General features: G+C 46.5%; 65 protein-coding genes and 2 pseudogenes (1 of these 67 running past the window's edge). 13 read left to right on the top strand and 54 right to left on the bottom strand.

The window, feature by feature from the left end:
- From folE2 to LZ11_RS05860, 10 genes and pseudogenes are all read right to left on the bottom strand, one after another.
- On the bottom strand, positions 1-142 hold the beginning of the coding sequence (gene folE2, locus LZ11_RS05905) for a GTP cyclohydrolase FolE2 (protein ID WP_148866978.1). It extends 638 nt beyond the left edge of the window; 142 of the gene's 780 nt are visible here — the first part of the coding sequence; the start codon lies at positions 140-142; the stop codon falls past the left edge of the window.
- Positions 123-500, bottom strand: a complete 378-nt coding sequence (queD, locus tag LZ11_RS05900) for a 6-carboxytetrahydropterin synthase QueD (RefSeq protein ID WP_148866977.1) — start codon at positions 498-500, stop codon at positions 123-125. Before queD ends, folE2 begins: the two co-directional genes overlap by 20 nt.
- A 75-nt stretch (positions 501-575) precedes the next feature.
- A complete protein-coding gene (locus tag LZ11_RS05895; protein WP_148866976.1) occupies positions 576-986 on the bottom strand; it encodes a putative ABC transporter permease in 411 nt (136 codons plus the stop codon).
- A 37-nt stretch (positions 987-1,023) separates the two neighbouring features.
- Positions 1,024-1,920, bottom strand: a complete 897-nt coding sequence (locus LZ11_RS05890) for an MBL fold metallo-hydrolase (protein WP_170240308.1) — start codon at positions 1,918-1,920, stop codon at positions 1,024-1,026.
- Positions 1,910-2,523: pseudogene (locus LZ11_RS05885) on the bottom strand (Fic family protein). The gene LZ11_RS05890 and the pseudogene LZ11_RS05885 overlap by 11 nt, the downstream one beginning before the upstream one ends.
- 16 nt (positions 2,524-2,539) lie before the next feature.
- Positions 2,540-3,511, bottom strand: a complete 972-nt coding sequence (gene galE, locus LZ11_RS05880; RefSeq protein ID WP_148866974.1) for a UDP-glucose 4-epimerase GalE — start codon at positions 3,509-3,511, stop codon at positions 2,540-2,542.
- Between the two features lie 38 nt (positions 3,512-3,549).
- Positions 3,550-4,020, bottom strand: coding sequence for a ribonuclease toxin HepT-like protein (locus tag LZ11_RS05875; RefSeq protein ID WP_148866973.1), 471 nt, complete (start codon positions 4,018-4,020; stop codon positions 3,550-3,552).
- Positions 4,017-4,400 carry a nucleotidyltransferase family protein gene (locus LZ11_RS05870; protein WP_148866972.1) on the bottom strand — a complete coding sequence of 128 codons (384 nt, stop codon included), beginning with the start codon at positions 4,398-4,400 and terminating at the stop codon, positions 4,017-4,019. Before LZ11_RS05870 ends, LZ11_RS05875 begins: the two co-directional genes overlap by 4 nt.
- A 63-nt stretch (positions 4,401-4,463) precedes the next feature.
- Complete coding sequence (locus tag LZ11_RS05865) at positions 4,464-5,360, bottom strand: DUF1848 domain-containing protein (protein ID WP_148866971.1); 897 nt, start codon at positions 5,358-5,360, stop codon at positions 4,464-4,466.
- A 174-nt stretch (positions 5,361-5,534) separates the two neighbouring features.
- Positions 5,535-5,945 carry a PTS sugar transporter subunit IIA gene (locus LZ11_RS05860; protein ID WP_148866970.1) on the bottom strand — a complete coding sequence of 137 codons (411 nt, stop codon included), beginning with the start codon at positions 5,943-5,945 and terminating at the stop codon, positions 5,535-5,537.
- Between the two features lie 256 nt (positions 5,946-6,201).
- Between LZ11_RS05860 and LZ11_RS05855 the strand changes: the two genes are divergently transcribed.
- Positions 6,202-6,570 (top strand): helix-turn-helix domain-containing protein, encoded by a 369-nt coding sequence (locus LZ11_RS05855; protein WP_148866969.1) that lies wholly within the window; start codon positions 6,202-6,204, stop codon positions 6,568-6,570.
- Positions 6,571-6,631: 61 nt separating this feature from the next.
- On the opposite strand, the gene LZ11_RS05850 is transcribed toward LZ11_RS05855, so the two are convergent.
- The 3 genes from LZ11_RS05850 to LZ11_RS05840 form a co-directional block, all read right to left on the bottom strand.
- Positions 6,632-7,150, bottom strand: coding sequence for an AbrB family transcriptional regulator (locus tag LZ11_RS05850; protein WP_148866968.1), 519 nt, complete (start codon positions 7,148-7,150; stop codon positions 6,632-6,634).
- 27 nt (positions 7,151-7,177) lie between these two features.
- Entirely contained in the window at positions 7,178-7,528 is a 351-nt protein-coding gene (locus LZ11_RS05845; RefSeq protein WP_148866967.1) for an HAD family hydrolase, read from the bottom strand.
- 85 nt (positions 7,529-7,613) lie between these two features.
- Positions 7,614-8,390: a fumarylacetoacetate hydrolase family protein gene (locus LZ11_RS05840; RefSeq protein WP_148866966.1), complete on the bottom strand. Its 777-nt coding sequence runs from the start codon at positions 8,388-8,390 to the stop codon at positions 7,614-7,616.
- A gap of 12 nt (positions 8,391-8,402) precedes the next feature.
- On the opposite strand from LZ11_RS05840, the gene LZ11_RS05835 reads away from it, so the two are divergent.
- Complete coding sequence (locus tag LZ11_RS05835; RefSeq protein WP_281282713.1) at positions 8,403-8,684, top strand: DUF2178 domain-containing protein; 282 nt, start codon at positions 8,403-8,405, stop codon at positions 8,682-8,684.
- Positions 8,671-8,868: a helix-turn-helix transcriptional regulator gene (locus LZ11_RS05830; protein ID WP_148866964.1), complete on the top strand. Its 198-nt coding sequence runs from the start codon at positions 8,671-8,673 to the stop codon at positions 8,866-8,868. Before LZ11_RS05835 ends, LZ11_RS05830 begins: the two co-directional genes overlap by 14 nt.
- Positions 8,869-8,957: 89 nt before the next feature.
- On the opposite strand, the gene LZ11_RS05825 is transcribed toward LZ11_RS05830, so the two are convergent.
- Genes LZ11_RS05825 through eutM form a run of 16 tightly spaced genes read right to left on the bottom strand, consistent with a single transcriptional unit; the run spans position 8,958 to position 22,597 of the window.
- Positions 8,958-9,503, bottom strand: a complete 546-nt coding sequence (locus LZ11_RS05825) for a BMC domain-containing protein (RefSeq protein ID WP_148866963.1) — start codon at positions 9,501-9,503, stop codon at positions 8,958-8,960.
- Between the two features lie 11 nt (positions 9,504-9,514).
- A complete protein-coding gene (locus LZ11_RS05820; protein WP_170240307.1) occupies positions 9,515-10,840 on the bottom strand; it encodes a 4Fe-4S dicluster domain-containing protein in 1,326 nt (441 codons plus the stop codon).
- Positions 10,841-10,859: 19 nt separating this feature from the next.
- Positions 10,860-12,263 (bottom strand): aldehyde dehydrogenase family protein, encoded by a 1,404-nt coding sequence (locus LZ11_RS05815; protein ID WP_148866961.1) that lies wholly within the window; start codon positions 12,261-12,263, stop codon positions 10,860-10,862.
- Between the two features lie 6 nt (positions 12,264-12,269).
- A complete protein-coding gene (locus LZ11_RS05810; protein ID WP_148866960.1) occupies positions 12,270-13,265 on the bottom strand; it encodes a cob(I)yrinic acid a,c-diamide adenosyltransferase in 996 nt (331 codons plus the stop codon).
- 19 nt (positions 13,266-13,284) lie between these two features.
- Positions 13,285-13,569 carry a EutN/CcmL family microcompartment protein gene (locus LZ11_RS05805; protein WP_148866959.1) on the bottom strand — a complete coding sequence of 95 codons (285 nt, stop codon included), beginning with the start codon at positions 13,567-13,569 and terminating at the stop codon, positions 13,285-13,287.
- 9 nt (positions 13,570-13,578) lie between these two features.
- Positions 13,579-14,361, bottom strand: a complete 783-nt coding sequence (locus LZ11_RS05800; RefSeq protein ID WP_148866958.1) for a flavoprotein — start codon at positions 14,359-14,361, stop codon at positions 13,579-13,581.
- Between the two features lie 12 nt (positions 14,362-14,373).
- Positions 14,374-15,186: an ethanolamine utilization protein EutJ gene (gene eutJ / locus LZ11_RS05795; RefSeq protein ID WP_148866957.1), complete on the bottom strand. Its 813-nt coding sequence runs from the start codon at positions 15,184-15,186 to the stop codon at positions 14,374-14,376.
- 42 nt (positions 15,187-15,228) lie between these two features.
- Positions 15,229-15,867: a phosphate propanoyltransferase gene (locus tag LZ11_RS05790; RefSeq protein WP_148866956.1), complete on the bottom strand. Its 639-nt coding sequence runs from the start codon at positions 15,865-15,867 to the stop codon at positions 15,229-15,231.
- Between the two features lie 36 nt (positions 15,868-15,903).
- The gene (locus LZ11_RS13010; protein ID WP_148866955.1) at positions 15,904-16,374 is read right to left on the bottom strand and encodes a BMC domain-containing protein; all 471 of its coding nucleotides are present in this window, start codon (positions 16,372-16,374) and stop codon (positions 15,904-15,906) included.
- A gap of 20 nt (positions 16,375-16,394) precedes the next feature.
- Entirely contained in the window at positions 16,395-16,751 is a 357-nt protein-coding gene (locus LZ11_RS05780; RefSeq protein ID WP_148866954.1) for a glycerol dehydratase reactivase beta/small subunit family protein, read from the bottom strand.
- Positions 16,748-18,565, bottom strand: a complete 1,818-nt coding sequence (locus tag LZ11_RS05775) for a diol dehydratase reactivase subunit alpha (protein WP_148866953.1) — start codon at positions 18,563-18,565, stop codon at positions 16,748-16,750. The genes LZ11_RS05780 and LZ11_RS05775 overlap by 4 nt, the downstream gene beginning before the upstream one ends.
- A gap of 33 nt (positions 18,566-18,598) precedes the next feature.
- Positions 18,599-19,114, bottom strand: coding sequence for a diol dehydratase small subunit (locus LZ11_RS05770; RefSeq protein ID WP_148866952.1), 516 nt, complete (start codon positions 19,112-19,114; stop codon positions 18,599-18,601).
- Positions 19,114-19,788, bottom strand: a complete 675-nt coding sequence (locus tag LZ11_RS05765) for a propanediol/glycerol family dehydratase medium subunit (protein WP_148866951.1) — start codon at positions 19,786-19,788, stop codon at positions 19,114-19,116. Before LZ11_RS05765 ends, LZ11_RS05770 begins: the two co-directional genes overlap by 1 nt.
- Before the next feature lie 29 nt (positions 19,789-19,817).
- Complete coding sequence (locus LZ11_RS05760) at positions 19,818-21,482, bottom strand: propanediol/glycerol family dehydratase large subunit (RefSeq protein WP_148866950.1); 1,665 nt, start codon at positions 21,480-21,482, stop codon at positions 19,818-19,820.
- Between the two features lie 24 nt (positions 21,483-21,506).
- Positions 21,507-22,286 carry a propanediol utilization microcompartment protein PduB gene (gene pduB, locus LZ11_RS05755; protein WP_281282711.1) on the bottom strand — a complete coding sequence of 260 codons (780 nt, stop codon included), beginning with the start codon at positions 22,284-22,286 and terminating at the stop codon, positions 21,507-21,509.
- A 32-nt stretch (positions 22,287-22,318) separates the two neighbouring features.
- Positions 22,319-22,597, bottom strand: coding sequence for an ethanolamine utilization microcompartment protein EutM (gene eutM / locus LZ11_RS05750; RefSeq protein ID WP_148866949.1), 279 nt, complete (start codon positions 22,595-22,597; stop codon positions 22,319-22,321).
- Between the two features lie 369 nt (positions 22,598-22,966).
- Here eutM and LZ11_RS05745 point away from each other — a divergent pair, with 369 nt between their 5' ends.
- Together LZ11_RS05745 and LZ11_RS12515 are read left to right on the top strand one after the other, a co-directional pair.
- The gene (locus tag LZ11_RS05745) at positions 22,967-23,218 is read left to right on the top strand and encodes a Lin0368 family putative glycerol transporter subunit (protein WP_222927199.1); all 252 of its coding nucleotides are present in this window, start codon (positions 22,967-22,969) and stop codon (positions 23,216-23,218) included.
- A gap of 75 nt (positions 23,219-23,293) precedes the next feature.
- On the top strand, positions 23,294-23,470 hold the full coding sequence (locus LZ11_RS12515; protein WP_222927198.1) for a Lin0368 family putative glycerol transporter subunit: 177 nt from the start codon (positions 23,294-23,296) through the stop codon (positions 23,468-23,470).
- 167 nt (positions 23,471-23,637) lie between these two features.
- Here the strand turns inward: LZ11_RS12515 and LZ11_RS05735 are convergent, their stop codons facing one another.
- The 17 genes from LZ11_RS05735 to LZ11_RS05655 form a co-directional block, all read right to left on the bottom strand.
- Positions 23,638-23,964 (bottom strand): helix-turn-helix domain-containing protein, encoded by a 327-nt coding sequence (locus LZ11_RS05735; RefSeq protein WP_148866948.1) that lies wholly within the window; start codon positions 23,962-23,964, stop codon positions 23,638-23,640.
- Positions 23,925-25,235 (bottom strand): response regulator, encoded by a 1,311-nt coding sequence (locus tag LZ11_RS05730; RefSeq protein WP_148866947.1) that lies wholly within the window; start codon positions 25,233-25,235, stop codon positions 23,925-23,927. Before LZ11_RS05730 ends, LZ11_RS05735 begins: the two co-directional genes overlap by 40 nt.
- A complete protein-coding gene (locus tag LZ11_RS05725; protein ID WP_148866946.1) occupies positions 25,232-26,461 on the bottom strand; it encodes a sensor histidine kinase in 1,230 nt (409 codons plus the stop codon). The genes LZ11_RS05730 and LZ11_RS05725 overlap by 4 nt, the downstream gene beginning before the upstream one ends.
- A 292-nt stretch (positions 26,462-26,753) precedes the next feature.
- Entirely contained in the window at positions 26,754-28,193 is a 1,440-nt protein-coding gene (locus LZ11_RS05720; RefSeq protein WP_246110722.1) for a sigma 54-interacting transcriptional regulator, read from the bottom strand.
- Between the two features lie 14 nt (positions 28,194-28,207).
- Positions 28,208-28,789: a hypothetical protein gene (locus LZ11_RS05715; protein WP_148866944.1), complete on the bottom strand. Its 582-nt coding sequence runs from the start codon at positions 28,787-28,789 to the stop codon at positions 28,208-28,210.
- A complete protein-coding gene (locus LZ11_RS05710) occupies positions 28,786-29,313 on the bottom strand; it encodes a molybdopterin-binding protein (RefSeq protein ID WP_148866943.1) in 528 nt (175 codons plus the stop codon). Before LZ11_RS05710 ends, LZ11_RS05715 begins: the two co-directional genes overlap by 4 nt.
- Positions 29,276-29,668 carry a hypothetical protein gene (locus LZ11_RS05705; protein ID WP_148866942.1) on the bottom strand — a complete coding sequence of 131 codons (393 nt, stop codon included), beginning with the start codon at positions 29,666-29,668 and terminating at the stop codon, positions 29,276-29,278. The genes LZ11_RS05710 and LZ11_RS05705 overlap by 38 nt, the downstream gene beginning before the upstream one ends.
- A 22-nt stretch (positions 29,669-29,690) precedes the next feature.
- A complete protein-coding gene (locus LZ11_RS05700; RefSeq protein WP_148866941.1) occupies positions 29,691-30,713 on the bottom strand; it encodes a hypothetical protein in 1,023 nt (340 codons plus the stop codon).
- 16 nt (positions 30,714-30,729) lie between these two features.
- Positions 30,730-31,101 carry a hypothetical protein gene (locus LZ11_RS05695; protein ID WP_246110727.1) on the bottom strand — a complete coding sequence of 124 codons (372 nt, stop codon included), beginning with the start codon at positions 31,099-31,101 and terminating at the stop codon, positions 30,730-30,732.
- Positions 31,102-31,125: 24 nt separating this feature from the next.
- A complete protein-coding gene (locus tag LZ11_RS05690) occupies positions 31,126-32,373 on the bottom strand; it encodes a nickel pincer cofactor-dependent isomerase, group 22 (protein WP_148866939.1) in 1,248 nt (415 codons plus the stop codon).
- A 14-nt stretch (positions 32,374-32,387) separates the two neighbouring features.
- Positions 32,388-33,674, bottom strand: coding sequence for a TRAP transporter large permease (locus tag LZ11_RS05685; RefSeq protein WP_148866938.1), 1,287 nt, complete (start codon positions 33,672-33,674; stop codon positions 32,388-32,390).
- A 3-nt stretch (positions 33,675-33,677) separates the two neighbouring features.
- Positions 33,678-34,163, bottom strand: coding sequence for a TRAP transporter small permease (locus LZ11_RS05680; protein ID WP_148866937.1), 486 nt, complete (start codon positions 34,161-34,163; stop codon positions 33,678-33,680).
- Between the two features lie 53 nt (positions 34,164-34,216).
- Positions 34,217-35,257: a TRAP transporter substrate-binding protein gene (locus tag LZ11_RS05675; protein WP_148866936.1), complete on the bottom strand. Its 1,041-nt coding sequence runs from the start codon at positions 35,255-35,257 to the stop codon at positions 34,217-34,219.
- A 558-nt stretch (positions 35,258-35,815) separates the two neighbouring features.
- Positions 35,816-36,814 (bottom strand): ABC transporter permease, encoded by a 999-nt coding sequence (locus tag LZ11_RS05670; RefSeq protein ID WP_148866935.1) that lies wholly within the window; start codon positions 36,812-36,814, stop codon positions 35,816-35,818.
- Positions 36,815-36,817: 3 nt separating this feature from the next.
- Positions 36,818-37,882 carry an ABC transporter permease gene (locus tag LZ11_RS05665; RefSeq protein ID WP_148866934.1) on the bottom strand — a complete coding sequence of 355 codons (1,065 nt, stop codon included), beginning with the start codon at positions 37,880-37,882 and terminating at the stop codon, positions 36,818-36,820.
- On the bottom strand, positions 37,883-38,737 hold the full coding sequence (locus tag LZ11_RS05660) for an ABC transporter ATP-binding protein (protein WP_148866933.1): 855 nt from the start codon (positions 38,735-38,737) through the stop codon (positions 37,883-37,885).
- A complete protein-coding gene (locus LZ11_RS05655) occupies positions 38,724-39,368 on the bottom strand; it encodes a TetR/AcrR family transcriptional regulator (protein ID WP_148866932.1) in 645 nt (214 codons plus the stop codon). The genes LZ11_RS05660 and LZ11_RS05655 overlap by 14 nt, the downstream gene beginning before the upstream one ends.
- Positions 39,369-39,766: 398 nt before the next feature.
- Between LZ11_RS05655 and LZ11_RS05650 the strand changes: the two genes are divergently transcribed.
- From LZ11_RS05650 to LZ11_RS05620, 7 genes are read left to right on the top strand one after another with little or no spacing between them, the layout of a single operon-like run.
- Positions 39,767-40,189: a nucleotidyltransferase domain-containing protein gene (locus LZ11_RS05650; protein ID WP_148866931.1), complete on the top strand. Its 423-nt coding sequence runs from the start codon at positions 39,767-39,769 to the stop codon at positions 40,187-40,189.
- Between the two features lie 48 nt (positions 40,190-40,237).
- Positions 40,238-42,199, top strand: coding sequence for a BglG family transcription antiterminator (locus tag LZ11_RS05645; protein ID WP_148866930.1), 1,962 nt, complete (start codon positions 40,238-40,240; stop codon positions 42,197-42,199).
- On the top strand, positions 42,196-42,666 hold the full coding sequence (locus LZ11_RS05640) for a PTS sugar transporter subunit IIA (protein WP_148866929.1): 471 nt from the start codon (positions 42,196-42,198) through the stop codon (positions 42,664-42,666). The genes LZ11_RS05645 and LZ11_RS05640 overlap by 4 nt, the downstream gene beginning before the upstream one ends.
- Positions 42,663-42,974, top strand: coding sequence for a PTS fructose transporter subunit IIB (locus tag LZ11_RS05635; protein ID WP_148866928.1), 312 nt, complete (start codon positions 42,663-42,665; stop codon positions 42,972-42,974). Before LZ11_RS05640 ends, LZ11_RS05635 begins: the two co-directional genes overlap by 4 nt.
- A 21-nt stretch (positions 42,975-42,995) precedes the next feature.
- Positions 42,996-44,027, top strand: a complete 1,032-nt coding sequence (locus LZ11_RS05630; protein ID WP_148866927.1) for a PTS fructose transporter subunit IIC — start codon at positions 42,996-42,998, stop codon at positions 44,025-44,027.
- Positions 44,028-44,079: 52 nt separating this feature from the next.
- Complete coding sequence (locus tag LZ11_RS05625) at positions 44,080-46,710, top strand: glycoside hydrolase family 38 N-terminal domain-containing protein (protein WP_148866926.1); 2,631 nt, start codon at positions 44,080-44,082, stop codon at positions 46,708-46,710.
- 47 nt (positions 46,711-46,757) lie between these two features.
- Complete coding sequence (locus LZ11_RS05620) at positions 46,758-47,141, top strand: iron-sulfur cluster assembly scaffold protein (protein ID WP_148866925.1); 384 nt, start codon at positions 46,758-46,760, stop codon at positions 47,139-47,141.
- On the opposite strand, the gene LZ11_RS05615 is transcribed toward LZ11_RS05620, so the two are convergent.
- From LZ11_RS05615 to LZ11_RS13005, 6 genes and pseudogenes are all read right to left on the bottom strand, one after another.
- Positions 47,125-48,030: a glycyl-radical enzyme activating protein gene (locus LZ11_RS05615; protein ID WP_148866924.1), complete on the bottom strand. Its 906-nt coding sequence runs from the start codon at positions 48,028-48,030 to the stop codon at positions 47,125-47,127. The two genes, LZ11_RS05620 and LZ11_RS05615, sit on opposite strands and share 17 nt — an antisense overlap.
- A 33-nt stretch (positions 48,031-48,063) precedes the next feature.
- Complete coding sequence (gene hypD / locus LZ11_RS05610; RefSeq protein WP_148866923.1) at positions 48,064-50,496, bottom strand: trans-4-hydroxy-L-proline dehydratase; 2,433 nt, start codon at positions 50,494-50,496, stop codon at positions 48,064-48,066.
- Positions 50,497-50,648: 152 nt separating this feature from the next.
- Complete coding sequence (locus LZ11_RS05605; RefSeq protein WP_148866922.1) at positions 50,649-52,064, bottom strand: sodium-dependent transporter; 1,416 nt, start codon at positions 52,062-52,064, stop codon at positions 50,649-50,651.
- Positions 52,065-52,375: 311 nt separating this feature from the next.
- Positions 52,376-53,809 (bottom strand): sigma-54 interaction domain-containing protein, encoded by a 1,434-nt coding sequence (locus LZ11_RS05600; RefSeq protein WP_148866921.1) that lies wholly within the window; start codon positions 53,807-53,809, stop codon positions 52,376-52,378.
- Positions 53,810-53,898: 89 nt separating this feature from the next.
- The gene (locus LZ11_RS12725; RefSeq protein WP_246110721.1) at positions 53,899-54,357 is read right to left on the bottom strand and encodes a hypothetical protein; all 459 of its coding nucleotides are present in this window, start codon (positions 54,355-54,357) and stop codon (positions 53,899-53,901) included.
- Positions 54,358-54,490: 133 nt separating this feature from the next.
- Positions 54,491-54,970 (bottom strand): annotated as a pseudogene (locus tag LZ11_RS13005) (SpoIIE family protein phosphatase); the annotation flags it as partial.
- Here LZ11_RS13005 and LZ11_RS12720 point away from each other — a divergent pair.
- A complete protein-coding gene (locus LZ11_RS12720) occupies positions 54,855-55,112 on the top strand; it encodes a hypothetical protein (RefSeq protein WP_246110720.1) in 258 nt (85 codons plus the stop codon). The pseudogene LZ11_RS13005 and the gene LZ11_RS12720 sit on opposite strands and share 116 nt — an antisense overlap.
- Here the strand turns inward: LZ11_RS12720 and LZ11_RS05590 are convergent.
- Together LZ11_RS05590 and LZ11_RS05585 are read right to left on the bottom strand one after the other, a co-directional pair.
- The gene (locus LZ11_RS05590) at positions 55,075-56,802 is read right to left on the bottom strand and encodes a [Fe-Fe] hydrogenase large subunit C-terminal domain-containing protein (protein ID WP_148866920.1); all 1,728 of its coding nucleotides are present in this window, start codon (positions 56,800-56,802) and stop codon (positions 55,075-55,077) included. The two genes, LZ11_RS12720 and LZ11_RS05590, sit on opposite strands and share 38 nt — an antisense overlap.
- A 2-nt stretch (positions 56,803-56,804) precedes the next feature.
- Positions 56,805-57,059: a (2Fe-2S) ferredoxin domain-containing protein gene (locus tag LZ11_RS05585; protein WP_187695057.1), complete on the bottom strand. Its 255-nt coding sequence runs from the start codon at positions 57,057-57,059 to the stop codon at positions 56,805-56,807.
- Between the last annotated feature and the right edge of the window lie 441 nt (positions 57,060-57,500).

The raw sequence follows: 57,500 nt of genomic DNA, 5'->3' as shown, positions 1-57,500 counted from the left end.
CTACCGAAAGGCTCACCCTGGCGACGGTATGCTGGTAACCCTTACTTTTGTCCAACACCTTGAGGGGCCACTCGATATTTTTTACACCGACCTTTTTCAGAGGCACCCTTCTCTCGTCCCTCTCACTCTGAACGTCCTTCAAGACCTTCACCCCTGTAGACGGCTCCGCTGGTGGCGGTCTCCCAGACCTGCACCTCGTAAAGCCTGCAGTTTTCCCTATTTACCCTTTCCTCCAACCGTTTCCATACCCACACCGCAATGTTTTCCGCGGAGGGTTGTTCCACGAAATCATTGATGTAGGAGTGGTCGAGGAGCTTCAGCACCCTGTCCTCCACTATGTTTTTCAGCTCCAGAAAGTCCATTATCATGCCCTCAGCGTCGGGGGTTCCCTCCAGCACCACCACCAGCCTGTAAGTATGGCCGTGCAGTTTCTCGCATTTGCCTTTATACTTTACCAGGTTATGGGCCGCATCGAATTTGAATTCCTTTATCAGAAACAAACTTACCACCTCATACGCACCGGTGTTTGTTTTATCATAACTCTGGAACCGCGCTTCTGTCAATTTAAATTAGATTCAGCTCTCCACCCGGTCCAGCAGGTTATGCAGCCTTTCGAACAGCAAACCCACAACGTACCAAAAAGGCACGTAATCCAACCTTATGAGGCCGTCCACAGCAAAAGCGCTTTCCCCGTAATCCCAGGGGCATACACCCACCAGCACCCTGATGGCGAGACCGCTGAAATACTCGACAGCGATTATGACACCGGTCCAGAAGATCCCCCTCAACCAGGCGGGTACATGCCTTATCATATCGTGGACGGGTTCTAACATGACCGCAGAACCGTATATTGGAAACATCCATAGGTACGTCCATCCCGTCAGCCTCGGATCCCCCCTCAGGATGGAACCAATTCCCGTGAAGGTAATCTCCATTATCCAGCCCACCGCACCGTATATCAGGAAGTGACGTATCTTTGCCTTCATAGTCTTATTTTTTCACCGGCTCAAAATAAAAAAACGCCTAAGCGGTTTTAACGCGGAAAAACTGCCGGCCGGATTCGTAAAAATTCGTTATCTCGCCCTCATCCAGCAGGTATCCGATATACGCCATAACCGTCAGGTTCATAAGGTAGTACTGGGTCATATTGCCCATGACGATGCCGAACCTGTCGCACACTCCTGCCAGTACTTCCTCCGCCGTGCGGGGTTCCCTGAGAGACTCCATTACGTATTCTACGGTTTCGAGAATCCTTTTCCGGTTGGCGGACACCACCGGCCTTATATTTTCTACAGGGTCGCCGTGGGAGGGCACAAAGAAGCCTTCACTCCTCTCTTCCAGGAGATCCAGCGTTTTCAGGGCTTTCTTTATGTCGGCGTTGAGCGGAACACCGTGTTTTTCTATGTATCCCGGTGCTATTACCGAATCGGCGCAGAAGAGCACCCCGCCGGCTGCGACGCCTATCTGCCCCGGAGTATGCCCCGAAAGGTCCAGAATTTCCACCTCAAAGCCTTCCGGGGTCTGGACTCCGGCCTCCAGAACTCCGTCTACCTTCACTCCCGGTGCCAGCAGGAATTTATTCCTGAGCGGCGCCGGAGGGTATGCCCCTGAAAAGAGGTATACCGGCTCCCAGATAGGGAATTCCAGCACCGTTTTTTCGTAAGCGTTTGAAAACACCCTTGCCCCCGTGGTCTTTACCAGGTGGGGTGCGCCGCCGCAGTGGTCGGCGTGGGCGTGGGTTATTATTATACCTTTCAGCTTAAAGCCGTTCTCTTCTATGATCCTCTTTACCTTGCGGGATACGCTGTCGTCTATGCCGGCGTCCACGAGCAGTGCTTCGCCGCCGTCCCCGGTGATCAGCCCCATGTTTACCGCAGCGTCGATACAGTAGACGTTATCCCCGATTCTGTTAAGCTTCAAGGCCATTCATCCTCTCCGGAATTTCTCTTTGTAATCCCAAGATTTTTATATATTCATCAAGGCTTTTTTCGACCTGTCCTGCGATAAAGTCTATGAAGTCTTTCAGGTTTCCCTTTACGCTTGCTTTCTCCAACGCTTCCAAGTATTCCAAACGGTCTTCAACTTTTATTACGGCAGGGGGGTAGCCGTTTTTCATCAATATAAGATTCATAAGCAGCCTTGCTACCCTGCCGTTGCCGTCTACAAACGGATGAATATACGTAAACTTATGGTGAAAAACCGCCGCCAATTCTACCGGGTGAAGTTTTGCTTTATTCTCTTTATACCATTCGAGAAGGTCCCGCATGAGTTCCCGAACAAATAAACCCTCCGGAGGCCTGTGTTTGCTGCCGCTGATCATTAAGTTTATTTCCCCCTACCGACGGTAATGCCTTCCTCCAGCACTAACTTCGTTTCTATCAGTGTAAGGGTATTGCCTTCTATGGCATTGGAATTGTAAGTCCATTCCACATCGTACTAGGATTTGAGATTTCTCAACGCACTTTGCGGAAAGGGCCTTCTGCTGTCTATTAAAGCCTTCTTCCTGTCAAGGGATTCGAACATAAATATATCCCGCCCTTTAACGTTTCCTTTCCCATTCCCAAGCAGTTTTTATGATAAACCCCAAGTCGTCGTACAGCGGCTTCCAGCCCAGCTTCTCCCTTATCTTCCGGGAGTCGGCCACCAGCTCCGGCGGGTCCCCCGGCCTCCGGGCCGTGTATTCCACCGGAAAGTACACTCCGGTTACTTTCTTCGCTTCATCCACTACTTCCCGCACCGAATAGCCCCTGCCGTAGCCGCAGTTGAACACATCGCTACGCCCACCGGAAAGCAGGTACTCCAGGGCCAGGATGTGGGCGCCGGCCAGGTCCATCACGTGGATGTAATCCCTTACGCAGGTCCCGTCGTAGGTGGGGTAGTCGGTGCCGTAGACGTAAAGCCTGTCCCTCTTGCCGCAGGCGGTCCTTACGCACATGGTTATAAGGTGGGTGGCGTCGGCTTTCATCTCGCCTATCTTACCCTCGGGGTCCGCCCCGGCCACGTTGAAGTACCTGAGGGAAACGTACCTGAAGTCCTCGGCCGCCGAAAGATCCTTCAGCACCGCTTCTACTGCGGCCTTGCTCCTCCCGTAAGGGTTCACGGGGTTAAGAGGAAAATCCTCGGTTATGGGCATCCTGGCAGGCTCGCCGTAGACTGCCGCCGTGGAAGAGAATATTAGCTTGTTCACACCGCACCGCCGCATTGCCTTCAGGATGTTCAGCGCGCCGCAGGTGTTGTTTTCGTAATACATGAGCGGCTTTTGCACCGACTCGGGCACGACGATCTTTGCGGCAAAATGCATTACGGCGTCGGGCCTGAACCCGTCCATAGCCCTCTCAAGGGTTTCCAAATCCAGTATGTCCCCCTCGACCAATTCCCCCGCCAGTACGGCGCCCCGCCTGCCCGTAGAGAGGTTGTCGAAAACCATGACTTCGTAGCCCTTTTCGGCAAGGAGCTTTACCACATGGCTTCCTATGTATCCGGCTCCTCCGGTGACAAACACTCTAGCCATAAATTTTCTCCTTTCTCCCAACCCGTAAAAATTTATGGTCAAAGTTCTTCTAGAAAATTGCAGAATGCCAACAACTCGTTTTCTGTCTTAGAAAAAACTTCCTCAACACTATCTAAAAGCATTTTTATCCTGTTTACTTTGAAGTTACGGGCGTAAACATTTCTTACAATATGTCTGAAAGCTCTGTACTCGTCAAGTCTTTGTCTTAATTCCTGCGAAATAACCGCGGGTCGTATCTTGGGTATTTCAGTGGCTATTTGTCTCAACAATTCTTGATGCCAGTTGCTCCCTGAAGGCTTGGTTTCATCAACATTCTCCGCAATAAGCTCGAATATCCTTTCAAGACCGCTGTAAAAATCGTGAAGGTTCAAAGCTACGCTGTCCAGGTAAAGGGAATCTGAAGATTGCTGAGCCCTTTCCCAAGCTATCTTGGCTCTTTCAATGCTAGTTTTAATTTCCGACAGTTCCTGTTTTATACGTCCCGATATTGTGAGGTATTTACCGTTCACAACAGCACCCCCTCCCGATCAATTCTCTCTTTCAGCGAAGCAGCACAGTTATCCAGATCTATTAGATCTATTTTGAATTTACTATCCAGAGAAGTAACTTCGGCAACGGCTTTAAAAAATAGTTCATCGACAAGACCCGAAACGGCTATATCTATGTCCGACCATTTGTTAAACCTTGATCGGTCGGTTAGGGAACCGAAGACCAAAACCCTTTCTGCTCTAAATTTCGTGTATAATAATTCGGCTGCTTTTTTGGCCGCATTCCAGGCCTCTTCATACCTGTTTTTAAGAGCTTCTTTCTCTAACATCGATCTTTGTCGTAAAAATTTTTTGTATATTTGGAGTTCTTCAAAGGTCATGTCTTTGGCTGTTTTCGCCATTTCCTCCACCTCAAAAAAATCATACCAATATTTAAATTTTTTGTCAAAATTCTTTGGAGCACCTTATTTTCTTACCACTTTCAACTCCCGGTTTCCCAGAAAGTCCGAACAGGGGTTGTGGGACCTGTAATTTTCCAGGGCTTTTTTCGCGTCATGATTCGCGTAGCAGTAGCGGCAGCCGTGGGGGCAGGTGTTGTATACGCCTATGTCCACGCTCTTGTAACAGCCGCACCCGGGCCTCGTGGGATTCAAAGGGGATTTTATTTCGACGGAATACAGTTCATTTATCATGTTCACATCCACGCAGCTTCCCCGCTCCATGTATTCGCCCGCGAGAAAGTCGCTGCAGCAGCTGTAAACCCTGATGCCGTAATCGCGGGCGATGCTTCCCAGGCGGTTGGCAAAATTCCTCTTCGTGTCCTCGTCCCATTCCAGCAGGCGGATACCCCTTTTCCGCTCAAGCATGGCGAAGTTTCTCCTTACTTTGTCGTACAGTGTGGCAAAGCTGATATAGCAGCGCCGGGTATAACCCTTGAGCTTGCGGGCGAGGGATTCAAACCGCTCCAGGTAGAAATCCTCCCCGGTGACATCGGTAATGACAATCGGATCAAACCTCCACTGTACATGGCCGGGCGAAAACTTGCGGGAAATCTCTATAAACTGTTCTACAGCTTCACCGGCGGAAATGACGTTATCCTCCAGTATACCGTGCAGGCCCGTGATGGTAAATAAAAAGTAAAGGCGGTATTTTTCTTTCAGCTCATCAAGGCAAGGAATGAGGGGCCCGAAGTTTTTGCTCCAGAATACTACAGCATCCACGTCTTCGGGCTTGAGCGACACTTCCCACCCCACCCCGTTGAACGGATTATAGACCACAACTCTGCCCTTGCGGACCTTGTCCATAAACCAGCCGGCGTAAAAGGCCGGAATGTCGGTTCTTCTGCTGGCCGATATTATCATGCAGCATCACCCACGTTTATTTTAATATATAATAGTCTCTACTTCAAAATCATATGGCAGCTTTTTAACCGGGGCAAAATCCCAGAATGCTTTTTAAAGGACATTCGAGCTCGGACAAAAAAGTGGTAAAATAAAAACACCCGCTTTTTCCAGCAGGTGCCTTCGCTCCTTTCTTTACTCTACCAGCATCTCCGCGTAGCTCATTACGCCTTCCGTGGCGGCCTTTTTTACGACACTGACCAGTTCTTTCAGACTCTTTACGTGCCTTGCCCGGCAGGCTTTCACCGCCATAGGCAGGTTTAAACCTGTGAGGATGTCTATCCTAGCATTTCTGAGCTCCGACCCAATCAGTTCAAAACAGGCGTTGCAGGGCGTCCCGCCGAACAGGTCGGCCAGGATGAGTACACCCCTTCCCCTATCCACCCTGGAAACCGCCTCCACCACCCTGAGTTTAAAATTTTCTTTGCTTTCGCCAGGGTGCAGGCCAACGGACTCAATGTGCTGCTGAACCCCCATGACCGTTTCCAGGGTCTTATGCAGTTCTGGAGCAAGATTGCAATGGGATACCATGACTATCCCGACCATCGATGATCAACCCCGTGGCGGTATCATTTAAGAACCTTGACATGTACCTGAGAAACCTGTAACATATTCTGAAGAGGCATGTAATAAATGGCTTGACAATATTTTAATTATAGACAAGTTGTCTTTTCTAGTCAATTTGTCGTTCGGGGCAAAATTAGCTCATTAAAAGCAATTTAGACGGAATACCTCGATTTTTATCTTTTTTTTCCGGCGATTTTAGACTTTTTGTCATTATTTTTATTAATGGGGAGATTATATGGCTGAGATAAGTAAAAAAATAGACCTAATTAAGGGAAACCTGTCTTATTCGGAACTAGCCGATAGAATTTACGAAAAAACGGGCTACAAAATTCATTATACGACCCTGCAGAAGTACGCCACCGGGAAGCGTGAACCTTCTAAAAAGGTACTTAAGGTACTTTCCGCCTACGCAGAAAAACCGCTCAGCTGGTTTCTGGAGGACGAAGAGCAAGAAATCCCTCATGATTTTTTGGTGAATGAAAACCAGGAAATCTCTTACGAGTATCAAGAGATCTTCAAAAAAGCCAAAGATAAAAAGATTCCACCTTCCAGCCTGAAGCTTTTCATAGAAGCTGTAGAAGAGGCGCGGAAGGAAAAAACATAACAAAGCCGCCGGCGATGTATCAGCGGCTTAATGTTGTTTTCATGGAACTAAACTTCCAATGCTACTTCGCGGAAAAATTGAGCGGATTGCCTGTAAGTCTGTGAACAAGATGTACGAGCAGCGGGTATATAACGACGATTAAAATCCTCCGCACCGTCTGGATTACCACCACAGCCGGGTGGTTAACATCGTAGGACTCCGAAAGCACTATCATCTCCTGCATACCCCCGGGCACACTGCCAAAGAGCGAAGTATAAAGGTCGGTGCCGGTAACCCTGCTTACCACAAATCCAGTTATAACCCCGAATACGGCCAGCATAACAACTACCATCAGGGAAGGAATTAAATAGTTTTTTAGTTCCGACACCAGCTGCCTTGTGATGGAGAGGCCCAGAAACCCTCCCACGGTTATCTGAGCCAGGGTATTGAAGTACTCCGGAATTTCGGGATTTGCGCCGAGTAGATTCGCCGTACCGACGAATACCATGGCTCCGATGAGACTACCCGCCGGTAGCCTCAGTTCTCTGCCTATGAAGCCTCCTGCAATGGCAAGGGTGAATGTTAATATTATCCTGTTCACCTGAGATCTCCCCCATAAAAGCTAGATTCAGCAAAGCAGTAAAGTTAGCCCGCTCAAGCTGCATATAAGAAAATCGGGCTCTGCCCGAACCAGTTCCTTCAGGTCGCCTATGCCGTAAGTCACACCGCAGGTGTGAGCACCGGCCCGCTTACCCGCCAGTACGTCCAGGTGTGAGTCTCCAACGACTAGAGTTTTTTCAGGCTCCGCACCCAGCTCGCTCATGACCTTGAGCATCATCTCCGGATCCGGCTTATTCCTGCTCACTTTTTCAGGGCCAATGACAGCAGAAAAATACCGCCTGATGTCAAAGTATTCAAGCAGCCTCTCGCCCAGGGTGGGAAGGTTTAAGTTTCCCAGCATCAGATTTACGGAGTTCACAATATCATTTTTTTAGTCTTTGAGAGTACCGTCCAGGTCAAACACAATCATTTTTATGTCCAAAGATCAGCACCATCCCTTTCCGTTATTTTGCGAGAACATTTTTCATACCTTGGACCGGATTCGTCAGAATTCCAATCCCCTCGATGGAAACCTCCAGGATATCGCCGGGCTTCACGGGTCCGACCCCGGCGGGCGTACCCGTGAGGATGACGTCCCCGGGAAGCAGGGTCATTATCGAAGATATGAAGGCGACGATCTCAGGTACTTTAAATATTAGATTTGCTGTGGTGGATTTTTGCTTTATTTCTCCGTTCTTTTTGAGCTGGATCGAGAGGTTGGCGGGGTCCAGCTCCGTTTCGATCCAGGGCCCGAGCGGGCAGAAGGTGTTGAAGGATTTACTGCGGGTCCACTGGCCATCCTTTTTTTGAAGGTCCCGGGCCGTGACATCGTTGGCGCAGGTATACCCGAAGACGTAATCAAAAGCCCGTTCTTTGGGAATTTCATAGGCCTCCCTTCCAATGATGATCGCCAGCTCCGCTTCGTAATCCACCCGGCGGGATACGGAAGGCAGAATTATCCTGTCCCCCGGCCCTACCACGCTGGAAGGCGGTTTCAGAAAAATGACGGGTTCTTTCGGAAGGTCTACGCCCATCTCGCGGGCGTGGTCGGCGTAATTCAAGCCAAGGCAGACGATTTTAGAAGGTTCGGCAGGGGCGAGAAGATTTACCTCCTCCAGCGGCAGGGGATCTCCTTCTTTAACCACCCGGTAATAGGGTGGAGCGGACAGTGACTGCATCCGCCCGTCTTCCAGCATACCCCACCGGACTTTGTCCATGTAAAAAAACCGGCAAAAACGCATTTTGTCCCCTCCTTGAAATTTTTAAAAAAACCCCGGCACTTTAAGGATGTAATAGAAGATGAGATGATCCAGACGTACGCCGGGAAGGCTTCTAAAAAGACCATGGACGTCTTTGGGATCTCGCTGACGATTTTGGGCTTAATCTTCCTGGGATATAAAAGGGTCCATCCGGAGTTGGAGATTGCCGGTTATACCCTGCTCTATTCCATTTGCTATATGCTGGTTCTTTATTCCTTCTTCTACTACTTCTATACGAGGAATCTGACGGGAGAAGACGGCGATGATAAAAAATAAAATAAAGGTTTTCAGGGCTATGCACGACATGACACAGGAGGAACTGGCGAAAAAGCTTGGAATTACGAGGCAAACGGTTATAGCTTTGGAAAAGGGCAAATATTACCCTTCCCTCGAACTGGCTTTTAAAATAGCGAGGGTATTCGGTGTTGGAATAGAGGACGTATTTATTTATGAAGAATGAGGATAATTTTTTTTCTCCAGACGAAAGAATATAAAATAAAGTTTAATCTTATTGAAATACCTGCCGAAAAGGCAGGTATTTAACACATTTTAAATCCATTCTCTTAACAACTTTTGATTTACATTGCTTATTACCGCATGGCTGACCAAAAGCCCTTCTTCCACGGCTCTGACTCCGTTTTCCACGGCGGTTTTTACAGCACTAACTTCGCCCAGAATAACAACTACACATTTTCCACCCATTCCTCTGGCCAACTTTATTTCCGCGACTACCACATTAGCACCCTTAGCTGCGGCATCCGCAGCCTTTATTGCCGAGGCTACACTGAAAGTTTCTATGAGTCCAAGGGATTGCTTTTCCATATTCACGTCCGCGGTGCCCCACAGGGCAGATATTAACGATTCATCGGGGTTGGGTATAAGCAGTTCGTCGATTACTCCTTCTTTAAAAGCGTCCTTTCCTGTCTTTAAGGCGCTTTTGACGGCACCTACCTCGCCGGTAATTAAAACGATGAATTTGCCGGGGCACACGCTGGTAGCGGTAATCAGTTCTACCGGAGCAGATTTCAACATACTGTCCGAAGCTACCAGTCCTCTGGTTATCTCGCAGAACTCCAACAGTCCCAGTGCTTTCATGTCGACCCTCCTCATTCTCTTCTGATTACGACCGATGTTTCGTCAATACTTGCGACAATCCCGTCAATACTGGCGTGGAGATTTACGCCGGGTTTTCCCTCCGGAGCCTTGGCTATTAATTCCCCGGCTTTGACTTCATCTTTTTCTTTCACCAGCGGGAGTAGCTTGAGGCCGGCGTACTGCCGTAGCATTAATTTCACTTCCTTGGCGTCAATCTTTATATCGGCGTAGTCTATTGGATGGGAATAATCGTACAGGCCTAGCCTTGCGATTAGCTTTTTTGTCGGGTACTTCCTGCTTTCCCTTTCGAACCTTTCCCTTTCTACATTCATCTTGGGAAACCTTATCTTCTTTTCTTGCAGAAGTCTTTTTAACTTCGAATTTATTCTCCTGGGGCTGAGACCCATGGAACATATAATTTCACACAGCCCGCATTCCGAACACAACAAAGAATTTTTGACCGTTTCCGGATCCGGTATGCCGTATGAGACCGTGCGCATTATCCTGTGAGGCTCCAGGCTGTGCCCAAGAAGATACCGCGGACACATATCGGTACAATTTCTGCACTGGCAGCAGGCGGCTCTGGCTCTATTCAGCATCACCTCTATCCTGGTCTTTCTGGAAATATAAGGCATGGTGCCCTCCGGAATTACCAAAAGGGCTGAAGTGGTCTTCGTTACTGCGTCGCCGGCATCTACTTCATTTCCCATCATGGGCCCACCGTCGACTAAAATATAATTTTTTACAGTAGGTCCTCCTGCGAGATCGAGAAGTTCGGCAAACCTCAAACCTATTGGAACTTTAACCACTAGGGGGTGCCTCACGGCACCGGCAACTGTCACGAATTTTTCGGTGACTGGCTTTTTGTCACAATAAGCTTTTTTAATGTTGTAAAGAGTTTCTACATTATGGACTACTGCTCCCACATCGGCTGGTATACCGCTCATGGGCATGGTCCTTTTCAGAACTTCTTTTATCATTACATGCTCATCGCCGGCCGGGTAAAAATCCCCTAGTTCGTGAATTACGATATTTTCATAGCCTCCAACTTTCCCTTCCAGGGCTTTTTTGCAGGCTTCGTATTTCTTTTTCATGGCAATTACCCCTTTTTTAGCCCCTGTAGCCTGCATTGCTATTTGCAGACCCTGCAGCACTTCATCTGGATGATGCTCTACCAACGCTTGGTTGGTAAACAGCAGGGGTTCACACTCGGCCATATTCGCTATGACGACTTCGCATTTTGCATTTAATTTTATATGGGCCGGGAACCCTGCTCCCCCGGCCCCTACTATTCCTGCATCCTTTACCGCTTCAATTATTTCTTTCGATACATCCATCGCCATCATTCCTCTTCATCTATATGATTCGGAAGGCATCGACCAGCACACACCTTCTCTGCCTTGTGAAGGTTCTGGCGGAAGTCAACCCTTCACCCGTAGGCCCGGCAATGGTAAAGGTCGCATATCCTTCCCCTCCGAAACCTATCCCCGCATATGAAGGTGCATTTTTCACGAAGATCGTGGTCTGTACTGCTCTTGCGAAATTCGTCATATTATCTATATTCTTAGAATGCATTATTGCTGTATGCCTGTTTCCACCTTCAGCCCTGACGGCCAGCTCTATCGCTTCCTGGATATTGGGAACCCTGACGAAAGGCAGTACCGGCATTAGCTGTTCGTGATGAACCAGTGGGTGCTCCGGATCCACGGGTACCACTACCAGCCTCACATCCTTACCGACTTCAATACCTATTTGCTCCAGGATAAACGACGCATCTTTACCAACCAGCTTTTTGTTTATTCTGTGATTTTCATCGAAAATAACATCCGTTATTTTTTCTACGTCCCTTCCCCTGAGTATATAAGCTCCTTCTCTGGCGAGCCTCTCCAGAAGCATATCGGCAATGGTCTCCACCGCTATGAGTTCCTTTTCGGCTATGCAGGGGAGGTTATTGTCAAAACTGGCACCGCAGAAAATATCATGGGCGGCCTTTATGATATCCGCAGTCTCATCGACAACAACGGGAGGATTACCCGCACCGGCCCCTATGGCCTTTTTGCCGGACCTTAAAGCCTCGTTCACCACCGCTTTGCCTCCGGTCACGCTGATGAGATTGACCTTGGGGTGAGCCATCAGGGCTTTTGCCGTCTCGATAGTCGGCTCGGCAACGGTATTGACAAGATGTCTTGGGCCTCCCGCTTTCATAATGGCCTCATTTATTATCTCCACAGCCTTATTGGAACTACGCTTGGCTGTGGGGTGCGGGTTGAATACCACAGCGTTTCCTGCCGCCAGCATGCTGATCGAGTTATTGATTACCGTAGCCACCGGATTCGTAACGGGAGTTATCGAGCCTATAACTCCTACGGGGGCCATCTCTACAAGAGTGAGCCCGTGATCCCCCGTCCAGCACGTTGGCCTGAGGTCTTCCGTTCCCGGAGTCTTTTTTGCCGCCAAAATATTTTTTACAATCTTATCCTCGACACGCCCTATCCCCGTCTCACTTACCGTCAGTTCTGCAAGATACCTGGCATTGTTCATGCACGCTTCCCTTATGGCCTGAATTATTTCCTCTCGCTTTTCCAGATCTAAAGCTGCAAATCTTTTTTGGGCCTTCGACGCCGCCTCAACCGCATCGTCCAGGTTGTCGAAGATTCCGAATTCTTCTTTGGATTCTCCTTTTGAAAATCCGGATTCGCATAATTTTAATTCATTTATAATTCTTTTTGCTATAGCCGCCACAACTTTTTCGTCGACCATTATATGTCACCTCCCAGAGTTGGTTATCGCCGAGAGGCCGGCTTTCGCTATATTTTCGTCCTCACCCACAGTCCCGCCGCTTACGCCGATGCCTCCGGCCAGCCTTTTACCGAAAAAGACGGGAATACCTCCACCAAAGGTGACTATCCTCCCGCCGCATGCAGTGTTAATTCCATACAATTCTCCATCAGGTCGGGCAAGTTGCGAGAGCCGGGATGTTTCCATTTTGAGCATTACGGCCGTAAAAGCCTTGTTTATAGCAAGCTCCACGCTTACGGGCAGGGCATTGTCCATCCTGTGGAAGGCTATCAAACCGCCGCCCGCATCCACAACTGCTATGCACACCGGCCTTCCTATTTCTTTTGCCTTCTTTTCGGCTTTTTCGATTATTTTAAGTGAATTCTCAAGATTCATACTCTCCGCCTTCTCGGGACCGCAAAACTCCCCGCCCGCTAGCCTGTTTTTTAATTCTTTCACGGACCTTTCGATTACCTCTTCCATTTCTTCGTAAAGAGATAGGATATAAAGAAAATCGGACAGCCTATTCAGGTATCTTAAAATTACTGGCCTTATTTTTTCTTCTACCGAAAGCTTAACAACCTGCCTTTCTGCCCTTCTTACCACAGTTCTTGCCATATGCAGCGATGACGAAGATGCGTAAGGCCCGGGCAGCACAAAGTCATTATTAAAGCTGATTTCCCTTGATATATAATCGATGGTTCTCTCCAGCCACATTATATCATCATCCGAAATGGTCTCCTGCAACATTTTCCCGGGTTCAGGACAGGCCAGTTCAGCCGCTAATTTAAAGAGTTCTCTTTCGACTTTGAAAAGCAAATCCTTTGTCCTCTGAGTACGAGCATTGCATCGCGCAAAGGCGATGAAGGCTACCGCTTCGTCTACGGTGCCGTAGGCTTCTACCCTGATGTTATATTTTTCTACCCTCCCGCCCCCCAGAAGACTTGTCTTCCCGCCATCTCCCGTTTTTGTATAAACTCTCATAAAATTCCCTCTTTCAGGTTCAATGCATTTCAATTTCATCGATTATGCCGATTATTGCCGCATCCACCGGGGCGTTTTTGTGCTCTATAACTTTAGAAGCAGTGCTTCCCGTCACCAGGAGGACCGTTTCGCCTATCCCCGCCCCCACCCTGTCCACAGCCACGATCAATTCCTCTTTTTCTGTAATCGACCAGCCGTCTCTGTCCTTTCTTTTAACTGGGTTTACAATCAAAAGTTTTTCTCCAACAAGGCCTTCATTCTTTTTAGTCGCTACTACGTTACCTACAACCCTGGCTATTAACAATTTTTCACCTCATTTCCTATAGACTTTAACATCATATTCTCTTATAAAGTCCATAGCGAGCGGGGTTAGGATTGCATTCTGCGGGATATATATCTCATCGCCTTTTCCACGGTAGGGCATTAAGTCCTGCGCTGTAACTATATTTTTCTCTATATACGCCCCGGATGAAGTTCCGCCCTGTATATCTTCGCGGGCTTTAGTTTTTGGCTGCCATAAGATCCCTTCAACCTTTTGCTTTAACTCATTTGAATCGCATAAAATGACGCCGTATTCCTCCACCCTTTTCAAAACGTCTTCGTAAGCCTTCCGGAGGCCGGTTCCCATCCAGATAAACCCGAGGTCCCGCCATGCTTCTGAACAGGGATATGCAGCGTCCTTTGCTGCTATCACCGGGATACCAAGCATCAAAGAATCGATAATTACTTCTGTCGTGAGGTTTTCTGAAAAAAGGTTTGCTATTTTGGATGCTGTATTTCTGCTTAACGCCGCCACGACTACCGCTTTAAAGGGTTTTAAAAACTTCCTGATACAAGCTATTTCTTCTCCATCGATTACTACCCTCTCCGGCTCAAGCTCCTTTATAATCGCATTTACATCGTGGATCTTTGACCCTTTCCGGCTAAAGAGCACGGTATAAGATATCTCCTGCTCTTTTTTCAGGGCAGCCAATTCCTTCAGCGATACATCGAAGTTTACCGTACCCCCCGTGACGACAACCAGGATTTTCGCAGAATAATATTTTTTTATAACTTCCATCACGATTTCCCTTATTTTTTCCTTCAGGTCTTCCAAAATCACCACTCCTTACGGACATGAAAGGGCAATACCAAGCGGAGTAACATAAAGCGGATATTGAGGAACGACCACCTCAATGCCGAGAACATTCGACATTACATCCTTGAGGCCGTACAGGGCGCTGGCACCGCCAACCAAATAAATTGTCCCTACATCAAAACCCTGTATATGCCTTTTTGTTATATCCGTAACTTTTTCCATTGTAGGCTTAAGTATGGGGAACAGTCTTTTCTGATTTTTTTCATCCAGCTTAATATTTTCGGCCTCATCAAAAGGCAAATTAAAATGTCCTGCTAAAACCAGGGTAAAATGAGTGCCGCCCGTCGGCTCGTCAGCGGTATATACCACTTTACCTTCTCTTAACACCGATATCCCCGTGGTACCGCCACCTATGTCCACTACCGCTCCGTTGGTTATCCCTAGGACCTTGGCTGCGGCGGATGGTTCGTCAACGATGTTTCTGACTTCCAAACCGCTGGCTTCGACGACGTACATTGTTGCTTTCGAGTCCGCCATTCCGGTTCCCGGAGGAACCGCACATGCTGCATCTACAAGTTCCTCCCCCAATTCATCACAAAGCTCCTGTATCATTTTGGTAAGTATGTCTCTCGCCCCTACGAAATCCACTACGAGGCCATCCCTTACCACTTGAGCCTTCTTTAATTTTCCCGCCACCGGCTCACCATCTTCATCCACAACCGCCACCACTACATTGGCGGTCCCCAAATCCACTCCTACCCTGTACCTGGCAGCCCTTTTCAGGGGCCTTGAATTCACGCATGATGCAAATTTTTCGCAGAGTTTTTCACCAGTCAGGTTCATAAAAATATCTCCTTCCGTCCCCTCACCCGCCGGGCGGAATCATTATAGAATCAAAAAACCTTTGTCCCCGCTCCTGACTCCGGCTGCATTGGCTTCGTCGGTATCTATATGCATCTCGAGGACGAAATGGTCGGAAACTCTTGCCAGCACTTTGTCAAAGACAACTTTTCTTTCGCCCTCCACCAAAACTTTTAAAAAACTCCTGTCTTTAATCCCGTATTTTTCAGCAAACCGGGTGGGCATATGTATATGCCTCATGGCTGCAATAACTCCCTCTTCAATCCTTATACCGCCTACGGGCCCTACGAGGATACACCCCGAAGAGCCTTCATGATTTCCCGAATCTCTCACAACAGGATCTATTCCCAAAACAAAACCATCAGTTTTTGAAATTTCCACCTGGGTTTTCTTTCTAATAGGACCCAAAACCCTCACATTTTGGATAATCCCCTTGGGGCCTACCAAAATGACCGTCTCTTTGGAGGCAAATTCCCCAGGTTGCATCAGTTCCCTCAGGGGAGTCAATTTATAATTTTTCCCAAACAGCATTTCCAGATGTTCTTTTGAAAGGTGCACGTGCCTTGCGGACACATTGATAATAACTTCTGGAAATTTGTTGATGCTGTATAATTTTTCCTTAACTTTTTGCACTATATCCTGCAGGTCCAAATTATCAAGCACATCATTCACCTCATCGGCAAGAGTTTAGCCGGAATTTTATCTTTTTTTATAGTGAATGCAGTAGCTGCGGGGTTCTCCTTTCTTTCTGGGGCAAACGGGATCTTTGCATATATTGCAGCTTGGTTCTTTGGAGTCTGCAATATCCTCCCGGGATTCCTGCTCTTTATACCCAGCCGTCTCTTCCGGCTCCCCATCCTCTTCCTTTTTTCCTTTGTAATCCTTTTCTTCTTTTTCTCCGAACAATGGCCTGATCTGATCCGCGGGCCTAGGAATGACGTGGACGGCGTAGACTCGCCCCACTCTCTCGGCCGCTGCTTTAGCAGCATCCACAGCAGCTTTTACCGCCGCCACATCCCCGGTGAATTTAACTGTAGTCAATCCACCCCCTCTGGCCAGTTCGTAGCCGATAAGTTTCACATCGGCTGCCTTTGAACCTGCATCTGCTGCCTCTATAGCGGCTACGAGCCCTACGGTTTCCACCAAGCCCAAAGCTCCGTCTTTTTTCAAGCTCTCCCCTCCCTCCTCGATTAAAAGCTCAAAGGTATATTTTTAGCGAGCCGCGCTGCATTCGCCCCCAACCGCCTGTAGTCGTCTGCTTCCGCCAATTTCCCGTGGATTTTCATTATAGGCATGTTGTAGGGCATTTTGGTATGCTGCAGAAGGCAGGTTCCGTCCTTGCCGAGAAAAATGCCTATTCCTATTCTGGACTCCCTGGAAGCTTTTTGGGCCATAAACTCCGGCTCATCCCCGGTTGCTATCGTTACTTCAAAGGGAACTCCTTCTTCCTCTAGCCCTTCACATATCCGGTTTAAGCAGGCATTGCCGGCGTTTTCGTCTTCGCAGTAAATAACCACCGTAGGCTTTATCTCCTCGTACACTCTCATGGCGTCCCTTCCCACCCCGAAAGCACCAATCCGGTCGCCACCGCATTGCGCGGTCCCTCACTGCCTCTGATCTCGCCTCTGCCGGCAACAATCCCGTAACCGGCCAGGGCTTCCGAAATCATCTCAGGGATCTCGAAGTCCAGTGCGGAACCTCCTACCATTATTACAAAATCTATCAACCTGAGGTTACCCGAAGGTGCCACTTTTGAAAGAGCCCGCACCGCATTCGACACAAATACCTTTTGTTTTGCTTTTCTCCTCACTTCCCTTACTTTCTCCAGCTGCAGATCCGGCGGAAGCGGGACCAGTTTTCCTTCCTTCAACAGGCATACCCTCGCAAAAGTCTCCGGGTCCAGGGGCTTTTCGAAAAATCTAACGGTGCCGTCTTCCATCCTTATGGAAAATAAGCTCTCCACCTTCGCCACCGGGTAGCGCTTGATGTCCTCAGCCAATTGTTTATCGGAAATGCCCAATTCCGCGGCTATTATCATATTCACCATTTCCCCGGCTCCTGCCATATGGATACTGACCACTTCCCTTTTCCTGTTCATGAAAGCTGCATCGGTAGACCCACCGCCTAGATCCAGAACGGCTACGGGGACATCGGTTCCGGGTGTAGTCAAGGCCCCCAATATGGCCATATTGGCCTCGACACCTGCTATTTCTACCGGAATATTTAATTCTCTCTCCACCTTTTCGGCGATTTTCTCCATGGGCAGTTTTGAGCTTTTTACCATAGCTGCTACGGCCACCGCATCCTCGGTGAAAAACTCATCGGCTATTCCGCCTGTCACCCTTTGAGGCACCAGAATATCCACGGCCAGTATGTCCTGAATTTTGATTTCCCTTATATCCTGGTAGGTGACCTGCCCCATCACTTCTTTAACTCTGGCAATAAGCCCTCCTACATTGGTGGATGGGGTACCTTCCACATCGATCAAAGGCCAGACCTGCTCCAAAGCCTGCATAACTTTATCGGCACCTTCTTCCAGGTCGACCACTTGGGTGCCGTTTTTCCCCTTCAGCTTAATCTGGCCCGCAGGGATTTTCCTCTCCTTTACGTCGCCCCGAGGCGTTTTTATGACTACGGCCGAGCGGTTCCCTATCAGAGCTCTGGCGATAGGGATTATATTTTTCGTCTCTTCAGGTGTTAAGTTAAACACTGAGGCTATTCCGTAAGGGTTCGAGAGGGTTTTGATAGTAAACCCGGGTTCGGCTACCTCAATGCAGGCCGGCATATTCAAAGGCACCTTTTCGATGAGCGACACCTCATCGACGATGGGAATTTTCTTTATTAACCTATTGGATATTAATACTCCATCGTCCTTTTGAACAATAGCACCCTTAACATCGACCCCTCTTGAAAGGGCTTCGTTTATCTTTTTCGCAGCATCCTCGAAATCAACATTTTTCGGGATTACCAGGATCACCTTTTCACCGGGTTTTCTGGAGTTGATATCGAATATGGGGGTAGTAATACCTACCCCCACCCCAATTCCCCCCGGTGTCGACGGATTATGCCCAATCATCGTGGATTCGGTAATTACAGTTTCCGTGATGGCTTCCATAGCGACATCGGATATCACTGGTGTAGCTTCATTCAACCGCAGTAGTTTTACTTCTTTCATATCTATTCTGGCCCTTTCAACGGCTCTCTCCAGGGCAAGTCTGATTCCCAGTACGTTGTCTTCCGTGCCTTTAATCCCGGTAGTCTTTGCAATGCCGCTTGCTATAAATTCCGGCCTGTTGTTTACTATCCTCGCTAGGGCTATTTCCGTAGTGCTGTTGCCAATGTCGACACCTGCGATAATCATGGCACTGCCTCCATTACTTATCTTATTGCGATATTATTCCATTCCCTTTAATCTTCTCCTGCGCTCGTATACTTCAGCCGCTTCCCTCACAAAAGCTGCGCACGTGGGTGCATTATATTTATTCTGCAAATCATCGGCGATAGCCAGAAGCTCTTCTTTCGTCGACCTGTAAGGTCTCAGGGCATTGTATATCTCCAGTATCCTTTCATCGGGCACCCTGGAAAGTTCCGCAGCCCTCCTCAAATTATTGGCGAACTGTTTTCTCCCGACCTTTTCCGCAATCTCAGCCTGCATCAGCAGGGTCTCGGATGATATTCTAAAATCCTCCGCCTTAATATTCCCTTTAAGAGCTTCCTCCAACGTTATGCTGCTGAAATTTTTCCCCGTGGCCGATTTCAATAGTTCCGGCCTCTTTTTAGACAGCGGAAAGTCGCGTTTGGGATCCAGGCCTTCATCCCTTTTTGTTTCCGCCTTCGCTTGCTTTTTATGGCCGCCCAGCTCTTCCAGAACCTGCCGGACAATTTCCTCTAGCGCTTTTTCGTCTATCATCAATTGGCACCTCCTTTGCTAAAGGAAACTTTCATCTCTACGGGCTTCAAACCGGGCTTTACATACTGCGTCTCAAAATTATGCATAACAGCCGCTTTGGCCTGAAACTTAGGCCTGGCCATCTGGTCGTTCATCACCGGGACCGGCGTAGGGGACTCGCCTTTGGCGTACAGGGCTGCATTTTTCCCTATTGTCCTGTATGTTTCAAGGGTTAAAACAGGGCACTGCGGGAACAGCTCCAGGTTATTTAAAGGCTGCAAGTCCTTGTGATGTATTACGGCGGTTCCCCTCGACTGCAACCCTATGCCTACACCCGAACCGGAAAGTTTTGCTGCAGTATGGCCGATGAAGGCCACATCGGCGGTGTGTCTGACGCGGATCACCCTCGCATTCAGCCCCTCTTCGGCAATACCCGCCATTATTTCTCTCAATATGTCCCCCAGAGGAATTCCGGTGATATTTTCATAAAATTTAACTCCAAAGGCTGGAGAAATGCCGATTACTACTTCTTCTTCCCTGGTCCCCGGCTTTGCTTCTCCTATTTCTTCCAAAAGGAGTTCCCGGCCCGCGGGCTTATTAACCGCATGGTCCTTCGCAACCGTTTCCTTTTCTCCGGCCAACCTTTTCAAAACTTCTTTCACTACTTCCTCGACGACCATTTCCGTATTTATCATAAATTTACACCCTCCTTTCCCGGTCTTATTTATTTGAAGTCTTCCGGTTTTAACGCCTGCGGAATATTCTTTATTTCTTCCAATCTTTCCGCCGACAGCCTATAACCTGTACCGGGACCCATATAGTCATTGGGGTTATTGACGGCGGAATCGATGTTGAAATCTTTGTCAAGCACTGCGGAAGTATGCAAGTAATCGCCGGCTATCCTCTGTTTCAGCATGTTAAATATATTTTCAGCCACGTCTTTAAAACCGCTTTCGGCAAGAGCTTTTACAATGTCCAGGCCGTGAATTCCTCTGTTCATAATTTCTGTTGCAGCCTTTAAATCTTCGTTTACGTCCCTTAAAGGCATATCTTTTGATCCGTGAGCATACGTTGCAGCTTCAACTTCCTCGTCGGTTATGGGCGGCAGCCCCAGTTTCTTGAACACAGCCTGCAAAGCCCTGGCCGCTTTATTCCTAACCGCGATGACTTCCTCTTCGGTGACCGGCTTCAGACCGCCATCCACCATCAAATCCCTCTGGAGGGCAAGATAATCGTCCACATCCTCGATATCAAAATTGGAACCAGCAAACATATTGTCATAGTTGGGAACGGAGCTGTAACCGGAGAAAATAAGGTCTGTACCCGGTAACATCAGGAGCAGAGTCCTGGCCGTGCGTCTTATATCAGAATGCGAGAAGGTCTGATCGCTGCCCGAAGCTACTTCCAGATCGAGCATCGTAGTTATCAGGTTTTCGCCTGCCACTATTCTTATGCCTGAAGGCACAGCTCCCGGGACACCTATACAGCTTATAGAGCCGTTCTGCAAGCCCTGCACCCCGGCTCCCTTCGAAATCATGACGCAGCGAGTTTCCAGATACAGCATCGATTTGCCTTCTGCGTAACCCATCTGAACTTCGGACCCCGAACCCGACGTAAACCTCATCTTCAAACCTCTCGAGGCATAGGCGGAAGCTAGAAAAGCCTTAGACCACGGCGTGTCGTCTCCGTCTACAAAAACCTGTTCCGTGCCATATACGGAAATGGTCTCGGCATAGGACGTAAATCCCCTCATGCCGATGGTGAGTTCGAAGGCCTCTTCGAGAGCGCACTGGGTCAGCACGCCACCCCGCCCGGTTTGAGAGCCTACGAGAAGTGCCAGCGCGTTGAAAGGCGCATACCTGGTGATGCCCACAGTGGTCTCTTCCTCATCAAAACCTCTCAGCGCCGCTTCCGCGGCATCAGCCGCTAACAATACAGGGTTGTCTCTCAGGTTTGTCACATGGCACTGGTTGCCCGGCCTTTTCCTAGCTCGCATCTTTTGAATTGCCATCATTATCTCTACCACGTTGAGCATGTTAACAACTTCCACGATCTTGGCTGGCGTTAGGCCGCTGGTTATTTTTATTACTTCTTCTCTGGGAACATTTATATCCACCAGCATCCTGGCTATTTCCACACTATCCATTTTCATTGCCTTTTCAGCCATTTCGACATCTATGGCGTAGTCCGCTATAAACTGTTCTATCATGTCGAAATCTTCTCTCTTTTTGCCATCCATCTCGACGATTTTGCCGTTTTCTATCTTAATGCTGGGCTTTGGGTCATTGGGACTTTCAACAGCTACCAGTCCAACTTCCGGCCATTCGGCGACAAAACCGTCTTTATTTACCGGCCTCTCGGCCAACACCTGGAAGCGCTTAGACTTCATTTTCCGTTTCCCCCCTCTCCCGGATTAGATGTACGGCGTACCCAGCGACTTCGGCTCTTCGCCCAACGTGGCCAGCAGTTTTTTGCCGATTTCGCGGGCTGCTATCAAAGCCTGCCTTACAGCCCCTGACTCGCCGGAGAGAAATAGAATGGCCTCATTGGTAAAACTGGTGCCCTTGGCCGGGCTAGCATATCCGACTATATCAACTTCCGCTGCCTTTACGGCCGTATCGCAGCACACCACACCAATGGCCGCCGGCGCTCCGACTATAAGGCCGAAGGCCTTGCCCAGGGGAGCTCCGAAAGCCTTTTCAATGGCATAACTTGCTCTGGCGGTATATTGAAATTCCAGGTGCCCTGCATCATTCACATAAACGTCGCCGAAGGTTCTGGGCAATTCTTTTAAAGCCACTTCCACTGCTCTACGAGCGTCGGACACCTCTTCGGCGCCGAAAATAATCAGCGAACCGTGTCCGGCCCCGCCTTTAGTGTCTCTGGCCAGTTCAACAGCCACTATCTCGGTATTCGTGGCCTTTACAGCTTCATCAGCGGCCATTATTTGCGGCCCCGCTCCCGTCCTGCCTCCCAAAATGCCTATAGAGCGGAACCTCTTATCTAACCCCGTTTTCTCCAGCAGCTTGGAATCGATGTTTGCAATAACAAGGCCTATGGTGTCGCCGATAGCCGTGCCCACAAATTCCGTAACGCCCGGATTTGTTACGGCGGGGCATACCGGCTTTTTCTCTTCCGAGTCCACCTTACCGATTATCTCTTTCACCAGCTTTTTTATCGTCAATTCATCCACTTTATGCCACCTCCTTACGCGGCACTATTTTATTACTCTGATTTCGGAAGGATTTTTTCCACATCGCTGTGAGGCCGCGGAATGACATGGACCGAAACAACCTCTCCCACTTTTCTGGCCGCGGCTGCACCCGCATCGGTAGCCGCCTTGGTCGCACCCACATCGCCCCGGACCATGACGGTTACCAGACCGGATCCTATTTTTTCATACCCCACAAGCTTGACATTTGCAGCCTTCACCATAGCATCTGCCGCCTCTATGGCGGGGATCAAACCTCTGGTCTCTACCATGCCTAGCGCTTCTCCGTTCATTGAATAAACACCTCCGAAATTTAAATTTCTATAGAACATCTTTTCTGCAATTCCGTCATTATCCCTCTGGATTAAATCGACCTGGATACTGCATTTTTTTGAGAGCCGGTAATCCTTTTAAAAAACTCAGTACAAAAAAATCCAGACACCCAAGTCATATTTTTTCAGAGGAATTTAAACCCGAATCCCAAAAATAAAGAATATTTGAATTGAATCTGCCCTACCGATTGATGAATAATTCTACGGGAGGTGGTACAAACATTCTAGAACACAAACTTTGTATTTTCGGGGAGGTAAGAAAATGAGTTTAAGGCGAATTCTCGCGGGTATGTGTACCGGTGCCTTTGTAGGCTTCGGAGTATTTACCATATGGCCCTCATGCCTGGCCCGGTGGAACTGGCTGGCGGCTGGCTCGCGGCTGGAATCATAATAACGACGGGCTGGCTGGTAAATCACTATGCCGGCAGTATACCCAACAAGGGCGGCGGCGCCTGGGTGGATATGGCCCTATCGGTATGGCTTTCGGCCCTGCTCGGCGGGACCGTGGTGCTCGACCCGGTAAAGGGCCTCGTCAGGATAGCTTACGGTATCTTCCACGGTGCTAACTTGGCGGTGCACTGATGACCATATTCCTGCAGCTCGCCGGAGCGACGCTGGCCGGTTATCTCCTATACGCTGCGAGAGGAATGATGTGTAATGTGGACATGGCAGCACGTGCTGACCACTATTTTCGGGGATATTATTTTCCCGCTGGTTATCGGCCTGGTATGGGGCAAATTGGCCGATGAATACAAGAGCTTCGGAGGAGTCCTGGCCGGCTTTTTCATAGTTGGTACCATATGGCTTTTGAACCACGGCATCGGGCTGATGTAAGAACCCCAGATGAGCGGAGGTTTACCCTAGCGGATCTGATGGAAGGTAAGAAGATAGACTGGGAGCCGGTCCTTAGCGGTCTACTGGGCGGGGTGCTCGGAGGATTTTTCCTCTTCGCAATGGTTTAAGCAGTAAACATCCCAAATAAGAAAAAACGAACAGCCCTGTTATATGCTGGGCTGTTCGTTTTGTGTCATCCCTAAGCTCAACCTATATTCAGTGGGGCTAACCCCTACCACTTTTTTAAATACTTTGCTGAAATAATTCGGGTCCTGATAGCCGATCTTTTTGGCCACATCGGCTATCGTGAGAGCAGGATTTGACAGGTATTTCCTGGCAGCTTCGATTCTGACCCGTGTGAGGTATTCCGCATAAGTACACCCCACTTCTTTCTTAAATAAGCGACTGAAATATTCCGAATTTAAATATACCATCTTTGTTATATCTTTTAGCTTTAAATCTTTGTCATAGTTTTCATTGACATACTTGACCACCAGATTGACAATGCCATTTTTTTCTTTAAATTATTATTCAGAACAAACACGTCGCTCAAATAATTCCTGCAGCATTCGGTAAGAGCGTATAAGGATTGAGCTTTTGATAATTTTTTTAAATAATTGAAATAAAGGTGAGAATTGTTATTATCGACCCATCCCAGTTGTCTTACACTCCTCCAAATCAGTAGCATTATTTCTGCAATCCGGGTCTGACAGAAAAGCAGCGAACCTCTGCTTTTTATGACCAGATTTTTTATTATTTTCTGGAATAATTTTGAAGCCTCCTGGTAATTAGCCATCATGACATAGTCCAGCAACTGGTTTTCCATTTCATCGTCCGCCTTTTCCGTAGACTTCATTAAATCATCCATTTCCTGCTTATTAACTATTTTCCCTCCGAAGAAGAACCTCCCCAGGCGGGCATTGGCTTTTGTCTCTTCATAAATAGTTTTGTTGATAATATCTGGAGCTTCACCGATGCTTATCGTGACGCAAACGTCGGTATTTTCTTCAACCTTTTTTTGTATTGTCGAAGCCAACACCTGCGGGTCTATTTTCTCTTTCTGTATGCCGATTACCAGACTTTCCCCCAAATTCAGTAAAAATACTTCGTTCATATCGCCGATCAGTTCTTCCGTAATTTTAAATACTTTATACCTTTCATATACCGCGCCGGTATGCAATTCATCGATATTGGGCTCAACTATCAAAAGGGCATTGGGGAGGAATGTGATATCCAATAATTGGGCCTGCTTCAGCAATATATCCCTTTCCTCATTTTTCTCAGCTTCTCCCATGACAAGACTGGCAAGGATGCCGGCTTTTATCATTTTTTCCGCTTTTTTGATGGCCTTCTTCAGCTCTTCCTCCTGTTTTTTGCTCATCATTTCTTTTTCGAATAGATTCAACAACTTATTTAAAACTGCTATGAATTCTTCGGGCCTTATCGGTTTTAATAAATAGTCTATGCTTCCAAGCCTCAACGCCTCTTTGGCGAATTCAAAATCGTCGTAGGCTGTCGTTATTATCACCTTAACATGAGGCAATACATCCTTTATCTCCGCGGTGGCCGCCAATCCATCTTTCCCCGGCATTTTTATATCCATAAAAATTACATCGGGTTTTAATTCTCTTGCCTTTTCCACCGCTTCATACCCATTTCTGGCTTCTCCCACAGCGTGGAAGGGGAGCCCCGACTTTTGAATTATCAGGGAGATCACTTCTCTTTCCAGCGCTTCATCGTCGCATACTAAAACCTTATAACTCATAACTGGATCCCCCTGTTGACCATTCTCGGGATTTTTAACGTTACCTTCGTCCCGATTCCAACTTTGCTTTCTATTTTTAAGCCGTAATTCTCCCCAAAATATTTTTTTATCCTCAAATCCACATTATGAATCCCCAGTCCCGTAGTGTGGCCTTCCAGCGCGATCTTCTGCTTATTAATGTTATTAATATTATTTAAAACTTCCTCTTGAATACCTACACCATCATCTATGATATCGATAAAAACGCATGAATCCTTTTCATATCCAACCACCTTTACCTGCCCCCCTTCTTTCTTTTTTTCCAATCCGTGTACAATTGCGTTTTCTACGAGGGGTTGCAGGCTTAACACCGGAATAAGATATTTTTCCAACTTTTTCGGAAATTCAATTTCAGCCCTGATATGGTCCTTATATCTGAACTGCTGAATATAAAGGTAATATCCTATACACGAGATTTCTTCTTTTAAAGGTACCAATTGGTCTAAATTTTTAAGTGAATACCGTAAAAGATTAGCCAGAGAATAAATTATCTCTGCGGTCTTTTCGGCGTTTTCAAAATAGGCAAGCCTTGCCGCTGTATTTAAAGTGTTAAAAAGAAAATGAGGATTTACCTGGGACTGAAGGGCCTTTAATTCCAACGTTTTAATGGCATTTTCGTATTCCGAACGCCTCTTTGTTTCTTCCAGAAGTCGCTTTTGATAAAGTGAATTTACCCCAAGCTCGATGATATAGTTTGAAATTATGTGGAGCATCTCTCCGGTGGTATAAATATGTTTTTTAGGAACCGTCTCTATTTCGAGAAAGGTCTTCACATAAAGGTTCGGGTCTAGGCCGAAGTCTATAGCTCTCTTCTTTGCCCTTTCTATTTTTTCTTCGTCGGGCGGCTTTAAAAACACCTGGCCGCACAGTATATAGCCGAGGCAATGGCCTTCTACGACCAGAGGCGCTGCCAGGTCTACAATTTCACAATGACACAGGGATGTGGCCGGGCCCCCTTTTTTTAAAGACAACCTGCCGAGTTTCGCATCGGAGTTGTAACAGTATTTTCTTCCTTTTTCGGTGCTTCTTACCAGATTGCAGTGGTTTGTAAATTTACTCGGTTCTGTGATATTTACACCACTTTTGTCTGCAATAATTGCAGCAAGACCAGTAGCTTCCGAAAATTTTTTTAATATTTCCTCGAGTTTTGCCTTATCGATAACGTCCTTGAGCCTGTATCTGGTCAAGGTGTACACCTCTTTTACTTGGTATATATTATAAATTTTAAATTTAGGTACTTATTCTATAATTTTTTTAAAATTCCTGCTTGACTTTTTTATGAGAGCAACATCGGCTTTTCTACGGCCCACTAATGAGGCTGAAAATGACAGTATAGAAACAAAAAGACATTCAAACACAAAAAAAGACCTCACCACCAAAAAACAAAGAAGTGTGAGGTCTAATGCTAAATATTCGACACATAGGAGACGCAGTTTAGGAGGCGCAGTTCTTCTTTTCGTCAGCATAGAAAGCACGGACCTATTGAGAAAGTAATTTTTTCAAAATATAAGCGACTTGATAGTATTCAATACAAAAGCCTTTTCCTTTTAAAATATTAGAAATTTTTCTTGGTCCTAATCCTTTTTCCCTTAAGCGCAAGATTATTTTATTAATCAGTTCTTCTTGGTTTTCGACATTGTCCGAAATTATATCAGCCAGTCCCTTTTCCTCGCATTTACACGTGTCTTCAGATTCCAAGAAATCAAACGGTATATTGTCTATATCAATCAATGAATGTATTTCCGAATTTTTTTCTATTTCACTTATAATAGGCAAAGCGGCATCAATACTGGCGTTTACTATATCTCTAAATTGCCTTATGTTTCTCGGGTAATAAGCGTTCAACAAAACATCTTTTGCCGCGTTCGAAAAATTAACCTTCAGTTTTATCTTATACCTATCCTGGGCTTTCTTTTCGTAATTTTCCTTAAAATATTTTAATAACTGTTCTTTTTCTAATAATGGCCTTTCCCTCAATGGGGACAATTTAATTTCATACTGTGCTAATCTCTGATAAAGCTCAGGTAACAATACATTTTTTAAATTCTTTGTCGAAGCGGCTACGATAATTACATCTATATCTATCTCTTTCCGCCCGCCTATTCTCCTGACCTTTCCGGTTTCCAATACTTTCAGCAACATTGTCTGGTAATGTTCCAGCGCGTGTGCTTCATCCAAGAAGAACATTCCGCCATTTGCTAACTCAAGCAATCCTTTCTTCTCTACAGCTCCTGTAAAAGCTCCTTTTTCTGAACCGAAAATTTCTATTGCAGCAATATCGGGATTTGTAAACTGGGCGCAATTGACCTCTATGAAAGGCGCCTCCTGGCTTAAAACTCCTATCTTTTTTGCAAAATAATACATGGCTTTCGCAAACATTGTTTTACCTGTGCCCGATTCACCTACTATTATGGAATGCCTCGGCCCTCCCGGTGACCCTATAGCCCGCTGGGCTTTCAAAACGGCCTCCTTCAAACTCCCTTCTTTACCTATAATTGCATCAAATGCGTCGTCCACTTTACTCAAACAGAGCTCCATTTCCAGCGATTCAAGTTTTTGGCTTAACTCTTCTATTTCGGTGACATCTCGAAAGGTAGCCACACCGCCTCTAAATTTATCATTAATTATCAACGGCACAGCATTGACAATATATTTCCTACCATCATCATGTTCTATTCTTATATCTAAAAGAGGCTGTTTAGTTTTTAGCACTTCAAATAGAGCAGCTCTCGGGTAAAATTTACTTATGTGCTCCCCTAACATACGTTCCACGGTAGAACGTGCATAGTAGGCAGAAGCCTTATTAACAAAAAGCAATATTCCTTTTTCATCAACGACATTAACACCTTCGCGCAAATTTTCAAGTATTGTATAAAGCATAATTAGCTCTTCCTCTTTGCTGAACTTGGTTCTTATCACCCCTCTTAACCTCCCTAATTTAAGATACATAATTCTACCCTATTGCCTCTAATGGCGGCACCACATCCTACCCCCTGCACACCGCTGCCATCTGAAATAATTATAGCATTGGCTATAGAATGCGTCAGTATTTTTATCGCTATTTGAATTACCGTTTCTATATCATTTCTCCCTTTAGCTTTAGCAATATTTAAGATATTTGCAGCTTTTCCAGGAGGACTTTCAATTACAACACCAGGACCTCCGGGATATGCCACAAGGCTCAGGTTGTTTCCGATACTCTCGATTAAACCACATGCCGAAGAAATGCTTTTTCTTGGATTTCCTATTATTCCCCCCGCAGGCTCCTTTACACCCGGAACAAAAATAGACACCCCCAAAGCCAAAATATATTCGGGGGTTTTAGAACACACATATTGCGCCAGTTTATAGTCGAGTTCAAACCCATCCTTTACGCCTTCTGCTTGAAACCCTTTAATTATATCATTCATCGTTTTCTTAGCCATCGGCTCAAAGCTTTGCGGGCAGATACCCGCAACTATGACAGGGAATCCTTCCAAAGTCCTGGATTTGAATATAAAACTTGAAAGTTTCAACTTCCTCCTCCCGCTAAATATATTTTTTTTAACGCCCTGGCGGCCTCATTTACAAGAATTTCCGGATCCTCAACCCCATCATTAATACATTCAATCAAAGCTCTAGCCGTTTCGATCGCTTCCTCGTAAGGGCCCGGAACATTAGCTATAATGCATCCACCTTTTTCTCCGCATACCAATTTGGACCATAAATGTCCGTTGGAACCGATCAATTCTCTGTACACAACTTTTGGCAATGTCCTCATTAGGGCACTGTGGGTAAAATCCCTCGCTAAAGTGGAGACATATCTGTGACCTCCGCCGGTGCCGCCAATTAAAATAATTAAATCAGGCTTTTCCAGCAACGCTCTTTCTACACTTTTGATAATATATTCTTCAGCATCTATTACAGGCTTTTCACGCTTCACTTCACAGCCCGGGAATTTCTCAATTATGATGCTCATTATTGCGGGACTGTTAGTATCAACAACCGTGCCGTTTAATATCTCATCCCCCGTCGGGATTATTATGGCTTTGTTTATCAAGCTTCAGCCACCTCTCTCTTGCGCAGCCGTTATACTCGCCTCTGGGAATTTCCTCTATGGAGACCTCAACAGCTTTTTCCGCCGAAGCAATTCTCATGACATCGCTTGCCGTTATGCCGGATACCGTTGAAACAGCTTTGACAATTCCCTCTTCATTTTTGTATATTGCTTCTGGAGCTAGACCATATACATCCATTTCGACGGAATCCGCGGTAACACCTATCACCCTAACCGGCCTACCGATCAAATTCTTCAGGGTTAGTTCAAGCTCGAAGGGCTTCAAACCTTTCACCTTAACCCCGGTTATTTTTACCATCGTTTTATCTACGTAGACGATCACGTGACTGTTTCCCAAAAACCTTTCACCTCTGTTTGATCTAAACATATAATTTTAACTTGGTCACTATCTCTTCAGAATCAACCAAAACCGGATCTTCTACCCCGGGAATTATATCGTCTGCTCTCTCCATAATTTCTTCTTCACTCATCGGCTCATCAGCGACCTTAAATCGCCCAATATCAATTCCGACGCTTTTCAGCTCCACTCTGGCCTTTTCGGTAATATTATCAACCGCAACGGGAGAACCGTAAGCTTTTGCCACAGCCAGGACCGCGGGGGAACATCCCAGATGCAATCCAGGTATCATCCCCGCTTTCAGGGCCTGCAAGATATACTTTGCAAGCACCTTTTTCGGAGCGACAATACACGGAATATTTGCTTTTAGTGTTTTCGCATACTCTCCCGAACCATGAGCGGTATCTCCTGCTTTAAACTGCCGGCTCGGGAAAACCCTACCAAACTTTTCCGCCACAGTCATTCCTATGCCTACAGATATGACTTCACCGGTCAGGCCAAAAACTACAGCCTCATCCCTCATAATCTGCAGCTGGCCTAGTATAGGCAGTAATATTTCCTCCATGGTAACCGCGTTCATCATCTCGGTAGCAGAATTATTGTTTACAGCCCTTCCCGTCATCACGACATTGTGTACAGGTATTAACTTTTTAGCGGGGTTCGGACCTCGAAAGAACTTCCTGCCTTTGTAATATGTTTCCCATTGTAAAAGGTGCGGTTCTTCCTTTATTAAATCCGGAGTAACCGGCATTTCTTCCATATAAAGCAGGCCGAACTCTTTATGAACGGTCCCTATATCCCCTGCGGCCATAGCTACAATAGCTCCCTCAACCATTACACCATCACTGGTAGTGGTTACAGCTTCCATATCGAATACGTTTATCCCAACAGGGCCCCCTACCGCCTTTGCTACGGCAATCACAGCTTCTTCTATAGTTTTGCCGGCAGCTTCTATGTCTTTTTTATCTAAAAAAGCTATGTTTATAGGAACACCGTATTTAGGCCCCTTCCCCTGCTCTATATATCTCACTAACAGCTCTCCCATATTAACACCTCCAGGATTAATGTTTACCTATCGGCGGCCTTCTGTCATCAATATCATTAATACCGGCAAGTTCTACTTCCTCGGTTGGATGAATGATATTTATAACTTCCAGGATGGCCTTCTTGGCATTCCCATTTTTGTCAATACCCTTAATGATCACCGTATGCATGGTTTCCGGAACTCTTGGCATTATTACTACTTCAACTTTGTCTATATCCCTGTCCCGGGCGACTTCCTGCACAGCCAATTCAATCCTGCCGGTTCTCAAAGATTGCATTTTCGCCGATTTTAAGTTTTCGATACCTTTTATCTCCAATCCCTTACTGGGCGATTGTCTCACAACCGCCGACTGCATTTTGAGTTTGAACTCGGGTAAACTGGTATGCATCAACCTCAAGATTATCGCCTCCCATTATGCCCAAGATAATTTTAAGCAGTTTTCTTCATCAAAAGTAAGCTCTACATCCTCTTCCAGTATTTCAACAGCAGATTTGTCTCGTATTGCATTAACAGCCGGTTTTGTCATGTAAAGCTCATCGAGATGTAACGTATTTTTAACTATAGCAAGTTTAACTTCTTCCACAGAAACATTCCCAATAGTCTTCAACGCCGTCAAAATTGCTTCCCGATCATCCGAAATAACAACCGGAATTTTGCCCCTCTCCAAATAGGTTGTAGGAATCGTATTTGCATAAGTCACATTAAAATCTATCTTTTCATAGAGCCGGCGGGTAGTTATATCAGCCAAACCTATGCCCAGGGCGTTTCCGTACGATTTTTCATCCAGGTCAAGCACGACAATTTTATTAATCTTCGGAACCTCCGGTTCCCTTTCTCCAAAAACCCTTATTCGCCCGATCACTTTTGTATCCATCCCCGTGCCGCTGTAAATTTTGCCCATATTTTGAACTATGAGAACGTCCAACCCGTCGACCGGAAGTTTCGGTACGAGGCTTTTTGCTTCCTTTAAAAGCAGTTTTTCTTCTCTCTCAAAATCCACGGGAAGCAGGGCTTTTAACTTATAAGTCTCGTCTTTAGAGTTTTCCAAAATGGCGAGCCCGAAGAGAATCGGAGCTTTTTTCAAAGCCAAGTTCGCCGCCTCGGGTATGGTATCCGCAAGGCCGCCGGCATGCATTGCCGAGCAACCCTTGTCCTTGCCCAGGCCAACAGCTATCATTTTTAAAAGGCCGCTTTCTATTTCACCGCTGAAGTCCGTATGCGGCTTTACCCTGTTCACGACAACTATTCCATCGGAGTTGTACGCTATTTTATCCATATAAACCTTAACGCCCTTTGATGTTTCGCCGAGCTCCACCACATCCATGCTGGAGAGAATGGGTACACCTATGAACTCTTCCGTAATCCCAAGTTTTTCGAGGACCTTCACCTGGCCCACTGCCGTCGCACCCCCATGGCTTCCCATGGAAGGCACTATAAATGGGTGAGCACCCAATGATCTGAGATATTCGCAGACAGTCCGGAGTATTTTCTGTATATTGGCAATCCCTCTGCTGCCTGCCGTCACCGCTATTCTCATGCCGGGTTTTACCATGTCCTGTGCCCGAATTTCCGTAAACTGCCTGTGTATTTCTTCCTCAATGTTTTCTATTTTATCGGTATTGAACTTCTGCCTTATTTTACATACTTTAGGAAAGTTCAAGAATATCACCTTCTCTATTTATTGCCCATCAACATTCGGGGCAGAAACATTGATATGTCAGGAATATACGTTATCAGCACCAGCGCCACAACCATAGCCAGAATAAATGGCACTACTGCTTTTGATATGCGCTCTAGGGTCAATTTGCCGATTCCGCACGCCACGAATAAATTTACGCCCAAAGGGGGAGTAACCATACCGATTGCGAGGTTTACCACCATTATTATGCCGAATAATATGGGGTCCACTCCGATTTTGATCATTAGAGGAATAAATATCGGCGCAAGGATTATAATAGCGGCATTCGTTTCCATAAAACATCCCACGATCAGGAGCAGAATATTTACAAGCAAAAGTATCACATACGGATTGCTGGAAAAATTGATAAAGCCTTGAGCTATTGCTTCCGGAATGCGCTGGCTTGTCATTATCCAGCCGAACACCTGGGCGGTCGCTATTATGAACATTACTACCGATGTGCTTACGGCCGTGTTTATAAAGATTCTCGGCAGGTCTTTTATTTTAAGCTCCCTGTATATAAAAAAGCCCACTATAAATCCGTACACCACTGCTACCGCAGCCGCCTCGGTCGGGGTAAATATGCCGCCGTATATACCGCCTAGAATGATGACCGGCATCAGAAGCGCCCAAAAGGCATCCTTTATGGCTTTAAGTAAATCAATAAATGAAGAACGTTTCTCACTGCCCCGGTATCCTCTTTTTTTAGATATAACGTACGCTACAATTATGAGTGAAAGACCAACTACTATCCCGGAACCGAAACCGCCAAGAAAAATTGAACCAATGGAAACTCCTCCAACGACGCCGTATGTTACCATTGGGATGCTCGGAGGAATGATAACGCCTATTGCACCCGCAGCAGCCATTACGGCAGCGGCAAACCCGAGGTCATATCCTGCATCTACCATTGCCGGAATTAGAATTGAACCAATCGCCGCCACGGTGGCCGGACCCGAACCCGAAATTGCAGCAAAAAACATGCAGGTAACTATACCGACGAGTGCTAGCCCCCCAGGTAAACCCCCTACGATTTTATTTGCGAGATTTATAAGCCTTCGAGAAATACCCCCGGTTTCCATAAGGGCGCCAGCCATCATAAAAAACGGTATTGCCATCAGAGGAAATGAATCCGTTGCAGTAAACATTCTCTGGGCAACAACCATCAGGGGGATCTCGGTGTATGTCGCCAGTGCCACAATCGAAGAAAGTCCCAGCACCACAGCTATAGGGAGTCCTAAAATAGCAAGAACCGCAAAACTCCCAAAAAGTATCCCCGTCATCTCCTAGTTTGCCTCCTTTGTCGAATGTCTCGAAATTTTTACCATTGTCTGTAGAAATCTAATAGCCATTAATATCATCCCGGTCGGGATCGCCGCATAGGCCCACCACATAGGTATCCGCATGGCCGGCGAGACCTGGTTGTTGATTATCTGTTTTTGTATAATACTTAAACTTTCCTTAAAAACTATGAGGCAGAAAAGTACACTTAAGATGATTGCAAAATGCTGAACAAACTTTTTCAATTTTGCCGGCAAAATCATGGTGAACGCTTCGACTCCTATATGCGCTCCTCTTTTCACTCCTATGCTGGCCCCCAGAAAGGATGCCCAAACCAGGATATACCGGGAGATCTCTTCCGACCATGGAAGGGAAGCCTTCAACACAAACCTGCATATTACCTGCCAGAAGACCACAACGGTCATTACAAAGAGCAGGATAACCACCAGATACTCTTCTATGTTATTGAAAATTTTGCTCACTCTTTTCATATTATAAAACCTCCATCATATTAACTGGAAGGCAGGCATTCACCTGCCTTCCATCACTTCTGGGCCTCTATAACTTGGTTAATCAGCTCCGGCGTTATGTGGCTTTCGAATTGCGTGTACACCGGCTGAACAGCCTTGATGAAGGCTTCCTTATCAACCTCGTTAATCTGCATGCCTTTTTTCTGAAGCTCGTCCACCAGTTTTGCGTTCATTTCGTCCAACAATTTTCTTTCGTAATCCCTGGCTTCTGCAGCGGCCTCTTTTATAGCATTTTGCACATCGGGACTTAAACTCTCAAAAAAGCTCTTGCTTATGAGAAGTGGTGCCGGTGCATAGAAGTGTCCGGTTAATGATAAATATTTTTGTACTTCATAAAATTTCGATGTCTCAACTATCGGTAAGGGATTTTCCTGGCCATCTATCGTCCCCTGCTGGAGGGCCGTAAATAGCTCACCAAAAGCCATTGGCGTAGGATCCGCACCCATTACTTTAAACGTTGCCATGTGTACGGGATTTTCCATTGTTCTAATCTTCATTCCCTTGAGATCTTCAGGTTTTTCAATTGGTTTACTGTTATTGGTAACATGCCTGAAGCCATTTTCAAAGTATGCAAGTCCTATAATGCCCTGGTCACTTAAACTATCAAGCAGTTGAGTTCCTATAGGGCCATCAACCACTGCTCTGGCAGAGGCAGTATCTTTGAAAATAAACGGTAAATCAAATACCATAAACTTTTTCGTAAAACTCGAAAGGGGAGCCGTGGAAACAAGCGTCATCTCGAGAGTGCCCAACTGCAATCCTTCAACCATATCCCTTTCGTTGCCCAGCTGAGAACTGTGGAAAACTTCCACTTTTACCTTCCCGTTGGTTTTTTGACTTACCAATTCCGCAAATTTCTCCAGGCCGAGCTGGTACGGATGAGTTGGTGCGAGAACGTGGCCGACTCTGATGTTTATCTGGTCTTTGCTTTCATTACCGGTCTGATTATTTTGACCAGTTTGTGCTGGCCCCTCCGCCTGCTTTCCTCCGCATCCTGCAACTATGGTTAGAGACAAAAGCAGGATTAAGCAAATTGATAGGATTTTTTTGAACATAAGCAACCCCCTATTTATAGTTTTTAGAAAAACTTTGCGCTAAAAATTTATTGCAAATATTGTGCCAGAGGCGATAAATCCGTAATCAACTTGCGCGAAATAAAAAAAGATCTTTCAAGGTGTTATAAAATGTTATAATTTTGATAGAATTTTTATGAAGTTTGGCAGACAGGACATTACCCGGGTAAATAAAGCATATATTTGACGTGCCCCGCGAGACGGTGGAAAGCATGCTGACAAAAATAGGTATTGCAAAGCGACACCGGTTGGCGGGCATCGCCCTCTGGATGCTGGGACTGATTTCAAAGGATAAATGAGAAGTATTGAGAATGCTGTGGCACCCGTAAATACACAAAACGGGAATTAACATCATGTAAGCAAAATATCATGCCGCTAAAAGGTCCTTGCGGCAGGATATTACTTTATTTAATGAATTGCCCGGTTATTCTTTATCCCGTCTCATCCATTTTTTTAATATCCTCAGTTTAATAGGTGCGGCTATCAATGCGGCGACTATCAATATAATCCACCATTTTAATTCCAAAATTACACCTCCCTTCACGCTATTCCTCTTTTTATCCTCTTACTCAACACCAGGAATGCAGCAAGGACCAACCCAAGAATCCATGCAGAATATATTCCTATCTGCCCCCAGCTGGCCGAGTTTTTAATTATTTCATCAAAGCCCTTGAAGGACCAGTAGGTGGGAATCCAGGACACGAAAAAGTGTTTATCCGGAGGCAGCATCAAAGCACCAACCACAGAAGCCGACAGGGGAAGCATTGACACCTTCAAATTGGCTATCCCTTCGACCTGGTTGCCGCTCATCGCTCCTATCAAAAATCCGGCAAGGATGGTTATGGCGGAACTGGACAGGGTCATGGCGAAAATTTTGGCTTTGTCCACCGACCACATATCCAGGATCCATAAAACCGGGTACACAATCATGATCGACACCGCCAAACCCGTGATGCTTTTTCCGGCGATAAATTCAAACCGCCTGACGGGAGTCACATTGATGGCACTGAGGGTTTTCCCCTCCTTTTCCTCAATGATATTAAAACCGATCACCGCCCCCGCCAGGGCAAATACGGTTAAAATCAGCGACGCCGCCCCCACTCGGGCTACGGGAGATCGGGTGACTCCAAGATCGCGGACCGAAAAACTTATTTCCAACTGCCGGGGGTCCACCATATCTCGAATTATCATTTTAGGAATCTCCCTGGTATCGTGGGTTTCACCCCCATCAAGGATCACGATGTAATCTCCCGATTCATTTATTGTAATACCGGCCACATCGTCCGCTCCTGCAACTCTCCTCTTGATTTCTTCCACATTTTTATAAACCTCAACGCTGCCGTATTTTTTAAAGGTCCCGATCACATCTTCTCCAACCCTTTCATCCACAGCAAACATAAGTGCAGCAGAACCTGCGCTGGATATAAATATCCTGAACAGGAGGGCCAGAAATATCGGTGCAAATATCATGTAAAGCAAAAGAAACTCCCTCATGCTGCTGGATAAATCGCGGCAAAATATAGCCCAGATCCTCCGCATTTTTTACACCTCCTGGCTTTTTGTAAGTCGAAGCCGGTAAACAGCCACCGCAGCCAGATATCCGGCGATGTCGAAAAGGGCCAATCCCTTGAGTGCAGAATACAAAACTCCCCGATTTCCCCCGAAAAATAATATTTCTCTTGCAGCAAAGAGCAGGTAGTAGGTAGGAACAGCCTTAACGATCAACGGCGCAAAGCTTGGGAAGTAGTACGACATAAAAGGCAACGCGAGTATGAGGCTGAAAGCGATTATCCATACGCTGGCCTGAGATACGTTGTTAAAAAAGCTGGCCAGAATCAACCCGGAAATCGCCGCCGCTATGCTGCCTAGAACTACAAAAACAAACAGAGAAAGATATTCAGCCCTGAGTCCAAGAGTAAGGAACACCAGTGTCAGCGAGGATATGCATCCCAATATCGCCATCAGTGTAATTTTGGACGCCAGGTATTCGGGAATCCTTCCCGGCGATACCATATAGGCCGTTAAGGTTCTTTCGTCTTTTTCCAGAAAAATTAATACCGCGATCATGAAAAATCCCAGAAGAACCGACTCCATAACCACAAAAACGGGTATCCAGGTATGATTAAAGGGTATTTTTTTCGCGTCCTGATCCTGATTTAAAAATACGGTCTTTATCTCTTTATCCGCATGCATCCTGCTCCTTATATTATCCTTTATAGATAATACCAGGGCGTTAATTACTTTTTCGTTCTCGTGCCCCTGCATAATAAATTCAATATGAGGTTTTCCTTCGAGATCTCCTATCACCATGCCCAGGCTGTTATAATCTTTCCTCATCTCAGCCTCGATTTCCTCAACGGAACCCTTTCTGTGAACATTGCCGTGTTCCCTTCCGGCCTCTTCGAGCACCTGTTCCAGGGCGGGTTTAATTCGGCCTTCATATCCTATAAAGTAATACACCGAAGGTTTAAGAGAAAGTTCTCCCGGTATTAGAAAATTAATCAAACCCACAAAGAGCAGGGCTACACCTATGACGATCGCAAAAAATTGGTTTCTGAAAGCGATTTTTATGTCTTTTTTCAATAGAGAAATATATCTTTTAAGCATCTATTCCAGCTTCCTCCCCGTTACTCTGATAAAGATCTCTTCAAGGGTCGCTTCCTGGGAATGGATGGTCTCGATATTTCCTTCTTTTAGTAGCCGGTTCAAACGTTCCCTGTCTCGTTCCTCTACCATGGAAAGGTATTCTTTTCTTAAAATTTCTCCTTCTCTGTATTCCACCTTTATCATTTTGCTTCCATATTTCAATTTCAAATTTCTCGGTGAATCTATGAGCACTATCTCGCCGCTGTTGATAAAAGCCACCCTATCGCAGAGCTCGTCGGCAATATGCATATTGTGGCTAGTGAGGAAAATCGTCGTCCCCCCTTTTTTCTTCTGCCATATTATCTCTTTGATGCGGCTCGCCGTAGCCGGATCCAGGCCAGCAGTGGGCTCATCCAGAAACCACATTTTGGGTGAATTGATCATGGATCTGGCAAAGACCAGCCGCTGCAACATTCCTTTAGAATATCCCCCCGCCCGCTGGTGCGCCGCATGTTCCAACCCCACCATCTTCAATAGCTTCATAGGGTCTTCGGTGGGAACGCTGAAAAGCCTGCGGTAAAATTCCAGATTCTCAAGCCCTGTCAGCTTTTTATATACGTTGGGATGTTCGAAAGACACACCGATCATGTTGAACAACCGCTCTGTGGGTCTTTTAATATCTATGCCTCCAATTTTAACCTCGCCTCTTTGAAGGGGAAGCAGGCCGGTTAAAATCTTCTGGGTGGTGGACTTTCCCGCCCCGCTGGGGCCAAGAAATCCGAAAATCTCCCCCTGCTGTATCTCGAAAGACACGTCCTTTACGGCGTAATTTTCATCCCCTGTGTAAGAGTGATACAGGTTTTTAACGGTCAGCATTTTCCGTCCTCCCTTTGGCCTTTATGCCGTTTTTTATCACGTAAATCAATTCATCGACGATTTCCATTAACCCCATGAGGTCATTCTTTTTCTTTTCATTTAAAAAATACTCCGAGATCGCAAAATTCATCCATACCAGAAGCATGGCCACCAGTTCCACACTTATACCGGGATCTATTTCCCCTCTTTGAATTCCTTTTTTGAGCAGTTCCACGAAAAACTGCTGGCCTTTATTCTTTGGATCTTCCATTATCTCTTCAAAAAGGTTCCGGTCGTCGTCTTTCAAAAGCCGCTGGCCGATGGCAAAAAGCTCCGGATTCTCCTTTGCGAATTTTATACCTGCCGCATAAAGCTCCCGCACCAGCTCAAAAAAATCCAGCTGTTCCAGATTGTTCAAAACCTGCCCCAGATATTCCAGTTTCTTTTCTCCGCTTTTTTCAATAATAAACTTGAACAGATCCTTCTTGTCTTCAAAATACTGGTAAAAACTTCCTTTTGCTATACCCGATCTTTCCACAATTCGGTTTACGCTGGCTTCCCGGTAGGAATGCCGGGCAAATTCTTCAATAGCAACCTGTAATATTTTTTCTCTTTTGTCTGCCGGTAAATTGAAAAAAGTGCTCTTGGGCATTTTATCCTCCTTTCAGTAATATGACCAGGTGGTCATATGATGGTTAAAAAAATAATAGATGTGACCTCTCAGTCACATTTTAACTCTTTTTCTGATTGCTGTCAATTATATATTTCGCCTTTTGGAGGCTGGGGCTGATTTCGAAGGATAAATGGGAAGTATTGGAAAATTGCTGTGGCACCCGTTTCTTTTCATAGATGACTTGGAAACTCAGATTTAACTCGCCATTAATTTTTTTTTACAATTTTATGATATAATAAAAATAGATTACGATTAATTAAAGTTAAACCCGCATTACATGGTTTCAAGATACCCGGATGCGCCGGAGGACCCAGTCATAAAATGTACAACGATCAAATCGCCCGGGAGTTTTTAAAAGAAACCGAGAGGGTATTGCAATGGTTAAGACAAAAGATGAAATAATGAAGATTGTCAGTGACTATATAGGCAAACTCAGGAAGTATATCAAAATCAACAGGGTAATCTTATTTGGATCGTACGCAAGAGACGAAGCCCTTAAATCCAGCGATGTTGACCTAGCAATAGTCTCCGAAGACTTCAGAAGAATGAACTTCTTTGAAAGGCTGGAGTTACTTTATAAGTGCTGGAATTACGATATAGGTGCTGATATATTGGGATACACCCCTGAAGAATTTGAGGAATTGGCAAAGAAAATAAGTTTTGTATCGGAAATAGTCAAAAGGGAATTGATCTTTAAAACATATCCTGCCGCGAAAAGGTCCATGCGGCAGGATATGTTTTTTGGGGCTGCCGGTTGTTTACTATTTCCGCATCCGATGAGGAAAATAGATAAATTTTAATATACTAAATTATGCATTATAATCAACAGTGAAAGAGGTGAAACAAGTTTGGATCTTGATGCGCGCAAAAAGAGGATCATAGAAGAACTTTTGATATCGAAGGGACCGGTCACCGGAGAGTACCTTGCAGGAGTACTGGGTGTATCCTCGAGGACCATAAGGAGCGACATTAAAATTATTAATGAACAATTAAAAGAAAATGGTATAAAGATCATTTCTTCGCCGGGAGTCGGATATTCCCTCGAATATGATGACGAGGAAAAACTTTCCGGGATATTGAGAGAGATAATGAAGGAAAGTCAGGGGTATATAGTGCCCACCCTTCCCGAAGAGAGGGTAAGGTACATCAGGGGGAAACTACTTGCCGCCGATGACTTTATTACGCTGGAGTCTCTCGCGGATGAACTGTATGTGAGCAAGTCCACAGTAGAAAAAGATATGGAGAAAGTGGAGGAATGGTTTTCAAGCCATAATATCAAGATTTTCAAAAAACCTAATTACGGCATGAAGCTCCAGGGAAGCGAAATGGATTTGCGCTTTGCCATGTCCGACCACCTGAAGAGTTTAAAGGATGAAAAGATCTTTGCGGTCGGTTTGCCGGACATCGGCGATATTGTAAAGGATGTGGATATACAGGCAATAAAGGATGTCATAGATGAGGTACTGGAAAGGATCCCGTTTAAGCTATCCGATGTAGCCTACACCAATCTAATAATTCACATTGCGATTGCTATAAAGAGGATAAGGGAATCCAAGAGCATCGAACTGCCACCCGGAGAAATAAGTAATCTCAAAGATAAGCTGGAATACTCTGTAGCATACGACATGGTCAAAAGCCTTGAAAGTAAATTTAACATATCCATACCCGAAGCTGAGATAGGTTATATAACAATGCACCTTCTGGGCACCAAGGTCCTCGGGGACGGCTCACTATCCAGAGAAAAAATAAAAAACGCCGTAGGTGAGGAAATCTACCGGGTTGCAACGCGAATGATTGAAGAGGTAAGAAGGGTATACGGAATTGATTTCACTACGGACGACGAGCTTATATACGGCCTGGCCCTGCACCTGAAGCCTACCATCACAAGAATAAAATACGGGATGAATCTTAAAAATCCATATTTAAAAGAGATAAAGGAAGAGTATCCGCAGGCCTTCGAGCTGGCTGTGGTAGCTTCCAGGGTGTTGGAGGATGTATATAAAATAAAGGTTGATGAAAACGAGATGGGCTATATTGCCGTATATTTCGGTGCAGCCATAGAGAGAGGAAATTACAGGGAACGCGAGGAGATAAAAAGGGTAGCGGTGGTATGCGCTTCGGGAATGGGAACGGCACAGCTACTTGCCACAAGGATAAGGAAAACATTTCCGAATATAACCATAACGGGGGTATACCCTTCCTTCAAAAGCGCAGAGGCTGTAAAACAAAAACCGGACCTTATACTCAGCACCGTACCTTTAGAAAATATGGATATACCTGTAATAAAAATCAGCCCGCTGCTCAATAAAAATGAGCTGAAAAGACTGAAGGCGATCATCTCACCCGAAGATGAAGAGGTTGACAGAAGCATACTTTTAAAGCTCATGAAAGAGGACCTGTTCTTCAAGGGCATAAGTGCGAGGGATTGTTTCGAGGTTATTGATAAGATGAGTGACGGCCTGTACCGAAAGGGATATGTCACCGAAGGGTTTAAAGAGTCTGCCAAGCAAAGAGAAAAAATATCTTCAACCGGCATTGGAAACCTTGTAGCTATCCCCCATGCTATGTTGGGACACGCCGTAGGTTCGCATATTGCTGTAGGAATTTTGGAAAAGCCCATAAAATGGGGGAACAACCAGGCCCAGCTCATCTTTATGATAGCACTGGAAAAATTGAGCGACAGAGAATTCCAGCATATATTCGAAGCGTTATATGATATCGTGGACGACCCATCTTTGGTAGCAAAGATGATTAAAGCAAGGGATTTTAACGAGTTTGTCAGGATACTTAAAGGGAGAGATACATTATGATATTTAATAACGTTCTAAACAGAGAACTTATTGAGCTTAATATGGTGGCAAAGACAAAAGAAGAAGTTATAAACGAAATGGCTGGCATGCTGTTTAAGAGCGGTGCCATAACATCAAAAGAGGCCTTCGTAAATGACGTGTTCGAAAGGGAAAGAATCGGTACAACCGGTGTAGGGATGGGAATAGCTATACCTCACGGTAGGTCCGGCAGCGTAATAAATACCTCCATAGCCATAGCAAAGCTAAAAGAGCCGGTAGACTGGGACTCTCTGGACGGCAAGCCGGTTAGCCTGGTGTTTTTGCTGGCAGTGCCCAAAGATGGGGGTGAAAATATACATTTAAAGCTGCTGTCCGGAATAGCTTCAATGCTGATGGAGGAGGATTTCAGAGAAAAGCTCTTTAATGCCAGGGATAAAGAAGAAGTGCTCAATATAATGGGCTTTACAAAGGAGGATGATTTAAAATGAAAATTGTTGCAGTTACGGCATGCCCTTCAGGTGTGGCGCACACGTACATGGCGGCTACGGCTCTGAAAAAAGCGGCTAAAGCCAACGGCGCAGAGATTAAGATAGAGACGCAGGGCGCCCTGGGCATAGAAAATGAAATAACTGAAAAAGAGGCAAGAGAGGCGGATGCCGTGATTCTGGCTATAGAAACGGCTATAGCCAAACCCGAGAGGTTTAAAAACAAACCGGTAATTCAGGTGCCGGTGTCGGAAGCCATAAAGGACGCCGATGCCATTGTTAAAAAAGCGATAAGTTTAATAAATAAATAATAAAATGAGGAGGTCAAAAAAATGAACAACAAAATATGGGAAAATGCAAGAAGACATCTCATGACCGGGGTTTCCTACATGATCCCCTTCGTGGTTTCGGGTGGTCTCTTACTCACCATAGGAATACTAATAGGTGGTGGTAAGGTAATCCCGGGGATGTCCAAGACGCTGGTGGACATGGGAGTTACCGCCTTTCAAATGATGGTCCCGATCATGGCGGGATACATGGCTTACTCGATGGCGGACAGGCCTGGTATCGCACCGGGTATCGTCGGCGGCCTCATAGCCAATAAGATTGGCGCAGGCTTCTTGGGCGGTATCGTGGCAGGTTTTATTGCGGGATGGATCGTAAATCAGCTGAAAAAGATTCCGATGCATCCGTATATTGCAGCTTTAAAGCCGATAATAATTATCCCATTCTTCGGTGTAGCTATAGTTTCAGGCCTCATGCTCATTATAGGCCAGCCAATAAGTGCGCTGTCCAAGACTATGGAGGCATGGCTGAATTCCATGACCGGCGCCAATGCAGCCCTGCTTGGCTTCATAATAGCTGCTATGATGGCGTTTGACATGGGAGGCCCGGTTAATAAGATTGCATTCGCATTTTCCGCAGGTATGCTCAGCCAGGGGGTTTACGCGCCTATGGCGGCATGCTGGGTAGGGATAATGGCACCGCCCATAGGCCTAGCCCTGGCAACATATCTTGCTCCCAAAAAGTTCACCGAGATGGAAAAGAAAAACGCCATACCGGCGGCCATAATGGGAGCTACAGGTATTACGGAAGGAGCCATACCTTATGCGGCAGCCGACCCATTAAGGGTCATACCATCCCTGGTGATCGGCTCCGGCTTCGGAGGTGCGGTGGCACTGCTGCTGGGCGCCCAGGCACCCGTTCCGAGCGGCGGGGTATTCGTAATACCCTTCTTTATAAAGCCTTTGATGTTCGTAATTGGGTTCGCTGCTGCTATTATAGTAACGGCGGTTATAACCGTAGCATTAAAGAAAGAGATTACGGAGGAAGAAAATAATTTTGAAGGATTGAATCTTGAATAAAAATATGTAAAAAGGGCTCAATGCCCTTTTTACATTTTGGGAGGGGTTTTAAATGAATCTGTATGTGGTATGTCATACCCACTGGGACAGGGAGTGGCATAAGACCTTTCAGGAATACAGAGTAAAACTGGTGGAATTTATGGACGATCTCATAGATCTCCTGGAAAGGAATGAAAACTATACATCTTTTGTCTTAGACGGACAGACGGTGGTACTGGAAGACTATCTAGACGTAAAGCCGTATATGAGAGAAAGGATAAGAAGGCTGGTGAGGGCCGGGAGACTCGTAATAGGCCCCTGGTACGTCCAGCCCGATGAGTTTCTGGTAAGCGGCGAGTCATTAATAAGGAATCTGCTTATAGGGCATGAGATAGGCGAGGATTTCGGAAGGGTTATGAAGGTGGGCTACCTCCCCGACTCTTTCGGTCAGGCCGCCTGCATACCGCAGTTACTGAAGGGATTCGGCATAGACAACGCTGTTTTCTGGAGGGGGGTAACCGATGAGGACCTGGACAAAACCGAGTTTTTATGGGAGTCGCCGGACGGCAGCAGAGTATTTGCAGTACACCTTCCGCTCGGTTACGGCAACGGCATGTCCCTTTCAAAAAATATGGCTATGAGCATAAAGACTATAGAGGAGAATTTGAAAAGATTAAAATCCAAAAGCACATCGAACAACATCCTTCTTATGTGCGGCTTTGACCAGAGATTTGCGAACCATGATATACCCGGTATCATCAAAGAACTGAATTCGTATTATAAAGATAACGGAAAAGATATAAGGCTGATCCAGGGCAGCATTGAGGATTATATCGAAAAAGTTAGAAGTGAAGACACCCCTCTCAAGGTACTGAAGGGTGAATTCAGAAAGGGCAAGTCCATGAGGGTGCACGTGAGCATCAGCGGCACGAGACTGGATATAAAAAGGGACAACTTCAATACTCAGCTTCTATATGAAAGGTATTTAGAGCCGATATCCACTATGGCCTACATCCTGGGTCACAAATATGACAATGACGTAATAAACAGGGGCTGGAAGTATATATTACAGAACCACGCCCATGACTCCATATGCACCGTATGTACCGATGCCACCCACAGGGAAATGAAAATGAGGTTCGAATTTGCAAAACAGATAGGACACACCCTGTTAAACGAGAAGATAAGCGAAATATCGGGAGACATTGGATTCAAAGAGGGAATGGGCAAACCCATCATTGTTTTTAATACACTAATGCGTTATAGAAAGGAACCGGTAGACGCTACAATTTATCTTGATACCGAGGAATTTATACTGACAGATAACGAAGGAAGAGAGATACCGTATCAGGTAATGTCCGTAAAGGATGTAAACCTTGCCGAGAGGGAGATAGAGATAGGCGTGAAAAATCCCGACCGCTGGGTGAAAGAGATAAAGCTAGTATTTATTGCAGAACTGGATGGGTCTGGCTACAGGACATACTATGTTAAGGAACACGTCAAGAGCGATTGGAACGCGGGCTTTATTGGCGCCGGCAAGATCTTGGAAAATGAATTTTACAGGGTATCGGTGGAAGATGACGGTTCTCTGTGCATAACTGATAAAGAGACGGCGAAAACATACAGAGGTCTCAATGTATTCGAAGAAAGCGGAAACGCCGGTGACGAGTACGACTTTTCACCGCCAATAGAGGATGTGGTAATCACAGCCCGGGGCTCGAAGCCAGAGATTGAGCTTGTAGAAAACGGCCCCCTATTTGCAAAAATCAGGATTTCTCATATACTAAACGTTCCCATGGATACCGATAGTATGAAAAGGACGGAAAAAACCTGTCCCTGCCAGGTGGATAGTTTCGTCACGCTTTACAGCGGTATAAAGAGGGTGGATATAAAGACTGTGATTGACAACAGGGCGAAAAACCACAGGATAAGGGTGCTCTTTGATGGAAATGTAGAAGCTCACACCCATGTAGCCGAGCAGCAGTTTGGCGTATTGAAACGGGAAAATTTTTTAAAGGAGCAGGAATGCTGGGATAAAGAAGGCTGGGAAGAAAGGTATTATCCCATTTATCCCCAGAGGTCTTTTGTAGATGTGTCGGATGGGAAGTACGGCCTGGCTGTTTTGAATAAGGGACTTCCGCAGTATGAGATATTGAATAAGGATAAGCCCATCATAGCACTCACCCTTTTGAGCGGCACCGATTACATGGGTAAGAATGACCTCCGGTACAGGCCCGGCAGGCGCTCGGGACTCCACATCGCAGTGCCCGATTCGGAGATGATGGGCGTGCATGAGGTGGAATACTCCATAGTTCCTCACAAAGGAGATTATGCAGCAGGTGACATCATAGAAAGCGCCCATAACTATATAACGCCGCTCCTGAGCTATATGCCCTTGAATGAAACTCCGGGCGAATTAAAGGACGAACTGTACTTTATAAAAACTGAAAGCAAGGGCATAATTGAAAGCAGCATAAAAAAGAGCGAACACGGCCCCGCAGTTGTCCTGAGGATATATAACGGGATGGACTCGCCCCGGAGAAATATAGTTATGGAACTGGATGACAGATTCAATGCGGCAGACATACTTGACCTAAAAGAAAAAAAGATAAAAAATAAAAATAAGGTAAGCTTTGTGGAGAATAAAATAAATATTCACCTTTTGAATGGGAACGAGATAATCACCCTGGGCCTTGGGAGATAGCGAAGCGGTGGATTCCGATACCATAACGAGAAAGGGGGCGTGTAGAATTGTACAATGAAAAGGTGCTCGACCACTTATCCAATCCGAGAAACGCCGGGGAAATCCCCGATGCTGATGGAATAGGCCATGCGGGCAATCCGGTGGACGGGGATTCAATAACTATATATATAAAAGTAAAAGAAGGCATTATAGATGACATCAAATTCAAAACCTTCGGTTGCGGTGCGGCCATTGCGGCAAGCAGTATGCTCACAGTACTGGCAAAAGGCAAAGCCATTGAGGAAGCCTTAAAGATAACAAACGAACAGGTGGCCGAGGCACTGGGCGGCCTGCCGCCTCACAAGATAAATTGTTCAAACATTGCAGCTGATGCTCTGCACGCTGCTATTGCGGATTATAGAAGTAAAATAAAATTCACATTTTTACGATAAGGCCGATTCTCTCAAACCTGTCCTTAATTAATCTCAGTCTTTCCGGGGGCGGAGCACTGCAGGCTGGCATTTTATACTCCCTGCCCAGCCTGCAATATTTTTCGCTCACGTCGTGGAAGGACAACAGGTCAATCCGCCTTATATCTTTCAATGATGCGACAAACTCCAGAAGGCCTTCGATATTTTTTTCCGTATCGGTAATCCCCGGGATTACGGGGAGGCGCAAAATCACGTCCCCGCCCCTCCCCGTATCCGCCAGCATCCGCAGGTTCTCCTTGATCGGCTCGTTTGAAACTCCCGTGTATTTCCTGTGCTCTTCGTCATCGGCCAGCTTCAGGTCAAAGAGAAAAACGTCCACATAATCCATAACCGATGCGAACACGTCAGCGGGGGCGTAACCCGACGTATCCAGTGCGGTATGAACCCCCCTCTTTTTGCACTCTTTCAAGACTTCTTTTAAAAACCGGTGCTGCGAAAGGGGCTCTCCGCCCGAAAAGGTTACGCCACCGTCGGAGTTATCGTAAAGCAGGATATCCCTTTCGATCTCCTCCATGAGTTCTTCAATGGTGATCACCCTGCCAACCAGTTTCAAAGCTCCTGTTGGACATGCTTCGGAACAAATTCCACAACCGATGCACTTTTGCCCGTTTATATTATGGGTATTGTTTTCATAAGTAACCGCACCGGCCGGGCAAACACCGGCGCACATTTGACACCCCATGCATTTATATTCAAAAAACATGAGCTCGTTCATGGGGGAAATGCCTTCGGGATTGTGACACCACCAGCACCTGAGGGGACATCCTTTCAGGAATACCGTCGTCCTTATACCCGGGCCATCGTGGATAGCAAACCGCTTTATGTCGAATATCAATCCTTTGTCGACCATTTAAACGCCTCCATCTCTTTTAATCGACCGGAGCTAAATCTCTTTGTGTTCGGTTCTGGTGATTATCTCCTCCTGCAATCCTTTCGGAAGGTTTACGAAGTAATCGCTGTATCCTGCAACCCTTACCATCAGGTCCTGAAAATCGGCAGGGCGCTGCTGCGCCTCGCGGAGTAGCTCGGCGCTGACGACGTTGAACTGGACGTGATGCCCTCCCATATTGAAAAAGGTCCTTATAAGCCGCGCCAGCTTTTTGACGTTTTCATCGCCCTCCAGCAAATCCGGAGTAAGCTTCTGATTGAGCAGAGCCCCGCCTGTCTTATCCCAGTCGCACTTGGCTACCGACCTGAATACCGCAGCTATTCCCCTCCTGTCGCTCCCCTGCACCGGTGAAACGCCTTCCGAAACCGGCATTCCCGCCTTTCTTCCATCCGGCGTTGCTCCAGTAACTTTGCCGAAATACACATGTACCGTGGTAGGCAGAAAGTAAGCCCTCCTTGATGCCTTCCTTACCGGTGAGGGCGGGTAACTTTCGATCATCCCCACCGTCAAATCCACGATATTTTTCGCTATTTCATCAGCATAATCATCGTCTTCTCCGTACCTGGGCGTTTTATTTAAAATCATCTGCCTCAATATTTCGTACTTTCCTTCGAAGTTGTGCCTCAAGGCTTCCAGAAGCTCACCCATCGTCACTGTATTACCATCGAAAACATGGTACCTGATTGCGCTCAAACTGAACGCCACGGTGCCCAATCCCACCAGCTGGATATACTGGGTGTTATACCTTGCTCCGCCGGCGTTGTAATCCCTAGCATTTTTAACGCAGTCTTCTATCCACAGTGACATGAAGGGAACCGGGAATTGTTTCGCATAAATCTCTTCAATAATGTCATTTCCCCTCATCTTAATATCCATGAAGTGCTTTACCTGCTTGATAAAAGCCTCCCAGAGCTCGTCGAAGTTCTTGAAACCAGCCGGATCTCCCGTTTCAATGCCCAGCTTCTTTCCGCTTTGCGGGTCTATACCGTTATTAAGGGTGATTTCGAGAATTTTGGGCAGGTTGAAGTACCCAGTCAGTATATAGGCTTCCTTCCCGAAAGCCCCTGACTCCACGCAGCCGCTAACCCCTGAAGTGCGGGCGTCTTCCAGGCTTTTGCCCTGCCTCAGCATCTTTACTACGACCCCGTCGAAGTTGAAAAACGGCGGTTCTCCAAAGCCGGGGGCTACAACTTTCAAGGCCTTTATTAAAAAGCGCTCGGGATTTTTATCGCTCACCAACACAGCAGTATTCGGCTGCAAAGTTCTCATTTCATCCAGGACTTCCAGGATCAGGTATGAGATCTCATTGACACCGTCGGAGCCATCCTCCCTCAACCCTCCTATATTGATCTTCGTAAAGTCGTTGTACGTGAAGCTCTCTTCGGCCGTTACCCCGACTTTCGGCACCGCAGGCTGGTTGTTGATCTTGACCCAGAAAGCCTGAAGAAGTTCTTTGGCTTTGTCTCTCGTGAGCCTTCCTTCCGCCACATCCTTTTTGTAGAACGGATACAAATGCTGGTCCATGCGACCCGGGTTAAAGGAGTCCCAGGGATTGGTCTCATAAACCACACCCACATGAACGAACCAGTAGTGCTGCAGAGCCTCCCAGAAAGTCTCCGGAGCACGGGCCGGAACCTTCCTGCATATCCGGGCCATTTCTTTAAGTTCTTCCTTCCTCTCGGGGTTTTCTTCTTCCCCGGCCATTTTATCGAGTTTTTCGGCGTAGCGCCCGGCGTAGATCATGATAGCGTCTGCAGCAATATCCATCGCTTTAAGTTCTTCCATCTTTTCGTCGTATTTGGGATCATCCGGGTTGAGTTCCTCGATTTTCCTTTTAATTTCCTCTTTTATATCCAGAATCCCCATTCTGAATATCCTCTCTCCGCCGGCCGTGTGGCCCGGTGCCCTCTGTTCCATAAATTCGGTCCATAAGCCCGCATCGTAAGCATCCAACCATTCCCGGGGCATGCTTTCAAAGACGGCTTCCCTTACCGTCCTGCCCTTCCAGTACGGAATTATCTCATCCTCGTATAACTTCCTGGTACTGACGTCAACTTTGTAGGGCATATTCTCTCTGGAGTTCAATATTTCCAGGTCTTGCATGCTGTGAGTGCAGATCTCAGGATAGGTAGGGACCTCCTGGGGCCCGGTACCCCTCAACCCTACGATCAGCTGACCGTCTTCGACAGGCAGGCTCACGCGTTCCATTAAATACTTGAACGCCAGCGCCCGCTGAACCGGGGCGGATTTTCCTTCGGCGGCCCCGCTTTTGTAAAATTCGGTTATTAATCTAGCTCTTTCTTCGGATATTTTGACTTCGGCCTTCACACTCTCTTCTCTCAGCCTTGCAATCCTTTCATTTACCGGCCTTACGGCAGCCCTCCGTTTTTGGATTTCCCTTTCAACAGCTTCACAGGAAAAAGTCATAGTTTTCGCCTCCTGAAAATAGAAATTATCATTACATTATCTCTTTCTCTGCTCACCCATTGCTGCGATGATTGCATAATATATAAAGCCCCCTAGAAAAATGGAAATCATAATAATCATCCAAATTATTGTCTCAACCATTTATTTACCCCCTATCTTATGGTTTCGCCGGGAACAGACCCTGACTTAACCCACTTTGCTAACTTATCATTCATGAGGTATAACGCAAGCCCGACAATAGCAAACTGGAATATTATCGTTCCAACGCTATCCTCCAGGAAGGGATTCCACCAATCGGTCGGATGCCATGTTTTCGACTGCCATATCCACCAGCCGAAGAGCACCGTAAAGAGCACCGGGAATAGCATAATGCGAATATTATAAGATTTTCCTATCATAATATCGCTGTCCGGATTAATCAATTCGGTTCTCACTCTGTCAACACCATATTTACAAACTGCAAAGGCAAACATGACACCGCTGACGAGGAGCGCTACACCCCATACCCAGTCCTGGTTGTTTAAGAATTTTATGCTAGCTGCTGAGGGCATGCCTAAAATAAATACGGCAATCGATACAAGAAGAGTCGCTTTCTTTCGGTCGTAACCAGCATCTATATAGTTGCGTACGATAACCTCCGTTTGAGGCAATAGCGATGATAAAGCAGCAAACGAAAGAGCCAGGAAGAACAAGGATGCAATCAGAGCACCTCCGGGCGCCTCTGCAAAGAACTTGGTCAAATATATAAAGGTCAGTCCATAGTTGCCCGATTTAAGTGTTTCTATAGCCGCAGCTTCACTGGGAGAAAAAGCAAACACTAAAGGCAAAACAGCCAGCGCTCCACACATCGCCCCGAGCATATCGCCAAACACAATCATGTGCGTATTTGCCACAACGTCTTCATTTTCCTTTGTATATACAGCGCATGTTAGCGTTTCACCCCAGCCAGCTCCTGTAGACCACGATGCCTGCGCAAAAGCATTAAGCCATACTGCAGGAGATGCCAGAGCCGCCCAGTTGGGTACAAATAAGTATTTCAGCCCCAAAGTAGCACCGGGTTTGGAAAGGCCCCATATAGCCGTTGCGATAAGCGAAATGAAAAGTGCAGGTATCATGATTTTATTAGTTTTCTCCAATCCGCCCTGAACACCTTTATAGATGATTATTCCGGCAATTGCAGCAGCGATAAAGTTCCATAAAATTCCCTGTAAAGGATCATTTATAATACCGTCCCATAAAGCTTGGCTGTTTAATCCCGGCTTGATAGTGCCAATAACGGCCATAAAGAAATATCTTAAAGCCCACGAAAATACTACCGCATAATAAAAGGTAATTGCAGCGCAAACAAAAGCACACCATGCACCCAACCATGCATATTTCTTACCAACAAAATCTCTGAAAGAACCAATTGTCCCCATTCTCATCCTCTTACCGATACCAATTTCGGTTAACATAAGTGGTATAGCCCACATTAGATTTGCTACGAGATAAGCGATCAGGAAAGATCCACCATCGTAAAGGCCTGCCATTCTAGGAAATCTCCATATATTCCCCGTGCCTACAGCCATACCCTATGAAGCCAATATAAATCCTATACGACTACCCCATTGCTCCCTTTTATTGTTCATCCTCTGACTCCTTTCTTAATTTTAAATAATTTATTAACTTTAAATTTAATTGACCGGATAGTAATTTCACCTCCCATCTTTTTATTCTTAATATTCCAATATATTTGTTTTGCAAATAATGTGCCAATAATAATCAAATTGAAATAATATGCCGCAGAACTTAAGAAAATCTAAATCTTGGTCAAAATTCAAATAAAAATAACGTCCCGTTATCGGGACGCTAAAAACCATTTTTGAGACATTTTGGACGATCATTTTATAATATTTTTTTTCATAAGTCCATATTTTTTTACTTTATTGTGTAGCGTCTGCCGTGGTACTTTCAGTAGCCGTGCCGCCTTGGCATAATTTCCATTAGCTGCGCATATTGCTTTCAGGATTAAGTTTTTCTCAAAATTCCCAACTGCCTCATTTAGTGACGGCAAATCGGAATTAGAATTATATCGCATAGGCCTAATTTCTTCCTGGTTCAGAAAATAATCATAGTTTTGGGACAAATTTTTTACTTCTATTATTTCCCCTTCTATAAAATTCATTGCATTCTCTATGATAGACTTCAGTTCCCTCACATTTCCGGGCCACCGGTAGTTCATGAAAAGTTCCATGACTCCCGGAGAAACGCCCTTTACATTCTTCCCCAGCTGTTTATTGTAAAGCTTAATAAAGTGTTCTACGAGCAGCGGGATATCTTCTTTCCTCTCCCTCAGCGGGGGGATTTTCAGAGATATTACATTTAATCTGTAGTACAAATCCTCTCTGAGAAGCTTTCTCTCGATGGCCTTTCGGGGAGGTTCGTTGGTGGAAGCAATGACCCTCACGTCGACAACGGTAGTCCTTACTCCTCCCACCCTCCTTATGACGCCGTCCTGGAGGACCCTCAGGAGTTTGGCCTGAAGTTCTATATCCATGGAATTAATTTCGTCTAAAAAGAGTGTACCTCCATTGGCCAGTTCGAAAAGCCCCGGCCTGTCTCTGGCTCCGGTAAAGCTGCCGGCGGTGGTGCCAAAGAGAATCCCTTCCAACAGGGTTTTCGGCAGAGCTGCACAGTTCTGGGCAATAAACGGCTTATCTCTTCTTAAAAGGCTGGCGTTGTGTATAGCTTGAACGAGCAATTCCTTTCCTGTTCCCGTCTCTCCGTACACAAGGATCGGTGAAGGACTGTCCGCAACCTTCTTTGCCCTTTCTATCAATTCCCTGATGGCAGGGCTTTTTCCTATTATGTCGTCAAAGGTGTACACTGCCCTGCAATCAATGTGATTTTTTTCACAGGAAGCTTTCTTGTAAAGCTCCCTCTGCAGTGAAACGATCTTTTCCGATAGCTCCCTTACGGTGGATAATTCCCTGTAAAGTTCGAAGGCCCCCACTATTTTCCCACACTTTATCAGCGGCATGGTGGATGTCAAGGTTGTAACCTTTTCGCCTTTGAAATTGATATAGGTCTGAATGTAGTCAACCAGGGGCTTGCCGGTCCTCAGGACGTAGTAAAAAGTACTGGTTTCCGGCGTGAGGTCGGGAAATATCTCCAAAATATTTTTACCTATAGCTTCCTGGGGGTTTATTCCTGCTATCTGGGTCACGGGCTCATTGTAGAATATGACGTTCGCTTTTGTGTCCACCACCAGAATACCCTGCTTCAAGTGGGCGAGCATGGATTCAAAGAGAAATTTATAGTCAACCCGGACCATTGTACCCCCCTCCATGCCATATCATTTTCAATAAATATGATAGCAATTTTCAGACATTTTGTAAATAAGAGCCACCGCCTCTTTTTCATCTAATAAAGCTCTATAAACACCCTCTTGCCGCACTTTTTCAGGATTTGGGCCAGTTCCTCCACTATCTTGAGCTTGTCGCCGGCACCCTCCGGAAGGTATGGATTCCTGTGGGCGGGATTGACCGCCCGCCCCACCAGAAACCGGATGTGGGTGGAACGGTTGACGAGCAGGTCCGCCAGCATGGAAACGCCGTCCCTTTTTTTCCTTATCTCGTCCAGGAAGTGGGGGGAAAAGGAATACCTGCTTACAAAATTTCTCAAGACCTCGACACACCTGGTTAAAGTTATCAAACCTTCGGTTACGAGGTCTATTCCTTCTATACTGCCGGCGGGAGGTACCGCCGGGTCTGCATAATCCATGTTTGTGATAATCTTCCTTCCCGTTTCCCTGGAAACGATATTTGCGGTGGTTCCTCCGCAGACTACCTTTTTCCCTTCGCTGCCGGTGAGTTTTTTCACGACTTCTGCATCCTTTGCCCTGTCCTCGGGGGGGGCCAACCAGTACCGTGAGCGGCTCCGGCTTCCTTATACCCACTCCCACCACCGTAGTATCGTCCCCCGGGCTGTCGAAATAAAGGTGGCTGCACGTTCTGATCAGCTGGTCCACCATCTCAGCCGCGAAGCATCCCCTTTTGTCGAGCCTCTGCAGGTATTCGGCCACATTGGACCACTGCCATCCCAGATTCAGGATACCCCCTACCCCCGCATGGATGACGCCGTCACTCACCAGGAACACTTTATCCCCCGGAAGGGCTTCGAACCGATATTCCAGAATCCTCCTGTTCTCCACCTTCAATTCCCGGCAGGGCAGGCCCATGACCCTCCCATCACGAAGGTATATCACGGCGGGATTGTCGAATTCAAAAAGCCTTCCTTTGCCGTCGTCATCTATCTCCAGTATGGAAAAGGTGGAATAAGCCAGCTGCCTCACCCTGCACACGGGGAGAGTATTTATTATGGTCTTAACCACTTCTTCTATAGACGCTCTGTTTTTTATCATGGTGGAAGCGATCCTGACCGTGAGGGTGGAGAGTATACTGGCCTTTACGCCGCTCCCCAGGCCGTCGGCCATTACGGCGATTATCCCGTCTTCGGACTGGACCACCTCAACGCTGTCCCCGCACAGCTCTTCCCCTTTTTTTGTGAGGCTTTTGGTGAACACCTCGGCAAAGACCTTCACTTTTCTTCTCCCCTGCTTTTCACCAGTTCCATGAGCTTAAGGAGCAGCACCTTGCTCTCCGCCGTCGTCTCTCCCAGCAGGCCCGCTATTTCCTGGGCCACACGCATCTGCCTGTTTATCACTTCCTGGGCTTTCTCCAGGGTCTCCTCCCTCACCCTTTCCAGTTCCATCCTATGCTTTTCCTGCTCGGTGATATCCTGAATAATGGCCAGCACCAGGTCCTCTCCTCCGATATAGCATATGGTCTGAAGGGTGATCAAAGAATTCAGGGGATAGTTTACCTTTTTATCCTGCAGGCCGGTTTTATTGGCCAGCACCCAGGCGAAATCCCTGTCGTCGATGATTGTAGAAAGGGGCTTCCCTATTACCTGTTCCCTGTCCGCATTAAACATTTTCTCCGCCGCTTTATTTATTTCTTTTATATTCATGTTCCCATCTACCAGAATGATGCCGTTCGGGGCGTGGTCTATGATCAGGTTGGCCAGGGATTCGGCCCTGGACCTCATGTAAGGAATGCACATGTCCGGCTCCGCCATTCCCTGGTAGACGGCCTCGGCCTTTTTGCGGCAGGAAGGATATCCGCACGCCCCGCAGTTCAGTTCCTTTTCGGGGGTTGCTTTGCCTATTGATGCCAGTATTTCTCTTATCTCTGGTTCGGTCGGCCGGGGCGCTTTAAAGGCCTTCGGCTCGAAAGATCTTCTGAGGTCAATACCCGCCCCGTCTACCTCAATATTTCTATAATCCGCCTGCCAACGGTTATTTTCTATAAATGAAAGCAGCCTCTGCCTTCGCTCATAAAGGGACCTGCCGGTCGGCATTAAAGGCCCGCCGATACAACCGCCCCTGCACGCCATCATTTCAAAAAGCCGGCCGTTTACACTTTTCCGTTCCAGGGCGTCTAAAAGTTCCATGCAGTCCTCCATGCCGTCTACTACAACCACCTCCCGGGACAAGAGGTCACCGGTGATCGAAGATGTCTTCAAAAGCCCCCCGGGCAAAGGGTAGCTCCTGGCAATAAAGGGCTGCCGGGCGCCTTCCAGGTTTTCGGACTCGACCCGGGCCGCAGCAGGAGCTTTTTCCTCCAACCAATCCATCAATTCCCGGAAGGTGAGCACCGCATCCACATCGCCCGCAACGCTCCGGTCTCGAGCTTCGGCCTTTTTTGCAATGCAGGGGCCTATAAACACCACCTTGACGTCCCGCCCGTATCTTTGCTTCAACAATCTGGCGTGGGCCACCATGGGGGAAACCACCGGAGCCAAATTGCCTATAAGTCCCGGGTGGTATTTCTCCGCCAGATTCTTAACAACCGGACAGGCCGTGGTTATGATGGGGCCGGTCTGCCCCTCCTCGATCAGCCGGCGGTATTCCACGGACACCAGCTCGGCCCCCACCGCCGTTTCCTCGGCTCCGCAGAACCCCAGGTTCTTCAATAGGTAAAACATCTCGCCGGGGGAATCCACGCCGAAGGCGGCGGGGTATGAAGGGGCGATGGAGGCCAGAACCTTTTCCCCGGCCTGTATGAATTGCTTTACGGCGTCCAGGTCGTTCCTTACTTTTTTGGCGTTCTGGGGACACTCGGTGACGCAACTTCCGCAGTAAAGGCACAGCCTATCCACCACCTCGGCCTGTCCGCCCGTTATTTTTATGGCCTTGACCGGACAGTGCCTGACGCACCGGTAGCAATTTTTGCAGTTTGCCCGGGATACGCTGATTACGTCCAAAATCAATCCTCCTTTACGCCGCCGTTCTTTACGACTTCCAGAAGCCCTGCCACATCTTTCGAAGCTACGGAGGTGAAATATTTACCTCCAATCTTCACCGTTACCGCTTCGGCACACCTGCCCAGGCAGAATCCCGCCTTGAGTTCCACCACATTCTCCAGGCCGTAAAGGGGAATTTGCCTTTCAAACTCCTTGATCACCTCATAGGCCCCCTTCAAATGGCATGAACTCCCCACACATACCGTTATCTCGATCATAGGGCACCCCTCTTACAAAAGCTGGTTAATCAGTCTCCCTATCTTTTCCGCGGTGTTGTCTATTACCCTGCTTTTATCTCTGCCGCCGGCTTCCCTCACCTTACCGGTGAGCTACGGGTTACAGAAATTTTGTTAAATAATTAACAATTCTTATTTCATTATACATTATTCACGCAATGTAAGTCAATTACTTAACTATTAAGGTTTTTGGATTTCACATTATAATAATTTGGGTATAACTTTTGGATTTAGTTATTTCTTTTTATCCAATCAGCCTATAAAAGCTAAAAAACACCCACGCAGTAGGTGCTTTCTATCAAAGCAGGGGTCAACAAGGACGGAAATTTCAATCCCTTATAGGTAGGCTAAAAACATTAAGGGGAGGTGAAAAGGTGAAGCGTATATTCAATTTCAATCCCTTATAGGTGGGCTAAAAACGAA

This window comes from Thermosediminibacter litoriperuensis (assembly GCF_008124715.1).
Lineage (GTDB): Bacteria > Bacillota > Thermosediminibacteria > Thermosediminibacterales > Thermosediminibacteraceae > Thermosediminibacter > Thermosediminibacter litoriperuensis.
Note: the sequence above shows the minus strand (reverse complement) of the source record. Positions and strands in the feature narration are given on the sequence as shown.

Coding starts and splice junctions, on each gene's coding strand:
- LZ11_RS05840 (WP_148866966.1), bottom strand. CDS start 8,390: ATGCGTTTTTGCCGGTTTTTTTACATGGACAAAGTCCGGTGGGGTATG.
- LZ11_RS05825 (WP_148866963.1), bottom strand. CDS start 9,503: ATGAAAGCACTGGGACTGTTGGAGTTCTGCGAGATAACCAGAGGACTG.
- LZ11_RS05605 (WP_148866922.1), bottom strand. CDS start 52,064: ATGGCTGTAGGCACGGGGAATATATGGAGATTTCCTAGAATGGCAGGC.
- eutJ (WP_148866957.1), bottom strand. CDS start 15,186: ATGAACCTGACTGGTGAAAAACTCTGCGAAAAATTTGCATCATGCGTG.
- LZ11_RS05700 (WP_148866941.1), bottom strand. CDS start 30,713: ATGGGAGAGCTGTTAGTGAGATATATAGAGCAGGGGAAGGGGCCTAAA.
- LZ11_RS05695 (WP_246110727.1), bottom strand. CDS start 31,101: ATGCATACCAGTTTACCCGAGTTCAAACTCAAAATGCAGTCGGCGGTT.
- LZ11_RS12720 (WP_246110720.1), top strand. CDS start 54,855: ATGGTCTTAACCACTTCTTCTATAGACGCTCTGTTTTTTATCATGGTG.
- LZ11_RS05855 (WP_148866969.1), top strand. CDS start 6,202: ATGGCTGAGATAAGTAAAAAAATAGACCTAATTAAGGGAAACCTGTCT.
- LZ11_RS05775 (WP_148866953.1), bottom strand. CDS start 18,565: ATGATTATCGCAGGTGTCGACATTGGCAACAGCACTACGGAAATAGCC.
- LZ11_RS05655 (WP_148866932.1), bottom strand. CDS start 39,368: ATGCCCAAGAGCACTTTTTTCAATTTACCGGCAGACAAAAGAGAAAAA.
- LZ11_RS05830 (WP_148866964.1), top strand. CDS start 8,671: ATGATAAAAAATAAAATAAAGGTTTTCAGGGCTATGCACGACATGACA.
- LZ11_RS12515 (WP_222927198.1), top strand. CDS start 23,294: ATGTGGACATGGCAGCACGTGCTGACCACTATTTTCGGGGATATTATT.
- LZ11_RS05660 (WP_148866933.1), bottom strand. CDS start 38,737: ATGCTGACCGTTAAAAACCTGTATCACTCTTACACAGGGGATGAAAAT.
- LZ11_RS05870 (WP_148866972.1), bottom strand. CDS start 4,400: ATGGCGAAAACAGCCAAAGACATGACCTTTGAAGAACTCCAAATATAC.
- LZ11_RS05760 (WP_148866950.1), bottom strand. CDS start 21,482: ATGAAGTCTAAGCGCTTCCAGGTGTTGGCCGAGAGGCCGGTAAATAAA.
- LZ11_RS05820 (WP_170240307.1), bottom strand. CDS start 10,840: ATGGATGTATCGAAAGAAATAATTGAAGCGGTAAAGGATGCAGGAATA.
- LZ11_RS05650 (WP_148866931.1), top strand. CDS start 39,767: ATGGTTAAGACAAAAGATGAAATAATGAAGATTGTCAGTGACTATATA.
- LZ11_RS05685 (WP_148866938.1), bottom strand. CDS start 33,674: ATGACGGGGATACTTTTTGGGAGTTTTGCGGTTCTTGCTATTTTAGGA.
- LZ11_RS05615 (WP_148866924.1), bottom strand. CDS start 48,030: ATGGTCGACAAAGGATTGATATTCGACATAAAGCGGTTTGCTATCCAC.
- LZ11_RS05815 (WP_148866961.1), bottom strand. CDS start 12,263: ATGGTCGACGAAAAAGTTGTGGCGGCTATAGCAAAAAGAATTATAAAT.
- LZ11_RS05625 (WP_148866926.1), top strand. CDS start 44,080: ATGAATCTGTATGTGGTATGTCATACCCACTGGGACAGGGAGTGGCAT.
- LZ11_RS05670 (WP_148866935.1), bottom strand. CDS start 36,814: ATGCGGAGGATCTGGGCTATATTTTGCCGCGATTTATCCAGCAGCATG.
- LZ11_RS05635 (WP_148866928.1), top strand. CDS start 42,663: ATGAAAATTGTTGCAGTTACGGCATGCCCTTCAGGTGTGGCGCACACG.
- eutM (WP_148866949.1), bottom strand. CDS start 22,597: ATGAACGGAGAAGCGCTAGGCATGGTAGAGACCAGAGGTTTGATCCCC.
- LZ11_RS05680 (WP_148866937.1), bottom strand. CDS start 34,163: ATGAAAAGAGTGAGCAAAATTTTCAATAACATAGAAGAGTATCTGGTG.
- LZ11_RS05765 (WP_148866951.1), bottom strand. CDS start 19,788: ATGATAAATACGGAAATGGTCGTCGAGGAAGTAGTGAAAGAAGTTTTG.
- LZ11_RS05675 (WP_148866936.1), bottom strand. CDS start 35,257: ATGTTCAAAAAAATCCTATCAATTTGCTTAATCCTGCTTTTGTCTCTA.
- LZ11_RS05730 (WP_148866947.1), bottom strand. CDS start 25,235: ATGAGTTATAAGGTTTTAGTATGCGACGATGAAGCGCTGGAAAGAGAA.
- LZ11_RS05630 (WP_148866927.1), top strand. CDS start 42,996: ATGAACAACAAAATATGGGAAAATGCAAGAAGACATCTCATGACCGGG.
- LZ11_RS05640 (WP_148866929.1), top strand. CDS start 42,196: ATGATATTTAATAACGTTCTAAACAGAGAACTTATTGAGCTTAATATG.
- LZ11_RS05895 (WP_148866976.1), bottom strand. CDS start 986: ATGAAGGCAAAGATACGTCACTTCCTGATATACGGTGCGGTGGGCTGG.
- LZ11_RS05860 (WP_148866970.1), bottom strand. CDS start 5,945: ATGGTCGGGATAGTCATGGTATCCCATTGCAATCTTGCTCCAGAACTG.
- LZ11_RS05745 (WP_222927199.1), top strand. CDS start 22,967: ATGGCCCTCATGCCTGGCCCGGTGGAACTGGCTGGCGGCTGGCTCGCG.
- LZ11_RS05665 (WP_148866934.1), bottom strand. CDS start 37,882: ATGCTTAAAAGATATATTTCTCTATTGAAAAAAGACATAAAAATCGCT.
- hypD (WP_148866923.1), bottom strand. CDS start 50,496: ATGACTTTTTCCTGTGAAGCTGTTGAAAGGGAAATCCAAAAACGGAGG.
- LZ11_RS05810 (WP_148866960.1), bottom strand. CDS start 13,265: ATGAGAGTTTATACAAAAACGGGAGATGGCGGGAAGACAAGTCTTCTG.
- LZ11_RS05780 (WP_148866954.1), bottom strand. CDS start 16,751: ATGAGAGTGTACGAGGAGATAAAGCCTACGGTGGTTATTTACTGCGAA.
- galE (WP_148866974.1), bottom strand. CDS start 3,511: ATGGCTAGAGTGTTTGTCACCGGAGGAGCCGGATACATAGGAAGCCAT.
- LZ11_RS05865 (WP_148866971.1), bottom strand. CDS start 5,360: ATGATAATATCGGCCAGCAGAAGAACCGACATTCCGGCCTTTTACGCC.
- LZ11_RS05585 (WP_187695057.1), bottom strand. CDS start 57,059: ATGATCGAGATAACGGTATGTGTGGGGAGTTCATGCCATTTGAAGGGG.
- LZ11_RS05600 (WP_148866921.1), bottom strand. CDS start 53,809: ATGGTCCGGGTTGACTATAAATTTCTCTTTGAATCCATGCTCGCCCAC.
- LZ11_RS05770 (WP_148866952.1), bottom strand. CDS start 19,114: ATGATAGACGAAAAAGCGCTAGAGGAAATTGTCCGGCAGGTTCTGGAA.